55 protein-coding genes (2 of these 55 cut by a window edge) are annotated in these 57671 nt (G+C 61.4%); 37 read left to right on the top strand and 18 right to left on the bottom strand.

The genetic code is table 11. The features are described from left to right. The 10 genes from R3E82_13170 to R3E82_13125 form a co-directional block, all read left to right on the top strand. Positions 1–453: the final stretch of an acyl-CoA dehydrogenase family protein gene (locus tag R3E82_13170; protein ID MEZ5551838.1), read on the top strand. The gene continues 699 nt to the left of window position 1, outside the view; only the last 453 of its 1152 coding nucleotides appear in the window; its start codon lies off the left edge, out of view; it ends in the stop codon at positions 451–453. Next, positions 450–1241 carry an enoyl-CoA hydratase-related protein gene (locus R3E82_13165; GenBank protein MEZ5551837.1) on the top strand — a complete coding sequence of 264 codons (792 nt, stop codon included), beginning with the start codon at positions 450–452 and terminating at the stop codon, positions 1239–1241. The genes R3E82_13170 and R3E82_13165 overlap by 4 nt, the downstream gene beginning before the upstream one ends. A gap of 28 nt (positions 1242–1269) precedes the next feature. Then, positions 1270–2124: an amidohydrolase family protein gene (locus tag R3E82_13160; GenBank protein MEZ5551836.1), complete on the top strand. Its 855-nt coding sequence runs from the start codon at positions 1270–1272 to the stop codon at positions 2122–2124. Positions 2125–2192: 68 nt separating this feature from the next. Continuing rightward, entirely contained in the window at positions 2193–2957 is a 765-nt protein-coding gene (locus R3E82_13155; GenBank protein ID MEZ5551835.1) for an enoyl-CoA hydratase-related protein, read from the top strand. Between the two features lie 21 nt (positions 2958–2978). Further along, the gene (locus tag R3E82_13150) at positions 2979–4106 is read left to right on the top strand and encodes an acyl-CoA dehydrogenase family protein (GenBank protein ID MEZ5551834.1); all 1128 of its coding nucleotides are present in this window, start codon (positions 2979–2981) and stop codon (positions 4104–4106) included. 19 nt (positions 4107–4125) lie between these two features. Further along, entirely contained in the window at positions 4126–4764 is a 639-nt protein-coding gene (locus tag R3E82_13145; protein MEZ5551833.1) for a helix-turn-helix domain-containing protein, read from the top strand. 5 nt (positions 4765–4769) lie between these two features. Further along, positions 4770–5810, top strand: coding sequence for a zinc-binding dehydrogenase (locus tag R3E82_13140; protein MEZ5551832.1), 1041 nt, complete (start codon positions 4770–4772; stop codon positions 5808–5810). A gap of 70 nt (positions 5811–5880) precedes the next feature. Next, the gene (gene ileS, locus R3E82_13135; GenBank protein ID MEZ5551831.1) at positions 5881–9000 is read left to right on the top strand and encodes an isoleucine--tRNA ligase; all 3120 of its coding nucleotides are present in this window, start codon (positions 5881–5883) and stop codon (positions 8998–9000) included. A 12-nt stretch (positions 9001–9012) separates the two neighbouring features. Continuing rightward, positions 9013–9666, top strand: coding sequence for a TetR/AcrR family transcriptional regulator (locus tag R3E82_13130; GenBank protein ID MEZ5551830.1), 654 nt, complete (start codon positions 9013–9015; stop codon positions 9664–9666). Between the two features lie 115 nt (positions 9667–9781). Then, positions 9782–11269 (top strand): DUF3336 domain-containing protein, encoded by a 1488-nt coding sequence (locus R3E82_13125; GenBank protein ID MEZ5551829.1) that lies wholly within the window; start codon positions 9782–9784, stop codon positions 11267–11269. A 53-nt stretch (positions 11270–11322) separates the two neighbouring features. On the opposite strand, the gene R3E82_13120 is transcribed toward R3E82_13125, so the two are convergent. Beyond that, positions 11323–12570 carry a cytochrome P450 gene (locus tag R3E82_13120; protein ID MEZ5551828.1) on the bottom strand — a complete coding sequence of 416 codons (1248 nt, stop codon included), beginning with the start codon at positions 12568–12570 and terminating at the stop codon, positions 11323–11325. A gap of 246 nt (positions 12571–12816) precedes the next feature. Between R3E82_13120 and R3E82_13115 the strand changes: the two genes are divergently transcribed. Continuing rightward, complete coding sequence (locus R3E82_13115) at positions 12817–13629, top strand: Rieske 2Fe-2S domain-containing protein (GenBank protein ID MEZ5551827.1); 813 nt, start codon at positions 12817–12819, stop codon at positions 13627–13629. Here R3E82_13115 and R3E82_13110 read toward each other — a convergent pair. After that, positions 13623–14252, bottom strand: coding sequence for a hypothetical protein (locus R3E82_13110; protein MEZ5551826.1), 630 nt, complete (start codon positions 14250–14252; stop codon positions 13623–13625). The genes R3E82_13115 and R3E82_13110 overlap by 7 nt on opposite strands. A gap of 399 nt (positions 14253–14651) precedes the next feature. On the opposite strand from R3E82_13110, the gene R3E82_13105 reads away from it, so the two are divergent. The 6 genes from R3E82_13105 (at position 14652) to R3E82_13080 (ending at position 20878) form a co-directional block, all read left to right on the top strand. Then, on the top strand, positions 14652–15536 hold the full coding sequence (locus R3E82_13105) for a LysR family transcriptional regulator (protein ID MEZ5551825.1): 885 nt from the start codon (positions 14652–14654) through the stop codon (positions 15534–15536). 37 nt (positions 15537–15573) lie between these two features. Further along, positions 15574–16497 carry an alpha/beta hydrolase gene (locus R3E82_13100; GenBank protein MEZ5551824.1) on the top strand — a complete coding sequence of 308 codons (924 nt, stop codon included), beginning with the start codon at positions 15574–15576 and terminating at the stop codon, positions 16495–16497. An 83-nt stretch (positions 16498–16580) separates the two neighbouring features. After that, positions 16581–19208 (top strand): family 78 glycoside hydrolase catalytic domain, encoded by a 2628-nt coding sequence (locus tag R3E82_13095; protein ID MEZ5551823.1) that lies wholly within the window; start codon positions 16581–16583, stop codon positions 19206–19208. A 6-nt stretch (positions 19209–19214) separates the two neighbouring features. Then, positions 19215–19886, top strand: coding sequence for a nitrile hydratase subunit beta (gene nthB, locus R3E82_13090; protein MEZ5551822.1), 672 nt, complete (start codon positions 19215–19217; stop codon positions 19884–19886). A gap of 81 nt (positions 19887–19967) precedes the next feature. Next, complete coding sequence (gene nthA, locus R3E82_13085) at positions 19968–20540, top strand: nitrile hydratase subunit alpha (GenBank protein ID MEZ5551821.1); 573 nt, start codon at positions 19968–19970, stop codon at positions 20538–20540. Next, positions 20537–20878, top strand: a complete 342-nt coding sequence (locus R3E82_13080; GenBank protein MEZ5551820.1) for a nitrile hydratase accessory protein — start codon at positions 20537–20539, stop codon at positions 20876–20878. Before nthA ends, R3E82_13080 begins: the two co-directional genes overlap by 4 nt. A 61-nt stretch (positions 20879–20939) precedes the next feature. Here R3E82_13080 and mnmH read toward each other — a convergent pair whose 3' ends face one another. Next, positions 20940–21992, bottom strand: coding sequence for a tRNA 2-selenouridine(34) synthase MnmH (mnmH, locus tag R3E82_13075; protein ID MEZ5551819.1), 1053 nt, complete (start codon positions 21990–21992; stop codon positions 20940–20942). Further along, complete coding sequence (locus R3E82_13070) at positions 21989–23527, bottom strand: tetratricopeptide repeat protein (protein ID MEZ5551818.1); 1539 nt, start codon at positions 23525–23527, stop codon at positions 21989–21991. Before R3E82_13070 ends, mnmH begins: the two co-directional genes overlap by 4 nt. A gap of 229 nt (positions 23528–23756) precedes the next feature. Between R3E82_13070 and msrA the strand changes: the two genes are divergently transcribed. From msrA to R3E82_13055, 3 genes are read left to right on the top strand one after another with little or no spacing between them, the layout of a single operon-like run. Then, positions 23757–24410, top strand: coding sequence for a peptide-methionine (S)-S-oxide reductase MsrA (msrA, locus tag R3E82_13065; protein MEZ5551817.1), 654 nt, complete (start codon positions 23757–23759; stop codon positions 24408–24410). After that, on the top strand, positions 24407–25090 hold the full coding sequence (locus R3E82_13060) for a pyridoxamine 5'-phosphate oxidase family protein (protein MEZ5551816.1): 684 nt from the start codon (positions 24407–24409) through the stop codon (positions 25088–25090). The genes msrA and R3E82_13060 overlap by 4 nt, the downstream gene beginning before the upstream one ends. 7 nt (positions 25091–25097) lie before the next feature. Then, on the top strand, positions 25098–26516 hold the full coding sequence (locus R3E82_13055; GenBank protein MEZ5551815.1) for an Hsp70 family protein: 1419 nt from the start codon (positions 25098–25100) through the stop codon (positions 26514–26516). A gap of 76 nt (positions 26517–26592) precedes the next feature. Here the strand turns inward: R3E82_13055 and R3E82_13050 are convergent, their stop codons facing one another. Further along, positions 26593–27198: a CoA pyrophosphatase gene (locus R3E82_13050; protein MEZ5551814.1), complete on the bottom strand. Its 606-nt coding sequence runs from the start codon at positions 27196–27198 to the stop codon at positions 26593–26595. Between the two features lie 70 nt (positions 27199–27268). Between R3E82_13050 and R3E82_13045 the strand changes: the two genes are divergently transcribed. Together R3E82_13045 and R3E82_13040 are read left to right on the top strand one after the other, a co-directional pair. Then, positions 27269–27676, top strand: a complete 408-nt coding sequence (locus tag R3E82_13045; GenBank protein MEZ5551813.1) for a PaaI family thioesterase — start codon at positions 27269–27271, stop codon at positions 27674–27676. 40 nt (positions 27677–27716) lie between these two features. Continuing rightward, positions 27717–28100: an MAPEG family protein gene (locus tag R3E82_13040; protein MEZ5551812.1), complete on the top strand. Its 384-nt coding sequence runs from the start codon at positions 27717–27719 to the stop codon at positions 28098–28100. Between the two features lie 33 nt (positions 28101–28133). Here R3E82_13040 and R3E82_13035 read toward each other — a convergent pair whose 3' ends face one another. Beyond that, the gene (locus R3E82_13035) at positions 28134–29072 is read right to left on the bottom strand and encodes an alpha/beta hydrolase (GenBank protein MEZ5551811.1); all 939 of its coding nucleotides are present in this window, start codon (positions 29070–29072) and stop codon (positions 28134–28136) included. A gap of 83 nt (positions 29073–29155) precedes the next feature. Here R3E82_13035 and R3E82_13030 point away from each other — a divergent pair, with 83 nt between their 5' ends. Further along, positions 29156–30034, top strand: coding sequence for an alpha/beta hydrolase (locus tag R3E82_13030; GenBank protein MEZ5551810.1), 879 nt, complete (start codon positions 29156–29158; stop codon positions 30032–30034). 64 nt (positions 30035–30098) lie between these two features. On the opposite strand, the gene R3E82_13025 is transcribed toward R3E82_13030, so the two are convergent. After that, complete coding sequence (locus R3E82_13025) at positions 30099–30467, bottom strand: SgcJ/EcaC family oxidoreductase (GenBank protein ID MEZ5551809.1); 369 nt, start codon at positions 30465–30467, stop codon at positions 30099–30101. A 129-nt stretch (positions 30468–30596) separates the two neighbouring features. Here R3E82_13025 and R3E82_13020 point away from each other — a divergent pair, with 129 nt between their 5' ends. Together R3E82_13020 and R3E82_13015 are read left to right on the top strand one after the other, a co-directional pair. Continuing rightward, positions 30597–31841: a cyclopropane-fatty-acyl-phospholipid synthase family protein gene (locus tag R3E82_13020; GenBank protein MEZ5551808.1), complete on the top strand. Its 1245-nt coding sequence runs from the start codon at positions 30597–30599 to the stop codon at positions 31839–31841. Continuing rightward, positions 31834–32877 carry an FAD-dependent oxidoreductase gene (locus tag R3E82_13015; GenBank protein MEZ5551807.1) on the top strand — a complete coding sequence of 348 codons (1044 nt, stop codon included), beginning with the start codon at positions 31834–31836 and terminating at the stop codon, positions 32875–32877. The genes R3E82_13020 and R3E82_13015 overlap by 8 nt, the downstream gene beginning before the upstream one ends. A 31-nt stretch (positions 32878–32908) precedes the next feature. Here the strand turns inward: R3E82_13015 and R3E82_13010 are convergent, their stop codons facing one another. Both R3E82_13010 and R3E82_13005 read right to left on the bottom strand, forming a co-directional pair. Further along, on the bottom strand, positions 32909–33115 hold the full coding sequence (locus tag R3E82_13010) for a hypothetical protein (protein ID MEZ5551806.1): 207 nt from the start codon (positions 33113–33115) through the stop codon (positions 32909–32911). A 2-nt stretch (positions 33116–33117) separates the two neighbouring features. Then, complete coding sequence (locus R3E82_13005) at positions 33118–33927, bottom strand: SDR family NAD(P)-dependent oxidoreductase (protein ID MEZ5551805.1); 810 nt, start codon at positions 33925–33927, stop codon at positions 33118–33120. A gap of 77 nt (positions 33928–34004) precedes the next feature. On the opposite strand from R3E82_13005, the gene R3E82_13000 reads away from it, so the two are divergent. Continuing rightward, entirely contained in the window at positions 34005–34691 is a 687-nt protein-coding gene (locus tag R3E82_13000; GenBank protein ID MEZ5551804.1) for an NnrU family protein, read from the top strand. A 10-nt stretch (positions 34692–34701) separates the two neighbouring features. On the opposite strand, the gene R3E82_12995 is transcribed toward R3E82_13000, so the two are convergent. Then, positions 34702–35310, bottom strand: coding sequence for an alpha/beta fold hydrolase (locus R3E82_12995; protein MEZ5551803.1), 609 nt, complete (start codon positions 35308–35310; stop codon positions 34702–34704). A 178-nt stretch (positions 35311–35488) separates the two neighbouring features. On the opposite strand from R3E82_12995, the gene R3E82_12990 reads away from it, so the two are divergent. From R3E82_12990 to R3E82_12980, 3 genes are read left to right on the top strand one after another with little or no spacing between them, the layout of a single operon-like run. After that, positions 35489–36406, top strand: coding sequence for an ABC transporter ATP-binding protein (locus tag R3E82_12990; GenBank protein ID MEZ5551802.1), 918 nt, complete (start codon positions 35489–35491; stop codon positions 36404–36406). Then, positions 36396–39320 (top strand): Gldg family protein, encoded by a 2925-nt coding sequence (locus R3E82_12985; GenBank protein MEZ5551801.1) that lies wholly within the window; start codon positions 36396–36398, stop codon positions 39318–39320. Before R3E82_12990 ends, R3E82_12985 begins: the two co-directional genes overlap by 11 nt. Then, entirely contained in the window at positions 39317–40306 is a 990-nt protein-coding gene (locus R3E82_12980; GenBank protein ID MEZ5551800.1) for a DUF4340 domain-containing protein, read from the top strand. Before R3E82_12985 ends, R3E82_12980 begins: the two co-directional genes overlap by 4 nt. Before the next feature lie 215 nt (positions 40307–40521). On the opposite strand, the gene R3E82_12975 is transcribed toward R3E82_12980, so the two are convergent. Beyond that, complete coding sequence (locus tag R3E82_12975; protein MEZ5551799.1) at positions 40522–42195, bottom strand: diguanylate cyclase; 1674 nt, start codon at positions 42193–42195, stop codon at positions 40522–40524. A 152-nt stretch (positions 42196–42347) separates the two neighbouring features. Here R3E82_12975 and R3E82_12970 point away from each other — a divergent pair, with 152 nt between their 5' ends. The 3 genes from R3E82_12970 to R3E82_12960 all read left to right on the top strand — a co-directional run bounded on the left by R3E82_12970 (position 42348) and on the right by R3E82_12960 (position 45522). Further along, entirely contained in the window at positions 42348–43091 is a 744-nt protein-coding gene (locus R3E82_12970) for an HAD family hydrolase (GenBank protein ID MEZ5551798.1), read from the top strand. A 54-nt stretch (positions 43092–43145) separates the two neighbouring features. Beyond that, positions 43146–43766 carry a glutathione S-transferase N-terminal domain-containing protein gene (locus R3E82_12965; protein MEZ5551797.1) on the top strand — a complete coding sequence of 207 codons (621 nt, stop codon included), beginning with the start codon at positions 43146–43148 and terminating at the stop codon, positions 43764–43766. 523 nt (positions 43767–44289) lie between these two features. Then, positions 44290–45522 carry an acetyl-CoA C-acetyltransferase gene (locus R3E82_12960; protein ID MEZ5551796.1) on the top strand — a complete coding sequence of 411 codons (1233 nt, stop codon included), beginning with the start codon at positions 44290–44292 and terminating at the stop codon, positions 45520–45522. A gap of 34 nt (positions 45523–45556) precedes the next feature. Here R3E82_12960 and R3E82_12955 read toward each other — a convergent pair whose 3' ends face one another. The 5 genes from R3E82_12955 to R3E82_12935 all read right to left on the bottom strand — a co-directional run bounded on the left by R3E82_12955 (position 45557) and on the right by R3E82_12935 (position 50745). Continuing rightward, entirely contained in the window at positions 45557–45961 is a 405-nt protein-coding gene (locus R3E82_12955) for an HIT family protein (protein MEZ5551795.1), read from the bottom strand. A gap of 14 nt (positions 45962–45975) precedes the next feature. Continuing rightward, positions 45976–48552: a DUF3604 domain-containing protein gene (locus tag R3E82_12950; GenBank protein MEZ5551794.1), complete on the bottom strand. Its 2577-nt coding sequence runs from the start codon at positions 48550–48552 to the stop codon at positions 45976–45978. 198 nt (positions 48553–48750) lie between these two features. Beyond that, positions 48751–49629, bottom strand: a complete 879-nt coding sequence (locus R3E82_12945) for a serine hydrolase domain-containing protein (GenBank protein MEZ5551793.1) — start codon at positions 49627–49629, stop codon at positions 48751–48753. A gap of 31 nt (positions 49630–49660) precedes the next feature. Continuing rightward, positions 49661–50506 carry a TauD/TfdA family dioxygenase gene (locus R3E82_12940; protein MEZ5551792.1) on the bottom strand — a complete coding sequence of 282 codons (846 nt, stop codon included), beginning with the start codon at positions 50504–50506 and terminating at the stop codon, positions 49661–49663. Continuing rightward, a complete protein-coding gene (locus tag R3E82_12935; protein MEZ5551791.1) occupies positions 50503–50745 on the bottom strand; it encodes a hypothetical protein in 243 nt (80 codons plus the stop codon). The genes R3E82_12940 and R3E82_12935 overlap by 4 nt, the downstream gene beginning before the upstream one ends. Between R3E82_12935 and R3E82_12930 the strand changes: the two genes are divergently transcribed. Continuing rightward, a complete protein-coding gene (locus tag R3E82_12930; GenBank protein MEZ5551790.1) occupies positions 50725–52233 on the top strand; it encodes a sodium/solute symporter in 1509 nt (502 codons plus the stop codon). The genes R3E82_12935 and R3E82_12930 overlap by 21 nt on opposite strands. Here R3E82_12930 and R3E82_12925 read toward each other — a convergent pair. Next, on the bottom strand, positions 52181–53461 hold the full coding sequence (locus R3E82_12925; protein MEZ5551789.1) for a serine hydrolase domain-containing protein: 1281 nt from the start codon (positions 53459–53461) through the stop codon (positions 52181–52183). The two genes, R3E82_12930 and R3E82_12925, sit on opposite strands and share 53 nt — an antisense overlap. 136 nt (positions 53462–53597) lie before the next feature. Here R3E82_12925 and R3E82_12920 point away from each other — a divergent pair, with 136 nt between their 5' ends. From R3E82_12920 to R3E82_12905, 4 genes are read left to right on the top strand one after another with little or no spacing between them, the layout of a single operon-like run. Next, entirely contained in the window at positions 53598–54782 is a 1185-nt protein-coding gene (locus R3E82_12920; protein ID MEZ5551788.1) for a serine hydrolase domain-containing protein, read from the top strand. After that, the gene (locus R3E82_12915) at positions 54782–55657 is read left to right on the top strand and encodes an NAD-dependent protein deacetylase (GenBank protein ID MEZ5551787.1); all 876 of its coding nucleotides are present in this window, start codon (positions 54782–54784) and stop codon (positions 55655–55657) included. The genes R3E82_12920 and R3E82_12915 overlap by 1 nt, the downstream gene beginning before the upstream one ends. A 27-nt stretch (positions 55658–55684) precedes the next feature. Then, positions 55685–56317 (top strand): hypothetical protein, encoded by a 633-nt coding sequence (locus tag R3E82_12910; GenBank protein MEZ5551786.1) that lies wholly within the window; start codon positions 55685–55687, stop codon positions 56315–56317. Next, positions 56314–56880: a hypothetical protein gene (locus tag R3E82_12905; GenBank protein MEZ5551785.1), complete on the top strand. Its 567-nt coding sequence runs from the start codon at positions 56314–56316 to the stop codon at positions 56878–56880. The genes R3E82_12910 and R3E82_12905 overlap by 4 nt, the downstream gene beginning before the upstream one ends. A gap of 9 nt (positions 56881–56889) precedes the next feature. Here the strand turns inward: R3E82_12905 and R3E82_12900 are convergent, their stop codons facing one another. Beyond that, positions 56890–57671: the final stretch of an ATP-binding protein gene (locus R3E82_12900; GenBank protein MEZ5551784.1), read on the bottom strand. It continues 1405 nt past the right edge of the window; only the last 782 of its 2187 coding nucleotides appear in the window; its start codon lies off the right edge, out of view — the gene reads right to left on this strand; its stop codon occupies positions 56890–56892.

Here is a 57671-nt window from a genome sequence, read left to right as displayed (position 1 = left end):
ATCATGGCGGGCTTCGAGGGCGAGCGCCTGGTGCTGTCCGTCATGGCCTGTTGCCAGGCGCGTCTGTTGTTTGAAGAAGCGCGGAAGTGGGGTCACGACCGCAGGGTTTTTCAACAGGCGCTGCTCGGTTTTCAGGTTTGGCAGCATCGTTTGGCGGATGTGCTGACCAGTCTGGAAGCCGCCCAGGCGCTGACTTACAGCGCCATCGATGCGTACGTCAAAGGTGAACCGGCAAACTCGCTGATTTCGATGGCAAAACTGTTTTCCACCGAGATGGCTCTCGATACGGCACGTGAGTGCGCCCAGATTCAGGGGGGGCTGAGCCACATGGAAGAGTGTCTGATCGGTCGTCTTTACCGTGATTCTCTGGCGCTCACGATCGGTGCGGGAACCAGCGAAACGATGCGCAACATCATCGCCCGGGCGGAGCATCTGGTGGCTGAAAGCCGATGAGCGTGCGCACCGAACTGCGCGATCAGGTGCTGATTGTCACCCTGGACCGGGCCGAGCAACGCAATGCGCTGAATGCCGAAATGCGCACAACGCTTCAGCAGGTCTGGGAGCAGTTCAGGGACAACGAGGCAGCTCGCGTAGCGGTGCTCACGGGTGCCGGCGATGTGTCGTTCTGCGCGGGTGCGGATCTCAAGGAACTGGGCAGCTACTACCAGTCGATGACGGCCAGCGAACGACGGGAGCTGGGCGAACGTTCACCCGGCCTGGGTGCGTTGACTCGAAATTTTGATCCCCGCAAGCCGGTGATTGCTGCGATCAATGGCACCTGTCTTGCCGGTGGTCTGGAACTCGCACTTGCCTGTGACATCCGCATCGCTGCGGCGCATGCCGTCTTTGGGCTGCCGGAAGTCACTCGCGGCATTCTGCCCGGTGCCGGAGGCACGCAACGGCTGCCGCGGCTGCTGCCGACGGGCATCGCTCTGGAGATGATCCTGACTGGAGCGCCCATTGACGCCGGAGCGGCGCATCGCTGGGGACTGGTCAATCACGTCGTCGCGGCTGACCAGCTGCTTGCGACAGCTCTGCGGATTGCGCAGCAGATTGCGGCGAACGGCCCGCTGGCCGTTCGAGCCGCACGGGATGCGGTGTATCAGGGGCTGTCGCTGACGCTTGGTGAGGCGCTGCGCCTCGAACAGTTTCATGCCGAACCCCTGCGGCAGAGCGACGACGCCCGGGAAGGTATCCGGGCCTTCGTCGAGAAACGCACACCCGTTTTCCACGGCCGTTGAACAGCTAACTACAGGACAGGAGTACAACATGACCCGACCCCGAATTGCCATCGATGCCTGGGCTACTCACATCACCCCGGAAGGAGCTCAGCGCTGGCCGGATGAGTTCAAACACATTTTCCGGAAATACCGTTCACCGGCGGTCATGCTGGAAGGTCAGTCCATAGAAGCGCTGATTGATGAGATGGACAGTGCTGGTGTCGATCGTCTGATCCTGTCGTCATTTCACTACATGGGCGAATGGGTGCTCACCAATGAGGAAGTGGCCGACTATGTCAGCCGTTTTCCGGAACGCTTCATTGGCGCAGGTGCTGTGAACGTCATGCAGAAGCCCATGGCAGTCGCCAGGGAGGTGGAGTATCTCGTCAAAGAACTGGGCATGGTCTGTATTCGGCTCGAACCCTACATGAACGGGGACGGCATGACGGGGCTGCCGCCAAACGATAAACACTACTGGCCTGTCTATATGAAATGCGTGGAGCTCGGAGTTGCCGTTGCACTTCAGGTAGGGCATACCGGACCGCTGCTGCCCTCCGAGTGTGGCCGGCCCATCTATCTTGACGAAGTGGCACTGGCATTTCCCGATCTGGTCATCCTGGGCTGCCATGTGGGTCAGCCCTGGCACGAGGAGATGATGATCCTGGCGTGGAAACACCCCAATGTCTATCTGGAGACTTCAGCGCGAGGACCACGCCAGTGGCCTGCGTCGCTGGTCGATTTTGCCAAAGGCTGGGGACAGGACAAGATGATCTGGGCTACCGATTATCCGCTGCTGGGATTCGATCGCACCCTGACCGAGCTGGAGGCACTCGGTGTTTCCGACGAAATCTATCGAAAGCTGGTACGCGATAATGTGGTGCGGGCCCTGCGACTGTCGGTCTGATCGACCACCAGGTCCTGTGCCCCGCGCAGGAATTCTCAAACAACTCACAGAGCGGCTACGGGAGCATCATGTCTGAACATCTGACTCAACAACTCGAAGACGGCGTGCTGACGCTGACGCTCAATCGTCCCGATCAGCTCAATGCGATCGATATCGGCATGCTCGAAGCCCTGATCGGCGCCCTTGAGGCGGCCGTGCAGGATCAGTCCGTTGCCGTTCTGGTGCTTGCCGGTGCGGGTCGGTCCTTCTGTGCGGGTGCGGACATCGGTCAGATGATCGATCGAACCCCTGAGGAATGGGAGCGCATTGTGGATCGATATCTGGATCCCATTCGCCTGATTGCGGCGATACAGAAACCGGTCATCGCGCGGTGCCACGGCAACGTGGTCGGAGGCGGGCTTGGTCTGGCCCTGGCCAGTGACTTCAGAATTGGCACCGACAGCTCCCGTTACTGCGCGCCGTTCGTCAATCTCGGCCTGGCGGGATGCGACATGTCGGCCGGTTATTTCCTGCCTCGACTGATCGGGCTCGGACGCGCCACCGACATGATGATGACAGCTAAGTTCGTCGATGCTGCCGAAGCTCAGGCCATTGGTCTGATTTCGCGCATGGTGCCGGAAGCTGATCTCGATTCCGCTGTTGTGGAACTGGCCCGCAGTCTGGCTGCCGGCCCCGGGCGCGCACTGGCGTTTACGAAGAGTGCCGTCCGTCGTTCTGTCGATCGTGATATGGCGGCTGAGTTCGACTTTGAAATATTCGCGCAGACCCAGTGTCTGCAGAGTGCGGATCATCGCGAGCGGGTAGCGGCCTTTTATTCGAAACAGCGACGATAAGGGGGAGAGATGTCGCACACGATGCTGGAACCTGAACAGCTTCAGTTCGTTGAGTCGGTTCGCGGTTTCGTCGAGGCGGAAATCCTACCGAAGGCGACTGCCTGGGATCTGCAGGAACGTTATCCGCAGGAACTGCTGCGCGAATTCGGCAGGCTCGGCTGGCTCGGGGTCGCCGTGCCGGAGCAATTCGGCGGATCCGGCGGTGGTTGTGTCCTGTATGCGCTGTTGTGTGCCGAACTCGCGCGGGGGTCGGCGGCCATCGCCCTGGGATTTTATGTGCACACGGCACTGGCGAGTGCGGCGCTGCTGCATCTGGGCGATGATGAGCAGCGTCGCAGGTGGCTGCCGGATGCCGTGGCGGGTAACAGAATCGGCTGCTGGGCCTACGCAGAACCGAACGCAGGCGCCGATGTTGCGAGTGTTTCGACCAGAGCCGTCCGGGACGGGGACCATTACGTGCTCAATGGTACCAAGATGTACATCACGAATTCCCCGTTTGCCGATTTCATGGTGGTTGTCGCGGCAACCGGGACCGGTCTCAAGGGGCTGTCGGTTTTCGTGGTGAACGCCGACACACCGGGTGTCAAAATTGGCAAGCACATGCAGAAACTCGGCATGGGCGCCTCTGAGATGGCTGAAATTGTGTTCGAACAGTGCCGGATTCCCGCCGCGAATCGACTCGGTCCCGAACAGGCCGGCTTCATTCGGGCCTTGAAGGTCCTGACTCTGGGGCGAATAGCGAGCGCGGCTTTCGGTGTGGGTCTGGGTCGTGCGGCGACGGAAGAAGCGCAGCGCTACTGTCAGGATCGAATCCAGTTCGGTCAACCACTGATAGCGAATCAGTTCGTACGTTTCACACTTGCCGACATGGCGACGCGTGTTGAGGCGTCCTGGCAGCTGACTCTGCACGCGGCACGTCTTGCCGACAGCGGAGGGGCTCATGACAGGGAGGCATCCATGGCGAAGCTGTTCGCCACCGAATCTGCGACCTGGGCCTGCGAGCGGGCATTGCATCTGTGCGGGGCGCAGGGTTACATGCGAGCCAGTGTCGCTCAGCGCCTGTATCGGGACTGCAAAGTTCTGGAAATCGGTGAAGGCACCAGCGAAATTCAGCGGGAAACCATTGCCAGGCACATGATCAATCAATGAACAGACGGAGAACTCAGGCATGGGAGTAGCGGAGCGCCGGGAGCGCGAGCGGCATGCTCGCAAGGTAGCCGTGCTGGACGCGGCGCGCAGCGTGTTGCTGGAAAAAGGCTATCGAAATACCACAACCAGGGAGATCGCCAGCCGTTGCGAGCTTTCCGAGGCGACGCTGTTTTTCTATTTCACCAATAAAGATGAGATCGTGCTGTCGCTTCTGTATGAGAGCATCGAGTTCTGGGCGAACGGGCTGAAAAAACTTGCAGCGTCCAGGCTGGCCCCTGAAAAACGTCTGGATCAGATCTGGCAGCTGCACGAAAAAGTCCAGGAAGAACATCCGGAGTACTATGTCATTTCGGCCTACCTCGCACAGTCGAATGCACTGCAGGGGGTGTCGTCGGAGATCAGAGAGGAGATTGCCACGCTGTCAGGTCGGAATTTCAGCCGGCTGTCGCATCTGCTCGAAGAGATCACTGGTCTCGAAGACGGCCGGCATCTGGCGGACACCTTGTGGGCCACGTTTCTCGGCCTGATGGTTCTGAAGCAATCGCGCAACAACCTCAACCATGAGGAGGTACGTTCCGGGGTTCAGGACCGCGCGGCGTCTCTGTCGATTCTCAAGCGGGGCCTGCTTTCCGCAATTGAGACCGGGAAGCGATCGTGACCTCGATGCGCGCGGCGCGGCTGTACGCGGCTGGCCAGCCTCTGATCATCGAGGAAATCCCGGTACCCATCCCGCAGCCGGATGAGGTGCTGGTACAGGTGGAGGCCTGCGGCCTGTGTGGCACAGACATCCACCTTGCTGTGGACGGCGATATTCCCGTGCAGCGGACGCCAATCACACTCGGACACGAGGCGGCGGGCATCGTGGTGGGTATTGGCGGTGGAGTCACTCAATTCTCTGTGGGAGATAGAGTGGCGCTGTTTCCCTCTGCGACCTGCGGTCGCTGCCGGTTCTGTCTGCTGGGAAGAGAATCGTTGTGCGAAAAAGCGAGGGTCTATGGCATGGCTCGTGATGGGTCTCTGGCTCAATTCGTGGTTGCACCCGCATGGTCTCTGATTCCGGTCCCTGCCGGGTTTCCGCTGGAACTGGCAGCCATAATTACCGATGGTGTTGCGACACCCTTTCATGCATTGCGCTCCCGGGGTCAATTGCAAGCCGGAGAGACGGTGGCTGTGGTGGGCTGTGGCGGGCTCGGTTCCCATGCGATCCTGCTGGCACGGTTGATGGGCGCTGCCCACATAGTTGCTGTCGACAGTCAGGAACACGCCCGCCAGCGTGCCTTCCGACTGGGTGCGGACACGGTTATCGATCCCGCGACCGAGCCGATGACAGGCAAAGCCGTTCGCCGGGAGCTGGGCCGGGGCGTCGATCTCGCGCTGGAGTTCGTGGGGCGTCCGGAGACGGTTGACACTGCGCTGGCTACTCTGGACACAGGAGGGCGCGCGGTGATTGTCGGTGTGGGACCGGGCAGGCCGCGGTTACCGCCGATGCTCAATTTTGTAGGTCGCGAGCACAGCCTGCTGGGTTCGTTTGGAATGGACAAACGTGATATCGCCGATCTGATCCAGCTGGTAGCTGGTGGACGGCTGAGTCTTGAGTCTTCCATATCGGGCAGATATGCGCTTGCCCAGGTAAATGAAGCACTCGCGAGACTGGCTGGCGGAAGTACGGATGTCGTGCGGCTGGTCGTCTTGCCCGGAGAATGACGGGATCATCGTTGTCGCCCCTATATGGCGTTACAATGCAGGCCCGTTAAATACACCCTTCGTAGCGAGAATGACCGAATCGACATCCAGCGCAGCTTCCTTTCCGTTTGTTGAGATGGAACACGACATTCTCGCGTTCTGGAAGGAGGCGAAGATTTTCCAGAAGTCGCTGGAGAATACCCGGGAAAAGAAGCCCTACGTCTTTTATGACGGCCCGCCGTTCGCGACCGGACTGCCCCACCACGGGCACATCGTGGCAAGCACCATCAAGGACATTGTGCCCCGTTACTGGACAATGAAAGGGCGTTACGTGCAGCGCCGTTTCGGCTGGGACTGTCATGGTCTGCCAATCGAACACGAGATTGACAAGCAGCTCAATATGTCTGCCCAGCAGGCGGTCGAAGAACTCGGTGTTGCAGGCTACAACGCTCAGTGCCGCTCCATCGTGCAGCGCTATGTCAATGAATGGCGCAGCACGGTTACCCGCCTCGGCCGCTGGGTGGATTTCGACAACGACTACAAGACCATGGATCCCTGGTTCATGGAGAGTGTGTGGTGGGTGGTCAAACAGCTCTGGGATAAAGGCCTCGTCTACCAGGGTGTGCGGGTGATGCCCGTGTCCACCGCGCTGGGTACACCGCTGTCAAACTTCGAAGCCACATCCAATTATCAGGAAGTACAGGATCCGGCGATCACCGTGCTCTTCAAGCTGCGCGATGAAGACGCCTATCTGAGTGCCTGGACCACGACCCCCTGGACTCTGCCCTCGAATCTCGCGATCTGTGTGGGTGCGGACATCGACTATGTGAAAGCGCGGGATCCGGAGCACGACACGCTCATCTATTTTGCTGCCGATCGCCTGGCGCACTATGGAAACTTCGAAATCGTCGAAACCCTGAAAGGATCGGCACTGCTCGGCCGTGCCTACGAACCGCTGTTTCCCTATTTTGCGGAAGAAGCCGAACGCGGTGCCTTTGTCGTGGTAGCCGATGACTATGTCACGACGGATGCCGGTACCGGCATGGTGCATCAGGCACCGGCGTTTGGTGAGGACGATTATCGGGTGGTGCAGGCGGCAGGTATCGAAGCCTTTGTCTGTCCGGTCACCCCGAACGGCATATTCACCGAGGAAGTTGTCGATTTCGCCGGACAGTATGTGAAAGACGCGGATCGGTCCATTATCCGGGCACTGAAAGAACAAGGTCTGCTGTATCGTCAGGAGACCATCCAGCACAGCTATCCGTTCTGCTATCGGTCCGACACGCCGCTTATTTATCGGGCGATCCCGTCCTGGTACGTCAGCGTCAGCACGATGCGCGACCGGCTGCTCGCGGCCAACGCGAAAATCCGCTGGGTGCCCGAACACATCAAGGAGGGCCGCTTCGGCAACTGGCTGGAAGGGGCCATCGACTGGTCTATCTCACGCAATCGGGTCTGGGGTACACCCATACCGATCTGGATCAATGACGTGACCGGCAGAGAACACTGTGTGGGTTCCATCGATGAGCTGGAAGCACTGACCGGTGTGCGGGTGAATGATCTGCACCGCGAGCATGTGGATCCGCTGACATTCCGTATCGACGGAGAAGAGGGAACCTATCGGCGCGTCGAAGAAGTACTCGATTGCTGGTTTGAATCCGGCTCCATGCCTTACGCTCAGCTGCATTACCCCTTCGAAAACGAGGCGATGTTCCGCTCGGGTTTTCCGGCGGAATTCATCGCCGAAGGACTGGACCAGACCAGGGGCTGGTTCTACACCCTCACCGTGCTGGCAGCCGCGCTTTATGAGAAACCGGCTTTCCGCAATGTGATCGTCAATGGCATGGTAATGGCCGAAGACGGCAAGAAGATGTCGAAGCGGCTGCGCAACTACACGCCCCCGGATGCGCTGATGGAGACCTATGGCGCTGATGCGCTGCGTCTCTATCTGATCAACTCAGGGCTCGTGCGGGGTGAAGAGCAGCGATTTGCGGATTCCGGCGTGCGCGACATGGTCCGGCGGGCGCTGCTGCCCTGGTACAACGCGTTTTCGTTTCTGAAAACCTATGCGGAGATCGACCAGTGGTCGCCAGACAAGGGGCTGCACAGGGGTGATAACATCCTCGACCAGTGGATCCTGTCCCGGCTCCAGACGCTGAAGGCCAATGTCTCGGAGCAGATGGAAGCCTACCGGCTCTACAACGTGGTACCGAAACTCTTCGAATTCATTGAAGAGCTCACCAACTGGTACATCCGGCTCAACCGCACCCGGTACTGGGGAGCTGAAATCACCGCGGACAAGATCGCTGCATTCAGCACGCTCTACCAGGCGCTCGAGGAGCTGAGTCTGGTGATGGCACCCTTCGCGCCTTTTCTGGCAGAGCACCTGTACCTGCAGCTTGCGCAGCTCGGTGGTCGGGTTGCGAAGCCTGGCTCTGTGCATCTGTGCGACTATCCGGAGAAAGACCGGGGGCTGATGCGCGTCGAACTCGAGCTTGCGGTGGATCGGATGCAGCAGGTGATTCTGCTCGGTCGGCAGCGGCGTGAAGAGGCGCGTATCGGACTGCGGACACCGCTGCGCAGCCTTGTGATCATCCATAGCGATGCTGCTCTGCTGGACGGCCTGCGCGGGCTGGAGGATTACATCAAGGGAGAGCTCAACGTTCTCGAGATTACCTACGACACAGACGAGAGCGCCTATATTCAACTCACCGCGAAACCGAACTTTCCGCTGCTCGGCAAGCGGCTGGGCAAGCAGATGAAGTCCTTCCAGCAGCAGATCCAGGCGTTGACGCCCGATCAGATAGCCGCGCTGCAGGAGACCGGCTCAATTGAAATCGGCGGTGAGTGTTTTGATCTCGAGGAAATTCAGGTGCAGCAGCTGGCCCGGGAAGGCACGAATACGGTTTCGAACCGATTCATTGCGGTGGATCTCGACTGTCGGCTCGACGACGGACTCATCCGTGGCGGGTACAGCCGGGAGATCGTCAACCGGATCCAACAGCGCCGCAAGGAACTCGGTTTCAATGTCGCGGATCGCATCCGGGTGACCTTTGAGGGAGACCCGGAACTGCTGCTGGCCGCTGAGGAACACCGGGAGTACATCGCGACTTCGACGCTGGCGGTGGCATTTCAGGCAGGCACTGTTCAGGGTGGCGCGGAGGTTGATATTGATTCGCGACCTTTCCGCTTCTCGATCAACAGAGCCTGAGCCGTTCCACAGTTGAAACCCGGCAACCGGTATCACCATGGCCAGCTGCGCGAAGCGCTGCTCGATGCTGCCGAGGTGCTGCTTGACGAAGGGGGTGTACGGGCGCTGTCGCTGAGAGCCTGCGCACGACGGGCAGGCGTGTCCCACGCAGCCCCTAAACATCACTTCCGGGACATTGCCGAGCTGCTGGCGGAGGTGTCTGCGCGCAGCTTCGACCGGCTCACCCTGCTGCTGCAGCAGGCTGGTGCAGCAGCGGGTGACGATCCCACCCGGCATTACGTTGCGGTGGCGAGAACCTATGTGCAATTCGCGCTGAAGTATCCGTCGCACTTCCGACTCATGTTCCGATCCGACGCCATGGCCGGGCAGCACCCGGTGCTGGAGGCTGCTGCAAATCGAACCTTTGCGGAGATGGCCAGCAGCGTGACCCGGCTGCTCAATCAGCCGGATGTCACACCGGAGTCGCTGCGGGAGCGGACGGCGGACCGGGAGCTGCAGAACGCCATTCTGCTGGCCTGGAGCCAGATCCACGGCTACACCCAGCTGCTGCTCGAAGGCCAGTTCGCTGCCTTCGCAGAGGCAGAGGGCCTGCAGCGCTTTCTTGAGCGCACCGTCCTTGAGACCACCACGCGTATGAGCGCCCTGCTGCAGATCGACAGGCACTGAACGGGAGGCTGTGCGCCTCGCCGGTACCCGTCTGCCGGGAAAAGCCTGCCGCAGCCGACTTCCCGAAGACGGATCCTGCTGTTAGAGTGTTTTTGTTGCAGTGCGGAAAAATACGATGACGGATCCCTCCCCCAGTGCCCCCTTCTCTAATGGTGTGGCGGCCTCCCTGCGTCTGGTCAACGCCCACAGCTACGACGAATGGAAGCGGGCGGCACAGCAGTACGATGAACAGACGGGTGCGGCTAAGTGGCGCACGATCGAACGTTCCAGGCTTTATGATTTCGAAGTGATCCGCCGGCGTCTGGGCGAGGTCAGGGCAGCGCGAACTTCCGGTGACCCGCATAGACTCCTTTTCTATCTCAACGAGGGCATCCACGGAAACATGGGCGGGATGGGGAATCCCGCACTCTACGGTCGGGCACGTTTCGGTACCAAAGATCTTATCCGGGATTACATCGGCGAACTGACCGGGGCACTGCAGGACGTGGCAGTCGTACCGGATTCCGTGATCCCGTTTCGGGATCGACTCGAATTTTTCCGCAGAGCGAGCCGTTGTTTTGGCCGTTCCGCCCTGATGCTGAGCGGTGCCGGCGCACTTGGCCCCTTTCATATCGGTGTGGTGAAAGCGCTGCTCGAACAGGACCTGCTGCCCGATGTGATTTCCGGAGCGAGTGCGGGTTCGTTTATCGCGGCGATCGTCGGCTGCCATGATGCGCCGGCACTGAAAGCCCTGTTTTCGCCCGATGGTCTGATCGAGGCCTTCGCTGCCTTCGCGGACGATTCCCGCAAGGTGGCGACCGGTTCGCGCATCGGCATCGAAGATCTGCGCAAAGATATTGCCGCACGTGTGCCCGATCTCACCTTCGAAGAAGCGTTCCGGCGTACCGGCCGCAAAATAAACATCTCCGTTTCACCGCTGCAGTATCACCAGCGATCGCGGATGCTCAACGCAGTAACCTCGCCGAACGTCTTTATCCGGGAGGCGGTACTGGCTTCCTGTGCGATCCCGGGCGTATTTCCCGCGGTGACGCTGGCGGCAAAGAACGTGAAGGGGGAACGTCAGCCATACATCCCCGCCCGGAAATGGGTGGACGGATCCATCACCGGCGATCTGCCCATCGATCGATTGACGCGCCTGTATGGGGTCAATCACTTCATCGCCAGTCAGACCAACCCCCTCGTGCTGTGGGCGCTTTCAGACCGTCGGCAGGACGACAGTATTTTCGGCCGCTCCGTGGAGATTTATCAGCGCGCAGTGAAGGAATGGTTTCGTGCCACCTACCCGCTGGCTATGCGCCTGACGCGGGATGTTTACCCGCTGAACATCGTGACGAGAATGGGGTACGGTCTTGCGACCCAGGACTACACGGCCGACATCAACATCATTCCTCAGCGGCGCCTGTGGGATCCCCGCAAACTGCTGAGTGTGTTGTCGGATACGGAGACACAGGAGCTGATTTCAGAAGGTGAGGCTTCCACCTGGCCGAAGATCGAGATGATCCGGAACTGCACCCTGATCAGCAGAACGATCGACGACCTGCTGCTGCCTCTGGAGCGGCAGGCCGCGGATGGAACACCACACCCCCAGGCGGCAATCGTCTGATCCACCGCCTCTCTGCAGAGGCGGATGCCGGGGCTGGGATGGTCGTCAGGGGATCAGTGCGCGTGCAGGCGCACGGGCAGTTCGGAGTACCCTTTCACGAAGCTCGAGCGCACCCGAACCGGCTCCCCCACCACCTCGACACGCCTGAAGCGTTTCACGATCTCCTCCCACACGATGCGCAGCTGCATCTCCGCGAGCCGATTACCCATGCAGCGATGGATACCGAATCCGAAGGAGACATGGTGGCGGGCATTGGCACGATCGATGATGAATTCGTCCGGTCGTTCGATCGCGTCCGGATCCCTGTTGCCCGAGACGTACCACATGGCGACCTTGTCTCCCTTGCGGATCTTCTTGCCTGCGAGTTCGGTGTCCCGGGTTGCGGTGCGGCGCATGTAAGCCAGGGGTGTCTGCCAGCGGATGATCTCCGAGACCATGTTCGGTATGAGGCTGACGTCTTTCATCAGCTTGTCGTACTCGGCCGGGTTCTCGTTGAGAGCCAGCACACCACCGCTGATCGAATTACGGGTGGTGTCGTTACCACCGACGATGAGAAGGATGAGATTACCCAGGAATTCCATCGGCGGCATGGCGCGTGTCGCCGGGTCATGAGCCAGCATGGTGAGCAGATCGAATCCGTCTTTGCGGCCGATGCGCTCGTCGCGCAGACGCGTGAATACTTCCAGGCACTCGAGCAGGGCTGCGCGACGGACCGGCTCGGGTGTGGTGCCGCCGGCGAGTTCTGATGATGTGGCCATGTCTGACCAGTAGGTGAGCTTGCGACGATCCTCGAAGGGGAAGTCGAACAGTGTGGCGAGCATCTGGGTTGTCAGTTCGATCGACACCAGATCCACCCAGTTGAAGGTCTCGTTCAGCGGCAGGCTGTCGAGAATGCTGCACACGCGCTGGCGGATCAGACCTTCCATCTCTGCGAGATTTCTCGGTGCGACAACGCCCTGTACCGCCTTACGCTGGTTGTCGTGTTTCGGTGGATCCATGCTGATGAAGTTGTCTGTTCTGAAGTCCGCCATGCGGTCGGCAAGGGTGATGCCGCCTTCTGAGGAAAACACCTCGTGGTTCCGTTCGACTTCCACGATGTCCTTGAACTTTGTAACTGACCAGTAGGGCCCGAACATGCTGTCCGCACAGTAGTGCACGGGGTCTTCACGGCGCAGGCGCTCGAAATAGGGCCAGAACAGATTCCGCTCGAAGAGTTCGGACTGACTCACATCGATCTGGTCGAGGGGTACTTTGTACGGGTCGGCGGTCAGTAGATCTGACCTGGAAACTGCTTCTGCCATGAGGATTCTCCGCGGAAAGTCGAGGGCCAAGCATAGCACCGTCGACAAATTTTCAATGAGGCCGGGATTGCGGGTTCGCGGTCTGAACGGGACTTGTGCAGAATCCGCAAATGAAAACGGCCGAGTGGTGACACCCGGCCGTCCCTCGGAAGGAAGCGCGATGTGTGCCTCCCTTTCCTCCCCGAGCAGGGATATGACTACAATCGCCGCGGGGAGTCAATCGTGCACTGCGCAACGGAACACAACATGCCCGATCACGAAACACTGGCACCGCATCCGGGAAGTGCGCTCCCCCATGTCGGAACCTATCGCCGGGTTCTGCCCGTAAGTCTTGAAAGGCTTTATGAAAATGCTCTGGACTGGGAGCATCTGCCCTTCGTGCACGCGGACAGTTTCCGCAGTATCGAGGTGCTCGACAGCGGGACATGGGGCTGGCGTGCGCTGTCTGAAAGCGCGACCGGGGAGTCGATGACCCTGGAACTGCGGCTCGATCGTCGCTGCCGCCGCTGGATTACCCGAACGCTCAGCGGGCCGAACGAGGGCTCTGAAATCTGGACCCACGCTTTTCCGTTCGGGCCGGAGCGGGTGGACATCGTGGTGGACTTTTTTGTTCCGGACGTTGCGCCGGACGCGGTGGAAAAGGTCGGCCGGGCATACGCGGGGCTCTATGCCCGCCTGTATGACCAGGATGTGGCGATGATGGTGGAGCGGCAGCGGCAGCTCGACATTCGCCCCCCCGCTGCGACACCTGGCCCGGCGCGGCTGGTTCTGGGGTCCAGGGACAGCCTGCAATTCCCTGTGACGATTGAGCTTCAGGGCCGGGGCTATGTGATTACCGCCAGCGGCGACCGGCTTGCGGCCGTTCCGTCACTCTGCCCGCATCAGCTTGGTCCGCTGGGGCTGTCAGAGGTGGAAAATGGCACGGTCACCTGCCCATGGCACGGCTATCGCTTCGATGTGTTCAGCGGTGACTGTGTGTCCGGCCAGAGTTGTCGTCTGAGTCGACTGCCTCGAATCCAGGAAGAGGAAGGCCTGGTTGTGGTCTGTATCGATCACTGATCTGCAGCGGCAGGCGACCACTCCAGAGAAATGTTGTCCGATTTCACCGAGACAATTCGGCCACCCAGTTCCTGAGCGGTTGGCAGTCGTTCCCGACTGGCTGTATTCGTATCCGGGCGGTCGGCATTGGCGACATCCGCCTCAGCCACGGTATCTGCCGCGGCAGGTACTGCAGCGGCCGATTCGTCGAGCTGTGGGGGAGTATCGGTTGCGGAAGCGGGTTTTTCCCCGGCCCCTTCTGATGCCGCTACGGTTTTTGCTGCTGCAGCACCTGGTGATGTCGCAACGGGTGAGATGTCTGCGGTCCCGTGATCTGCGGCCGCGCTGGCCATCGCAGCGCGCTCAATCTGTGCAAGTCTGGCTGCTGCATCCGTGGCGCCGGCGTCATCACTATGCGAGCGGCTGCTGGCCAGCTGGATGCTTTCACCCACTGTGCGCAAATGGCTGCCGCCGGTCAGCAGCGCACCGAAGAGCACCACACAGGCGATACCGAGGAAGGCCAGACCGGCCCCTTTACCCGCAACGTAGAGTCGATAGCCCCAGTAGCCCACGAGCAGGGCACCGGCAATGATGGCAACCCGCTCCAGGCCACCAAATGCAGCGAATCCCAGCACATCTTCCATAGTCTGATCTCCCCAGGATCTGAAATGCTCCGCGCGTATCCGCATGGAACAGACGGTCTGCGCCGGCACAGTGTAACCAATTGCCCGGAATTACGCGGCCGGACTGAAGCGGGGAAAGCGCGAGCTGCAGGGGGCTGGATAAATAAGTGGCGGGGTTAGAGAGAGGGTCTCTAACCCCGCCCACCGATTCTTGGAAATTTGGAGAGGGACACCCGAGGGAGGGGAGGGGAGGGGAGGTTCGGGTGCCCCTCAACAAATCTGGGAGTCATGTTACTTTCGGTAACATGAAATGCAACCTTGGGTAACGCAACATAGTGTTGCGTAAATGCAACACACTCGCTTAAATGACCCTGGGGCTGGTACGACGGGCACGGTAAAGCGGCCCCACGGAGCAACAGCATGGATTGGGACGACTATCGCTACTTCGGCTTCATCGCCCACTCCGGGTCCGTACGTGGGGCTGCAGAAGACATGGGTGTGAACGCCTCCACGGTGGCGCGCCGTCTCGATGCGCTGGAGGGTCGGCTCGGTGTGCGGCTTTTCCACAGAAGCCGCAGCGGCCTGGAGTTGACCTCTGAAGGTGCAGCGATACTGGGTGAAGTGGAAAACGTCAGCGGCGAGCTGGAGGAGGTTGAAAATCGCCTGCGGGCCAGGGCGACGGAAGCTGCGCGGCTGATCCGGCTGACTCTGCCGGACTTTGTCGCCCAGGTTCTGATCGGGCACTTTGCGGAATTCATTCGGACGCACCCCGCCCTGCGCCTGGAGTTCCTGCCCGAACAGCGACCGCTGGATATCGCGAGACGCGAAGCAGATGTGGCGATCCGGATCACCGATCACCCACCGGAATCGCTGGTGGGTCGGCGCCTGGGTCGTTATCGCCTGGCCGTATACGCCAGTCGGGACTATCTGGCCACTCATGATCCGCTCACCCGGCCTGACAGCTGCCTGTGGGTCGAATCCGGAATGGAGATCATTCGCGGGTTGGGGTTCAAAGGTCGCTTCTATCCGGGCATGCCGCTGGGGCCACGCTGCAATAACATTCTCCTGCAGCTGGCGGCGGTGCGCTCGGGCATCGGCGTGTCGCTGCTCCCCTGCGTGCTCGGTGACCGGGATCCGGATCTGCAGCGGGTGGGGAGTGGAGCGCCTGTCGATGCCCAGGATTTCTGGTTACTGTTCCACCCGGATCTGCGTGGCGTGGAAGCCGTGCAGGCGCTGAGCGGTTTCCTCCAGACAGGATTTGAGCTGCTGCGCCCCGAGCTTCTTGGTGAACGGCCCCAGAGCTGAGGCACAGCGACAGATAAGAACACGATGGATAAAAGCGATGGAACAGCAATTGAATCCGGATACGAGTCCGGTAACCGGTGTGGAAACAGTCAGACGACCGACTTCGCATATCTACTATTCCCAGCGCCTGCGCCTGCATTATCTGAACTGGGCAGGAGGCGGCACAGAAAACGGCGGGCCGAATCTGCTGCTGATACACGGTGTGCAGGATCACTGCCACACCTGGGATGGCTATGCAGGTGCGTTCGCCGGTGAGTTCCAGATCGTGGTTCCCGATCTTCGTGGCCACGGAGATTCGGAATGGCTGCGCGGTGCCGCTTACCAGACGTTCGACTATGTCTACGACATCGCGCAGCTGGTGCGTCAGCGCGATCTCGGCCCCTGTGTCGTGGTCGGGCACTCCATGGGGGGAACCATCGCCGCGCTCTATGCCGGTCTCTACCCGGAACTCGTGTCCAGGCTGGTGCTGATCGAAGGCGTGGGTCTGTGGCCGGATCCTGCCGAAAACCTCAGCCCTCAGCAGCGGCTGCGGGGCTGGATCGACGGCACCCGTCAGCTGGCCGGGCGCGAACGAAAACGCTACCCCACCCTGGAAGCGGCACTTGCACGCATGCAGGCCGCCAATGCCCATCTCAGTGACGATCAGGCGCGGCACCTGACGGTTCATGGCACCAATCAGAACGAAGACGGTACCTTCAGCTGGAAGTTCGACAACTACACACATGGGCCTTCGGCGATCCGGCCCTCACGGGAGCTGACGAAATCTCTGTGGCAGGCGATCGACTGTCCGGTGTTGTGTATCAACTCACGCCAGGGGTTCGGGCATCGGATCGGCCAGAACGGCACCCTCGCGCACTTCCGGAATGGCGAGGTAATCGACATCGACAGTGCCGGACACTGGACACACCATGACCAGCTGGATCAGGTGGTCGCAGAATCCAGACGGTTCTTTGCAGAGTGAGCCGCGCCTTTCGTGCTTGCACCTCGTGCAGGGGTCGGCGCAAACTTGCAGCTACCCTCCATCCATAAGGACCTGGACGAGCGATGCATGGCGCGCCGCTGCGATTGCGCAGCGAATATCTGGCCAACCCTCTCGGCATCGATGTCCCCAATCCCCGCCTCTCCTGGTGGATCAACGACCAGCGGGCCGCCGAATTACAGACCGCCTTCCAGATCATCGCAGCACCGGATCGTGACAGCCTGGCTGCCGATCGGGGTGAGCTCTGGGACAGTGGCCGTGTGGAAGGCCGACAAACCAGCGCTGTCGAGTACGGCGGCAGGCTGCCGGAAGCCGGCACGCCGGTGTGGTGGAAGGTCCGCAGCTTCGACAGCGACGGGCTGCCGAGCCCCTGGAGTGAGCCTGCCAGTTTTGAACAGGGCCTGAGCGCCCGCAGTGCGTGGCGTGGTGAGTGGATCGCGGCGCCGCTGAAGGGTTCAAAGTCCACCGGCGTGCCGGTGCCGCTTCTGCGCCGGGATTTTGAACTCAGCGGCGCAGTCCGGTCTGCGCGGCTCCATATCGCGGTCCTGGGTGCAGCAGCCCTGCAGGTCAACGGTGCGCGTGTCGCCGCCGGGGAACAGATCGGCGGCTGGGTCGACTTCCGCCGTCGGATTGAATACCGCAGTTTCGAACTCACGGAACATCTCGTGACCGGAACCAACAGCCTGGCTGTGCTGCTTGCGGACGGCTGCTATGCCGGGGCGATCTGTGCCGATGAACGCCAGCAGTACGGCGCCAGACCGGCTCTGCTGGTGCAGCTCGATGTGTGGCTGACGGACGGTTCCCGGATCTGGATATCCAGCGACCGGCGCTGGCAGTGGCGCCCGTCCTGGATCATCTGCGCGGATCCCGTGCGTGGTGAGAGTGTGGACGGCCGCGCGTATCGCGATGACTGGACGTCAGTGCCGGAAGATACAGAGGCGGAAGTCGCGGCTGTTGAAGAAGCGGATCCGTGGTTGCCTGTGGTGGTCGAGCGCAGGCTCGCGGCTGAGATTGATCGGCTTATCCCGGCACCGGCCGGTGCACCGAAACGCCTGCGTGAAACCCCGGGGACTCTGCTGAGCCGGTCGACAGAGCGGCGTGCTGCGACATTCGAGTTTTCCCAGCCCCAGTTCGGACGCGTGCAGGTTCGACTGCAGGCGCCGCGAGGCAGAGTTCTGCACATCCGTTATGGCCTGGCTGTTAACCAGCAGGGAGAGCTGTGCGGGCCGACCAGCGAAGACCTCTACACTACCCGGGGGCTGGAAACCGGAGAGTTTTTCGAAGCGACTTTTGCAACTCACGGTTTCCGCTTCGTCGAACTGAGCGGCGATCTGCGTGTGCATGCCATGACGGTGAGTGCCTGTGCGATTCGCCGGGATCTTGCGGTCAGTGGCGAGTTTCTCTGCGATCATCCCCTGCTCAACCAGGCTTTCGCCGACATCGCGGGCGAGCAGCGCAGGCTGGCCCAGGCGGTTCCGCTGCAGGGCATCGCCGCGGTTCAGCGGATTGGCGCGACCGCCGGTTTCGCCGCAGGAGCCGGCGTGCTTCTGCACAATCTCGACGCTGCCGTGATGTGCCTGAAGTGGTTGCAGGACATGGCGGATGCGCAACGCGAAGACGGCGATTTTCCCGCTGCGGTACCGCTTCCACCTGCCTCAGCAGGTATTGCCGGTGAGGGTGGTGCGCCGGGTTCGGATGCGTTTGTCGAAGTGTTATGGCAGCTGTACCGCCACGCTGGGGATCTGCGGGCGCTGCAGAAATTTTATCCGGTGGTGCAGCGATTCATAGGCGGGCTGGTGGAGCGCTCGCCCGGGCTGATCCGTGCCGACGCGGAGCACTTCTCGGCCGGAAGTCCGGTACAGGGTGTGCGCCGAAACCCGGCGCCGGTGCCGGTAGATGTGCGGAGCACCGCCTGGTTTTTCCGCAGTGTGAAACTGGCTGCCCGGATGGCGGGTGTGCTGGGCAGGCTCACCGACCTCGAAGACTTCGAAGAACTGGCATCCGGGATCCGTGCAGCCTTCCGGCGCCGCTTCGTTACCGCCGAAGGGCGCGTGGTCGGTGATTCGCTGGCGACCTACGCACTCACGCTGGGATTCGGTCTGCTGGAATCCGGCGAGCGGGATCTCGCCGCCCGCCAGTTGTTCGCATTGTGCGATGCGGAGCTCTCAGGTGAGCAGCCTGTCGAGATCCCCCGGGCGAGCGGGCTGTTTCCTGTTCTCACGAATCTCGGCAGGGTGGATCTGGCGTACAAACTGCTGCTGCAGGGCCTGGCCGGCGAGTCCGGCGTCAGAGAGGGATCAGCAGTCCAGCGACTCATCGAAGCGGGGGTGGGCGACTGGCTCTACAGATCCCTCGCCGGATTCGATTTCAGTCGGGATCTGTCCGAGCAGCACAATGCATTTCGAGTGATGCGCATCCAGCCTCTGCCACCGCTGGGCGTGGCGTTCAGTGGCGATGGTCCACCGGTGCGCGTTGTCGAAGCGGCACTGGATACGCTCAATGGCCGATACGAAGTGCGCTGGCAGATCACGGAGGAAGCCTTTGAGTTGACGGTGCTCGTGCCAGGCAACTGCGAAGCGGAGATCACATTGCCGGACGAGACCTGCCATGAGGTCGATGCGGGTCAGCACAGTTTCCGCATGGCCTTCGGTGAAGCGGGTGACGGCATACCCATATTGCGGGAGGTGGGCTGATCAGCTATGGACGGCATTCACGATCTCGGTGGTAAACGGGGCTACGGACCGGTCATTCGCGAACGCGATGAACCGGTATTCCATGACCGCTGGGAAGCGGTGGTCTTTACCCTGACACGCACGGCCAGATCCGCCGGTGCCCTGCAGAACACCGATCAGTTCCGCTACGCAATCGAACGCATCGATCCTGTTGCCTATCTTACCCATGGCTACTACGGGCGCTGGCTCGGCGGACTGGAAAACCTCTTCGTGGAGGCGGGGACGCTGACACCGGGAGAGATCGAGGCCCGGCTGGTGGCCCTTGGCGGAGATCCGGACGCCCCGGTGGCGGCACGACCGGACCCCGGCGCCAGACCTTTCGACCCGCCGTCGCACAACGGCGCGCAGCGCTCCATCGAAACGGCACCCCTGTTCAAACCCGGCGACCGCGTGATGACCGCAAACCTGCCGTCAGCCGGGCATACCCGGCTGCCTGCCTATGCCCGGGGCAGGTCGGGCATCGTCCAGACCTGGCATCAGGGTTGGGTTTATCCGGACAGCAATGCCGTCGGCCGGGGCGAAGGTCCCGAGCATCTCTATACGGTGGCATTCTCCGGGAGTGAATTGTGGGGTGGCGATGCGGAACCCGGTATGGTTCTGCACCTTGATCTGTTTGAACCCTATCTGGCAGCCTGTTGAAACAGTCTCGAAAGCTCAGAGGTTCTGGCGCGCGGGGCAAACGAGACTGTTTCAACAGGCTGTTATCCCGGGAGGTCGTCGATGAGTGAATACAGTGCGCAGGCGTTGCGAGCCGAGGCCCTGGAATCCCTGCTGATCGAAAAGGGACTGCTCAGTGAAGCAGACATCGATCAGACCATCGCACTCTACAACGACCGTGTGGGACCGATGAACGGCGCGCGGGTAGTGGCCAGGGCCTGGGTTGATGCGGACTTCCGCAGGCAGCTGCTCGCCGATGCCACCCGTGCGGTGGAGGAGTTTGACTTCGAAGGCGGTGAGGTACAGAAACTGGTGGTGGTGGAAAACACACCCCAGGTGCACAACCTGGTGGTCTGCACACTGTGCTCCTGTTATCCCTGGGCCCTGCTGGGGCTGCCGCCGCGCTGGTACAAGGATCCGGCCTATCGCTCGAGAGTGGTGCGTAAGCCACGGCAGGTGCTGGCTGAGTTCGGGGTAACTCCGGCGGATTCCGTGCAGATTCGAGTGTGGGATTCGAGTGCGGAAATTCGCTATCTGGTGCTGCCCATGCGCCCTGCTTCCGCTGCAGGTCTCTCCGAGGAAGCACTGGCTCAGATCGTGACCCGGGATGCGATGATCGGTGTCGCAGTACTGTGAGCGATACTCAGGAACTCACCGGCACACTGGCACCCCCCATGATCAACGGTGAGGTGGTGTTCGAAGCTCCCTGGCAGGGGAGAGTTTTCGGCATGGCCCGGGCGCTGGCGAATGCCGGATTTTACAGCTGGGATGACTTCCGTGCCTGTCTGATCCGGCGGATCCGCGACTGGGATGCAGCGGGACATGAGGGTTCCGGCATCGACCCGTATCACTACTACGACCATTTCCTCCAGGCATTCGAAGACGTACTGCACGATACAGGTGTCGTAGATCCGGATCTGTTGGGACAGCGCTTCGACGCACTGGCGGCACGTCCGCACGCTCACGATCATTGATTCGACGCGGAGATTCGATGCGGACAATCGTTTCTGGCTGTGGGTTGAGCAGCCACACCGCTCAGGAGCAGGCTGAGTTTGTCCCCAGCTCTTCCAGCAGTACCGCCAGGTCCTGGCGATCACCCTCGGCGATAACCCGGGTGCGTTTCTTGCCGAGCTGATAGTCGTACATGGGATCGTAGTACCACTCGAGCAGTCTCATGACCCAGGCTTCATGCGCACCTGTCTCGAAGCCTCTGCGCAGTTCTTGGTGGATGGCCGACGTGCGCTGCCCGCCGAGGCGCCTGCGGATTTTGTCGATCGCCCTGTGATAGTGGTCGAACAGCGCCGACGCCGCTGTTCCTGCAGCCAGCGGTTCGTCGATGTACTCCCGGCAGATGTTGGCGCAGCGGATTGCCTTATCGACCTCGAGGATGAGCAGTGGTGAACGCTGCATCCTGGCATGCCAGGCAGGTGGTATCGCCATGCGCCCGATGAGGCGGCTTTCGTCTTCGAGGAGCAGCCGCGGGTGCTGATGTTTGATGTACGCCACAGCCAGTGCGTTCTCGAAGCCGATCGGCGCGGGTTGCTCCGTGGTTCGGGCGCCGAACGCCGAGCCACGATGATTGGCGAGTCCTTCGAGATCGATGCTCCAGGAAATCGTCTGTAACAGCTGTGTTTTGCCGCTGCCGGTCTTACCCCCCAGCACCAGCCACTCCCGCTGCGCTTCGGGTGCCCGGGCGAGTGTCTCCAGGCAGTGGTGGCGCAGTGCTTTGAAGCCGCCGGCCACGCGCGGAATGTGTATGCCTGACTCGGCAAGCCAGGTCTGGACGGTCTCACTGCGCAGTCCGCCACGCCAGCAGTACAGCCAGGCCTGAGGATGGCCGGTGATGAAGTCCTGCCACCGGGAAAGCCGCTCCGCCTTCGTCTTTCCTTCAACCAGTGAGTGACCCAGCCGGATGGCCGCACCCTGTCCGGCGTCTTTGTAGGTTTTTCCAACCCGGGCACGCTCCACGTCGGTCAGCAGCGGCAGGTTGACGGCGCAAGGTACAGCACCGGCGGCGAATTCACCGGGTGAGCGGAGGTCGATGAATGGCGTATCTGCCCGCAGCAGAGCGCCGAGGTCGGGGCTCATGGTGCAGTTTCGGTGATCGTCTGGCCGTTGCGGAAGGCGTCGAGATGCTCCTGCAGGATGTCGATGACCTCTTCGAATTCGAGTGCGGCGGCGACTTCCAGTGCCTGCTCCTGGAGAATGATGGCTCTTGCGAAGTCGCCGTTTGCGGCGTTGGCTGCAGCCCAGGTATCCAGGTACTCGGGGCGCATCCGGGCTTCCTCGTTCGCATCCATCAGTGTGTCCATGATCGACAGGGCATAGCGCTGGCGGGGGAGACCGGTAAGGTTGCTCACGGTCAGAGTCCAGGCGACTTCGTTGACTATGCCGGCATCCTGCGGGGCGGTTTTTACAGCTTTCTTGTACCAGCCGATGGCGCGGCGCGGGCTGGCTGTCAGACCCACTCCCCGGGCGTGCAGATTACCCAGCAGGAGCATGGCTTCTGCGTCGTCCTGCTGCTCGGCAAGCTCTTCGAGCCAGACGATGGCCCGGGGATCCGGTGCCTGTCCGGTGTCCCGGTCCAGCAGGAAGCGCGCATAGCTGCGTTTTGCGAAAGCGTTGCCGAGCAAAGCCGCACGCACATAGTACTCACGGGCGATGGCAGGGTTGCGCGGCACGAGTTCACCCACATAGTTGATATGGGCGAGGAACATGGCCGCTTCACTGTGTTCACCCGAAGCTGCCTGCTGCAGCAGCGCGATACCTGAAGTCTTGTTTTCTTCGCCGAAGTGGCCGTTCAGATACAGTACGCCGAGCGCATACATCGCGTCGGTGGAGCCGAGCGCCACGGCGTGCAGGTAGTTCTCCAGCACTTCATCGAGAGCGTCACTGCGCTGCTGGGGGTCGCTGGTGGCGCTGGCTTTGTCCCAGTAGATGCGGGCCAGCACACTGTTCGCGATGAGATTGCCGCGCTGGGAAGCGCTGCGCAGCCAGTCGATGGCATCGTCGGTGCGATCCTGGGTGGCGAGGAAGGCACCGATCGCGGCCTGGGCTGCGGAATCGCCCCGCTTGGCCAGATAACCGATGAGTGAGAAGGGAGAAAACTCCGGTGCATCCGTCGAACCCGCGAAGTCCATCCGGGTCGCGTCGTAAACGGATGAGAGATCGAAATTCATACCGCGAATGGGAAGATCCGCAGGTTTAACCTGCAACAGAAGTGAAAACGGATAGATCTCACCGGTCTGATAGATGGAGCCCACAGGCATCATCTGTCCGCTGATGGCATAGATCTGGGCTTCGATTGCGGTTACGGCGGGATAGGGCCTGTCGCGGCTGCCGTCTCCATGCGCTTCAATGTCCGTGCGGATGTTGCGCACCCAGAGAAGATGCGGTTCGGCGGCTTCCGGTGAATTCACATGTGCATAGAATCGACTCATCACATAGTGGCCGGTGAGGCTGGCCTGATAGGTGTCAAGAATGGCGCTGCCGATCGAGCCGAGCTTCAGTGGTTCGTCGTCGATGAGCTGCAGGGCCTGGGTTTCCAGTTCCTCGAGTCGCTCCATGTGCGCAGGAAGATCGTCCTGGGCGAGAAAAGCGCTGCGCAGATCAGCGATCTGCACCGATTCTCCGTCTGAGATCTTGTCAGTCAGCTGCTGATATGCGGGCCCCTGATAGGAAGCAGCCTCCTCAGAAGAGGTGCCGTGCGTCAATGGCGAAGATGTCTGACATCCAGCGAAGACGCCAATCAGCAGAAAGGTGGAAACACAGCGTGTAAAAAAGCCCATGGTACTTGTGCGAAGGTCGATGAAGGGTATGATTTCCTGTCTCCTATCTTACAGGCAGTTCGACATGGCTTGGGAGCAAAAAGTCCGTATCCCCGCAGAAAGAGATGCGCTTCCCGGTCGATCCGAGAAGATGAAGGTGCCCGCCGCCCATTTTGTGAACGGACACCGGCTGGAAGCGCCGTTTCCGTCTCACCTGAACCAGGCAATTTTCGGGCTCGGCTGCTTCTGGGGCGCGGAACGGCTGTTCTGGCAGACACCGGGTGTCTACAGCACGGCGGTCGGCTATGCGGGCGGTATCACCGCCAACCCGCTTTATGAGGAAGTCTGCTCCGGCGGTACCGGCCACTCCGAAGTGGTGCTGGTCGTCTTCGACCCTTCGCTGTGCAGTTTCGGTGAACTGCTCAGGCGCTTCTGGGAATCCCACGATCCAACCCAGGGCATGCGTCAGGGTAATGACATTGGCACTCAGTACCGAAGTGTCGTGTATACCACCACCGCTGAACAGCTCGAAATGGCTCAGCGGTCCAGGGACAGCTATCAGAAGGCGCTGTCCGCAGCCGGGTTTGCTGCGATCACCACTGAGATCCGGCCCGCTCCGACTTTCTACTATGCCGAGCACTACCACCAGCAGTATCTGGCGAAGGTGCCCAATGGCTACTGTGGTCTCGCCGGTACCGGCATCGGCTGCGACATGCGGGGGCTGATTCCGGTCTCATGAGTGACACAGATGGGGCTGGCGACGGGGCAGCCGGACAGGCGGGCTCGGATCGTACCCGTATCCGCCGCAATGCGAAGCGCGCCCGGTACGAGCTCAATGAGGTCCGTGCAGTACTGGATGCCAATCAGGTCTGCACCGTCGCCTATGTGGAGGCGGGAGAGCCGCGCATGATTTCCACCCTCTACATGCGCAGAGGCGACTACATCTATCTGCATGGCAACCGTCAGTCTGCAATGCTCCGGCATCTGCTCGATGGCGGACAGGCCTGTGTGTCGGTGATCTGCGTCGACGGTATCGTGGTTGCGCGCTCAGGCTTCAACTGTTCGATGAACTACAGATCCGTGGTGCTGTTCGGCCGGGGGGAAGCGCTTCCGGAGGAGGACCATGAACCTGTCCTTGAAGCCTTCGTGGAAGCACTGGTACCCGGCCATCTCGCCAGGGTACGGCGCTCCACCGCGGCCGAACTCAATGCCACAGCGGTGGTGCGCCTCCCGATTTCCGACGCATCCGCGAAAATCCGTACCGGGCCGGCGCTGGATGATGACCGGGATCTCGACGCCGACGTCTGGGCGGGGGTGATTCCGTTGCAGATTCATGCCGGAACACCCGTACCGAATCCCGATCTGAAACCCGGCATGGATCTCCCGGACTACATCAGGGATTATCGTCCCCCGTCATGATGTTCGGTTGCCAGTCTGTCTGCGTTTCCTGCACCGCCGCGTGATGCGCTACGGGGTCGGAATTGACTTCGGCACGACGAATTCCGCTGCGGCGGTGTTCGATGGTGAGCGGGTGCGCCTGATTCCGCTGGAGGCAGACAGCGACATCATGCCCTCGGCGACCTATATCGACCGGGATCTGCAGACACTCACCGGTCAGCGCGCCATCGAGCGTTACATCGAAGACAACATCGGCCGTACCGTCGAGCTCATTCCGGAAGTCATCGCCGAGACCAGCCAGTTTGTGGAACATGGTGATTCGGAGAGTCTGGCCCCGGTAGAAACCACAACCGAAAAAATATACGGCGCCGCCATCATCGACAGCGGGCTGATGGGTCGTCTGTTCCGGGGAACCAAGCGACTGCTCGGCGACAGCAGTGTGCGCAGGCTGATGGTATTTGATCAGCCGTTCCGGCTGGTGGCGCTGATTACGCCGATCCTGCTGCACATCCGTCGCCGCCTGAATGACGCAATAGGCCCGGTAGAGGAGGCCCACCTGGGGCACCCTGTGACCTTCGAAGGCCGGGAGGATTTCCGCAACAGGACCGCCCTGACCCGTCTCGGTGAAGCCTACAAGTACGCCGGGATTACCGTGCAGCACTTCTACCCGGAACCGATTGCCGCTGCTGTCAGCTATCTGCACAGCAATCCGGACGTGGTCGGCGACACCCTTTTCACACTGGATTTCGGAGGTGGCACGCTGGATTTCTGCGTGCTGCGCCGGGTGCACGGTCACTTTGAAGTAATCACCACCCATGGTGTCGCTCTCGGTGGTGATCACATTGATCAGAAGCTGTTCCGGGAACTGCTCTTTCCCCTGCTGGGGAAAGGCGAACGCTGGCGCAGACGGGGCATGGACCGGGAAATCGAAACCCGCTTTCCCTTCGAAGACTACGAGGATCTGCTGCTGAACTGGGCGGTTTCCTACACCCTCAATCAGAATCGTTACACCACTCCGGTGATGGATTGTATCGGACAGGGCGGGCCCGCAGTGGTCAAGTTTCAGCGCCTGCGTGATCTGATCACACACAATCTGAGCTACCTGATCTTTCAGTACATCAAGGATTTCAAAGCCCGACTGTCGACCAGTCTGGAGGCAGCCCTGGATATTCCCGAACTCGATATCTCGGTGCACATGACGCGCGCCGAGTTCGAGACGCTGATCGGTGACCAGCTGGATCAGGTTCGCAGGGCGCTCGACGATACGCTGGCCGCTGCGCGGCTGCAGGCTTCTGACATAGAAATCGTCATCGGTACAGGAGGGTCGAGCCTGATTCCTGCGGTTCGCAACATTCTCGAAGCGCGCTTTCCAGGTCGGGTAGTCGAACACGACCCTTTCACCAGCGTCGCCGCGGGCCTTGCGATCGCGAGTTTCAATCGCTGGTAGAAGGCGATTTTCCCGAGTCAGGGACTGCCAGGGAACGGGCCGGGACTTCGCGCCCGGGACAGATCCCGGACGGGTCTCAGCGTTCCCGGGGCGGCTGCCAGCCGGGTTCAATGGCGCTGAAAAAGGATTTCAGCATTCGATAAGTGAGCCCCCATACGAAGTGACCCCGTTCGAGACGGTAGCCGTTGAAGATGGTGGGTTGTCCGGCGAGCGGTCGTGTTTCCCAGTCGTGCCGTTCGCCGCGCAGCAGAGGCGACAGACCGGTCCACACCACTTCCGAAACTTCGTGGTTCATTTCGAAGCCGGGATCACCATCCAGCGAGAACACGTGAGGCGCGATGAGCATATTGAGAGGCCGGCCTCTGGGCATTGCCCGCTGCTGATCCAGAGGACCGAGATACTCGGCGCCTGTCAGATCCAGACCGATTTCTTCGATCGTCTCCCGCATCGCGGCTGCTTTCAGATCTGAATCCTGATCTTCCAGATGTCCGCCGGGAAACGCCATGTGACCGGACCAGGGATCTCCCGCCTTCTCTGCACGCTTGATGAAGAGGATCTGAGTGCCTTCGTCGGCTTCCCTCAGGACCACGGCAACAGCCGCCTGCCGGGTGTCCTCGTATGGCTCGTAAACCTGAGGTCGGTGGGTGGCAAGCCGACGGCGGATGGTGTTCACGGCAGTCACGGGAGGCGCGGAATACTCATGCGAAACAGTCGGCTATGATACCCGCAGATTCGTAACAGGCGGAGCGATTGTGAATCGAACCCTGGAGAGTGAGGCCAATGGCTGCTTCGTGTGCGGTCCCGGCAATCCCATCGGCCTGAAAGTACGCTTCCGGATGGAGGCTGATGTATGCCGTGCGGAATTCACGGCGGACAGGCGGCATGCGGGTTATCGGGATGTGACCCATGGTGGCATTGTCTTCAGTCTGCTCGATGATGTGATGGCGAACTGGCTGTGGCTGCAGGGAATTCAGTGTTTCACCGCGAAAGCCGACATACGCTATCGTGCGCAGCTGCCGATCGGGGTTGCGGTACGTCTGGAAGGCCGGTGCCTGAAACGCAAAGGCCGGCTGGCACTGATGGAAGGGAAGGTCATCCGCAGTGATACGGATGAAACAGTCGCTGAAGCGACAGGCAGCTTCATGACATCACCGTCGTGAAGTTCGAAAGACTCGTTACAGTCCAAAAGGGGAGACAGCTATGGCCTATGTGACCATCATCGCGATGCTGGCGTTGATCGAGTATCAGGTTTTCGGCATTCAGGTGGGCGCGGCCCGGGGCAGGGGCAATGTCAAAGCACCGGCAGTGACCGGTGATCCGGCTTTTGAGCGGACCTTCCGTGCGCACCAGAACACCCTGGAACAGCTCATCATCTTCATCCCCGCGCTCTACGCCTGTGCTTATTTCGTCAACGAGATGCTCGCGGTCGGTGCAGGCGTGGTTTTCCTGATCGGGCGGGCCATGTACTTCCGTGCTTATGCGGCGGATGCCGAGAAGCGTGGCACCGGCATGATGGTGACCATGGTCGGCAACCTGGTACTGGTGCTTGGCGCCCTCACTGGTGCGGTTCTCGATGTAATCTGAACAGGCGCCGATGACCGGACCGTGGCGCGGAACCTAAGCCGGGTAGTGGCGGCTCATCCAGTCGAGCAGCAGACTGTTGGTCTGCTCAGGCCTTTCCTGCTGAATCCAGTGCCCGCAGTCCAGGCTGTGGATTTCCAGTTGCGGTACGAAGTGCGCCAGGTTCGCCGATTTCGGGACCATGTCATGATCGCCGTAGATCATCAGAGTCGGCATCCGGATGCGCTGTTCGACCGCGCCGACGATCTGCCAGTTGCGATCAAAGTTGCGGTACCAGTTGATGCCCCCGGAAAAGCCTGAGTGCTCGAAACTTTCGACGAATACAGCAAGTTCCGCGTCCGACATCAGTGTGCGGCCCGGCAGGCCGGTCTCTGTTGCCATGTTGAGGAAAGCCATACCGGGGCCCGGATCGGCGGGTGCCTCCAGCCACTGATCGGTCCGATACATATTGCGCAGAAAGTTTTCCGTGTTGGCGGCGAATACGGCATCGGCCACACCGGGCTGGCGATTGAAGTGCACGATGTAGAAATCGCCACCCAGATGTTTCTCCCAGAACTCGACCCAGGGTGTGGCACCCCGCTCCATGAAGGGCACGCTCAGATTGACGACACCCGCGACCCGGTGCGGATGCAGCATGGCCAGGTTCCACACCACGATCGCTCCCCAGTCATGGCCGACGAAGAGCGCGTCTGCGAGTTCGTAGTGATCGAGCAGACCCGCCAGATCCCCGCACAGATGTTCGATGTCATAGTCTGTGACCACCTCTGGCCGGGATGAGCGGCCATAGCCGCGCTGATTCGGGGCGATAACCCGGTAACCGGCCTCTGCCAGGGCCGGCAACTGATGCCGCCAGGAGTAGGCCAGCTCCGGCCAGCCGTGACACAGCACTACCGGCCGCCCGCTGCCTGCCGTAAAGACCTCGAGCTCCACCCCGTTGGTCTGAATCCTCTGTGCATCCGGAAATTGCTGTTTCATGAAAGCACACTACCCGGGCCCTTGCGGCCACTCAAGGCATCCGCAACAATCCCGCCCCCATTGAACGCCACACAGGTACTCCCATGTCTCAGATCACCGCCAACGGCATCTCGCTCACCTACGACACCTTCGGCGATCGTCAGGCGGAGCCCCTGCTGCTGGTGATGGGTCTTGGTGCTCAGATGATTCACTGGCGCAGTGAATTCTGTGAGGGCCTGGCGCAGCGTGGGCACTTCGTGGTGCGGTTCGATAACCGGGATTCAGGCCTGTCCGAAAAATTTGATCATCTCGGAGTGCCGGACATGGCCGCGCTCGCCGCGGCGCTCATGGCCGGAGAGCCGGCACCGGCACCCTATACGCTCGATGACATGGCAGCGGACGCGTTCGGTCTGATGAGCGCGCTGGACCTCGAGTCTGCCCACATCTGCGGCGCATCCATGGGCGGTATGATCGTACAGGCGATGGCATTGAACTCGCCCGAGCGTGTCCGCTCCCTGACATCGATCATGTCCAGCACCGGCAATCCGGATCTGCCACCGAGCACCGAGGCAGCCATGGCGGCCATGCTCAGTCCGCCGGCCACAAATCGTGAGGAATCCATCGAGCGCACGCTGAGTGTGTCCAGAGTGATCGGTTCTCCCGGATATCCGCTCGCAGAGGAACTCGCGAGAGCCCGTGCGGCTGAAGCCTTCGATCGCAGTTTCCATCCCCAGGGCGTTGCCCGGCAGATGGCGGCCATTGTCGCCCACGGTAATCGCAAGCCGCGACTTGCGGCCCTGCGTGTGCCTGCACTGGTGATTCACGGTGCGGCGGACCCGCTGGTGCCGAAGGAGGGTGGTATCGACACCCATGAAGCACTTTCGGGCTCCCGGCTGCTGCTGCTGGATGGCATGGGTCACGATCTGCCCGAGCCGCTGTGGCAGGATATTCAATCCGGGATCAGTGAACTGACCGGTCGCTAGCCGGGAAAGCAGGCGCGCCTGCTGTGTTGCTTTCATGCAGGTGCCGGTTTCGAAGCAGGCGCGCCTACTGCATTGCTTTCATGTAGGTACCGATATCGAAGTAGTCGCGCCAGACGTGGATTTTACCGTCCTGCATTTCGAACACGCCCACACAGGGCAGATCGACGTCGCCTTTCGTGGTTCTGGTACGATCGAGGCGCTCGGCAAAGACCAGATCCCTGCTGCCGCAGATATTCAGTATGTCCCAGGTGGTTTCTGTCCAGGTGCTGAGGAATCCGGCAATAAATTTCTGCACGTTGGCGCGCCCGCTGACGGGCTGGGCGGGCATGTTGTAGTAGGTACCGTCTTCGGTGAAAAACCCGGCGAGTTTTTCCGGATCCAGCGTAGACCAGGTCTCGATGAAGTTTCTGATGATGTCAACGTTGTCTGTCATGTCAATTCCTCTGTGCCGGATTTGTTTACCTGATCCGCTGGTTCCGCGGCCCGCCGGTTCTCAGCTGCGAAAAATTGGATTTTCTCCTGCGGTTAGGGTCTATTAAGCCTGCAGATGGGGGAATCATCCATGTCCAGTCCGCTGGAACAATGGTTCGTCCAGAGACTGCTCGGGGCCGTGGGAAATCCCCGTATCGGCTTTGAGCTGTGGGACGGACGCGATGTGAGTATGGTGGCGGGTGCCGCTGGGGAATCGCCCGTTGCGGTACTGCGTCTCCACGACCGCGAGGCGCTTTTTAAACTCCTCTACAAGCCAACCCGCAGTTTCGGTGAGCTGTACACCAGTGGTCGAATCACTGTGACCGGCGATCTCGAAGCGGCGCTGTATGAGATCTATGGCGGCATCCGCCGACACCGGAGCAGTCGCGGCAGAGGTCTGCGACTGCTCGACGAAGTGCGCAGCCGGCGCTGGCCGGGCAACAGCCCGGGACGTGCGAGGAAGAACATCCACGCACACTACGATCTTGGCAATCCGTTCTACGAACTCTGGCTCGATACGCAGTACAACCAGTACACCTGCGCGTACTATCCCTCTGCAGACGCCACGCTCGAAGACGCCCAGGCGGCCAAGCTCGATCTGATCTGCCGCAAGCTGGCGCTGAATTCCAGTGACACGGTGGTCGAAGCGGGCAGTGGCTGGGGTGGTCTGGCCCGTTACCTGGCGCGCCACCATGGTGTGAAAGTGCTTTCCTGCAACATCTCCAGGGAGCAGGTGGTCTATGCCCGGGAGCGCGCGGCCCGGGAGGGCTTCGGTAATCGTATCGAGTATGTGGAGGACGACTATCGGAATCTCAGCGGCAGCTACGATGTTTTCGTTTCGGTTGGCATGCTCGAGCATGTTGGACTGGCCGGCTATGGCGAACTGGGACGGGTCATTGACCGCTGTCTGAAGAAGGATGGCAGAGGCCTGATTCATTCCATTGGCCGCAGTCAGCCCAAGCCGCTCAACGAATGGATAGCAACCTACATCTTTCCCGGCGCCTATCCGCCTGTGCTGCGGGAAATGATGCGTATTTTCGAAGCCGCCGATCTGACGGTGGTGGATGTTGAGAATCTGCGCGCCCACTACGTACGCACCCTGCAGCACTGGCGGGAGCGCTTTGAGAGCAGTTCCGAGGAGGTCGCCCGGATGTTTGATGCATCCTTCGTGCGGGCCTGGCGTCTGTACCTCGCAGGATCCCAGACGGCGTTCCGCACAGGCGATCTGCAGCTCTTCCAGGTGCTGTTCGAGCGCACGGGAGGCGGCCGGCTGCCGGAGACCCGGGCGCGCCTGTTCGAGACTGCCGCTGCAGATCCCGGAGTCTTTGATGGTTGAAACGGCTGAGTATGAAACCGTCATCGTCGGTGGCGGTCCCGCCGGGGCGGCGGCCGCCTGGGAACTGACCCGCCATGGCCATGATTGCGTAGTGCTCGATCGGGAGTCTTTTCCCAGAGAAAAACTCTGCGCGGGCTGGATCACACCCCAGGTTCTCGAAGATCTGGAGTTCCAGCCCGAGGACTACCCCCACCGTTTCCTGACTTTTGATGCGCTGCAGATCAACCTCGGCAGGCTGCACGTACCCTTTCACTCACCCCAGCACTCGATCCGACGCTTCGAATTCGATCGATGGCTGGTGGAGCGATCCGGGGCGCCGCTGATTCAGCACCGGGTCCGGGAGGTGACTGTGGATGCCCGCAGTCTGGTGATCGATGGTCGCTTCCGGTGCCGTAATCTGATCGGTGCGGGCGGCACCCGATGTCCGGTGGAGCGCCGCTTCTTCCGTTCAGTCAGAGCGCGCTGCAAATCCCTGCAGGTGGTGACCCAGGAACTGGAATTTCCCTGCACAGCAGTCGGGCGGGACTGCCACCTGTGGTTTTTCCACGATGGGCTGCCGGGCTACGCCTGGTACGTACCCAAGGCGGAAGGCTATGTGAATGTCGGTGTGGGTGGCATGGCGGCGAAACTCACGGCGCGTAGAGACAGTATCCGCAATCAGTGGCAGCTTCTGGTGGCGCGTCTGCGTGATCTGGAGCTCCTCCCGGCCGATCCGGGCGAACCCGGAGGCTACAGTTACTACCTCCGGGAACGAACCTTTACTGCCGATCGACTGCAGCGCGACTGTGCAACATTGCGCGAAGGCGACACGGCGCTGTCAGCCCGCCCGGGCCGCGTATTCCTGACCGGGGATGCCGCGGGTCTGGCGACCCGGGACATGTGCGAAGGCATAGGCCCCGCGGTGCGCAGCGGTCTCCTTGCAGCCCGTGCGATCCTCCAGGACGGTGCGGTCGACCCGGCAGGCATAGATCCGCACACCCTGGGGCGACCGCTGGTGGCGCGCGGTCTTGACCTCGCCTTCACCCGTAACCATTAGAACGTCCCGACGTGATGCCAGGCGAGCGGGGTCAGTCTGCCGAAGTCCGGGTCACGCCACAGCGGCTGCATCTGCGCAGCGTCATGAGCCTGCCCTGTTTCACGTCAAAAGGGCTGGCCCCTTCCACCTGCCACTTGTGAAAACCGCGCCCGCACAATGTCTTCCCCCGCGCCTTCTCCCTGCGTCGGGCCTGCGGAGAAGGTCGTTGCGGAAAGGGCAGCACCTTGTCGTCGGCCATGGCTACTGACTCATGTACCAGCCACCGTTGGGCGACAGAGTCTGCCCGGTGACGAATTTCGCTTCTTCGCTCGCAAGATAGACGGCGGCCCAGGCAATGTCGTCCGGTTCCCCCATGCGCGCCAGGGGTGTCTGGGCTTCCAGAAAGGGATGCAGGGGTGCGAGGGGATCCGTCATGTCCGTGTGTATCCAGCCCGGCGCGATGGCATTGACCCGGATCCGGTGGGGGGCCAGTTCGTGGGCCAGAGCCCGCGTGAAGCCGAGAATGCCCGCCTTGGCGGCGCAATAGGCGAGTCCGCCCCCCCGGCCGAAGGTGCCCATGATGCTGCCCATGTTGATGATGGTGCCTGCCTGCTTCGGCTTCATGAGACGCGCCGCTTCCCGGCTGCAGTAGAAAGTGCCGTCCATGTGCACCGCGAGCATCCGGCGCCACTGATCGTCGCTCAGTTCGGTGATGCCCGCATCGAGATCGCCGCTCTCGCCTCTGGACATGGCGTCGGCCAGTCGCGCGATACGTGCACGCGCGTCGTTGTCGCCTTCGATGCCGCTGATACCGGCGTTGTTGACCAGGATATCGAGTCGTTCGCTCTGTTCTCCCAGCTCCCGGAACATCTCTGCTACAGATGCGGAGCTGCTGACATCGCCGGCAAGCGCCTCGGCACCCAGTGCGGCGGCGGCATCCTTCGCCGGTTTGATGTTCAGATCGTTGATGAACACCCGGGCGCCTGCTTCGATGAAGCGCCGGGCGATCTGTGCACCCAGTCCGCGGGCTGCGCCGGTGACCAGCGCGGTTTTTCCTTCCAGTCTCTTCAAGCCGACTCTCCTTCATCTGGTATTCGAATGGGGCTAAAACTACCATACTCGATCGTTCACCCAGGCAGGGGACTGGAATGCTGCAGATGATGATCGCTGGCGTGCTGCTGCTGGGTACCCACCTCGGTGTCAGCAGCAGCGGGTTGCGTGGCAGGCTGGTCGCTGCGCTGGGTGAGAAAGGTTACCTTGGTCTGTATTCCCTGGTGTCTCTGGCCACCCTCGGCTATCTCATCTGGCTGTACGGTGAACAGCCCCGCTACGACTACGTCTGGTCACCCCGACCGGCGCTGTATATCGCGGCTCAGGTGATCATGCCCTTTGCTTTCCTGCTCGCCCTGGGCGGGTTTCTCGTGAAGAATCCGACCAATGTCGGCATGGAGGGACTGCTGCGGGATGCTCAGGATCCTGACTTTGCCCGGGGGGTCACCCGCATTACCCGTCACCCTTTCCAGTGGGGTGTGGTGCTGTGGGCCATTGCCCATCTGGTGGCGAATGGCGATACCGTGTCGGTGATCTTTTTCGGCACCTTCCTGCTGCTCAGCGGGCTCGGCACGGTACTGATCGACCGCAAGAAGGCAGCCAGGCTGGGAGGCGGCTGGCAGGCCTACGCTGCGCGCACGTCGAATCTGCCGTTTCTCGCCATTGCACAGGGCCGCAATCGACTCGTCTTATCAGAGCTCTGGCAGCCGCTGCTGCTCGCGCTTGTTGTGTACGCGCTGGTGGTCTGGGGCCATCAGTGGGTGAGTGGTGTGCGCATCATCTGAGGAGACCAGGTTACAGAACCTCTGCAATCGCCTTTGCCAGATCCTCGTGCTGGCCGCTGAAGAAGTGATCGGCACCCGCCAGGCTCACTACGGTGAGACCGTGCAGGCGCTGCAGCGCCGGAGCGTCCACGAATTCGTCGTCCGAGCCGGCGAACACATGCACGGGCATGGCCGGGGTTCTCGGTGCGAAATGCATGCGACCGACGGGGGGCGCGATCAGCAGGACCCTGCAGGGATCGAGGGAGTCCAGGGCCTGCCAGACCACGGCCGCCCCGAATGAGTAGCCGCCGAGCCAGAGCCTGGCAGGTGAGAGTTCCTGCCCGACCCAGGTCGTGACCGCCAGGAGGTCGTCGACTTCCGCGCCGTCTCCCTGGATACTGCCGCCGCTCGCACCGACCCCCCGGAAGTTGAAGCGCAGCACATCGACACCCCGCTGGCCCAGGGCCCGGGCCAGACAGTCGAGTACGGCGTCGTGCCGGGAGCCGCCATAGCCGGGATGTGGATGGCAGAGCACGGCGAGCTCGTTCGAGGCATTCGCTGCACCCGCGGATTGCGTCGCGCGGACGATCTCCGCTTCGAGGCGGCCGGCGGGCCCGGGAATGAACACTGTGTCTGACATGGGTGGACAATAAGGAGAGTCGCCTCGGCTGGCAACGTCTGCAGGCATGGCGATGGAGCAGCGCGTCGGACGAGGTTCCTGCGGTTCGCGGCCGACGGGTCCGTCGCAAGGCCTTGAATTTTTCTGTGAATTGAATATTTTTGCGCACTTTCAAAAGGAGCTGCGCTTCGGAGTTGCGATGATCGAGGCACGAGGATTGACCCGTCGCTACGGCGACTTTCTGGCCGTTGACGATGTCAGCTTTGCCATAGACAAAGGAGAGATCGTAGGGCTGCTGGGCCACAACGGGGCGGGCAAGACCACGATCATGAAGATGCTCACCGGCTACCTGGAGCCGAGTGCCGGCTCTGTGCAGGTGGACGGCGTAGACATGGAGGCCGATGCGAAGGCGGTGCAGAGCCGCATCGGTTATCTGCCGGAAAACCTGCCCCTGTACCCCGAGCTCTCGGTAATTGATTATCTTGAGTACACGGCGCGATTGCGCGGCATCGATCCTGCCGCAGCGGTACGACGGTCGATCGAAGCGACAGAACTGGAAGCGAAAGCGCTGGATCCCATCGCGACCCTGTCCCGGGGCTTCAAGCAGCGGGTGGGCGTCGCCCAGGCCATCCTTCATGAGCCGCGATTCCTGATTCTCGACGAGCCCACCAACGGCCTCGATCCCAGTCAGACCCAGCACATGCGGGAGCTGATCAAGCGGCTCTCGGAATCGGCAACCGTGATCCTCTCCACCCACATCATGCAGGAGGTCGACGCGATCTGTGATCGGGCGCTGATCCTGCGCGGTGGGGCGCTGGTGCTCGATGAGCGACTGTCAGATCTCAAGGAGAGTCAGCGTTTCCGGCTGCGCAGTGATCCGGCCCGGGATCTTGCCGCCATCCTCGGTGCTGTGGGTGTCGTCGGGGAAGTTATCCGTGAGTCCGAAGGGAACTGGCTGCTTGTGGTCAGCGGCGCGCTCGACAGTGCTGCCGCTGGGATTGCCGCTGCGGTGGTCGGCGCAGGTGCACCGCTGTACGAACTTGCCCTGGTGCGCAGAGACCTTGAAGCCGTATTCCGTGAGGTCAACAGTGCCGGGGAGGTGCAGCATGCGGCTTGAAGTGATCCGACGCATTGCCCGCAAGGAGCTCACGCTGTTCTTTGCATCCCCGATCGGCTATCTGTTTCTGCTGACTTTCCTGGCGGTGACCCTCTTCGTGTTCTTCTGGGGTGAAGCCTTCTTCGCACGCAACGTGGCCGACGTCCGTCCCATGTTTGAATGGATGCCCGTGCTGCTGATATTCCTCTGTGCGGCGCTGACCATGCGCATGTGGAGTGAAGAGCGCCGCACCGGCACCCTCGAATTCGTGTCGACCCTGCCGGCAAGTGCGTGGGAATTCGTGGCCGGGAAGTTTCTCGCCTGCTGGAGTCTGCTCGCGGTTGCGCTGCTGCTGACGCTGCCTCTGCCCCTGTCCGTCGCGATGATTGCGGATCTTGACTGGGGTCCCGTCGTGACCGGCTACGTGGCTGCGATGCTGCTCGGTGGCGCCTATCTTGCGATCGGTCTGTTTGTCAGCGCCCGTACGGACAGCCAGATCGTGAGTCTGATCGTGGCGTCATTTGTCAGCGGAGTTTTTTTTCTGATTGGATCTCCAGTGCTTACCGATCTGGTCGGTGGTGCCGGGGGAGATCTGATGCGTGGAGTCGGCAGCGGCTCCCGTTTCGATGCGATCACCCGGGGTGTGCTGGATCTCCGCGACCTCTACTACTACGCGTCTCTGCTCGGTGTGTTTCTGGCACTGAACGTGTACTCACTCGAAGTGCAGCGCTGGGCGAGAGATGGCAATGCCGTGAAGCACCGTAACTGGCGCCTCGGTACCAGCCTGCTGGTGGCCAATCTGCTGCTCGCCAATGTCTGGATGGCGTCGCTGACCGGTCTGCGTATCGATATGACCGAAGGGCGCCAGTACTCGATTTCCGAGGCCACCCGGGGATATCTCGGTCAGCTCCGGGAACCGCTGCTGATCCGGGGTTACTTCAGCAACAAGACGCATCCTCTGCTCGCTCCCCTGGTGCCCCAGATGCGCGATCTGCTCCGGGAGTTCGAAGTGGCCGGTGACGGGCGCGTGCGGGTGGAGATCGTGGACCCGGTGCAGGATCCGGCGCTCGAAGACGAGGCCAACACCAAATACGGCATTCGCTCCCAGCCGTTCCAGGTGGCCGACCGCTATCAGTCCAGCCTGGTGAACGCCTACTTCGATGTCCTGGTTTCCTATGGCGATCAGTACGAAGTGCTCAGCTTCAGGGATCTGATTGAAGTAAAGGTGGTAGGCGAGTCGGATCTCGATGTGCTGCTGCGTAACCCGGAATTCGATCTCACCCGGGCGGTGAAGAAAGTACTCTATGGATTCCAGGGTGGTGACAGTCTGTTTTCCAGCATCGCCAGACCGGTTCAGTTTGTGGGCTATGTTTCTTCCGATGCGCTGCTGCCGGAACCGCTCGCGGATTATCGTCCGGTCCTGCAGAGCGCGCTGGAAGATCTGGCAGGTCGATCAGATGGCAAGTTTTCGGCCGAAGTACTGGAGCCGGAAGCCGGTGATGGTGCACTCGCCCGGGAAATCGAAGAGGCCTATGGGTTTGCGCCGATGGCGACCAGCCTCTTCGATACCAACACGTTTTTCTTCTATCTCACGCTGACAGATGGAGAGACCCTGGTGCAGGTGCCGCTTCCGGACGGTCTGTCCGAAGAAGCCACGATCCGCGGCATCGAAGAAGGGCTGAAGCGATTTGCCAGTGGCCTGTTGAAGACCGTCGCGCTGGTGGCGCCCGAAGTACCGCCCTACATGGGCATGGGACCACCGCCGACGGGTAATCGATTCGACCAGCTCAGTGAACATCTGCGGGCCGATTTCAATGTCACTCCAACACGGCTGGAAGACGGCCGCGTGCCCGAAACGGCCGACATGCTGCTGGTGGTGGATCCGGAGGGACTGGATGAGAAGCAGGTGTTCGCCATTGATCAGTTCCTGATGCAGGGCGGTACCGTGGTGCTGGCAACATCCCCTTTCGCGGCAACCCTGTCTCAACAGATGCTTTCCGCCACTCCGCGGGACAGCGGACTCACGGACTGGCTGTCTCATCAGGGTGTGAGTATCCCGTCGACTTTCGTCATGGACCCGCAGAATGCGGCCTTCCCCGCACCGGTGACACGGCGCGTCGGCGGTTTCAACTTCCAGGAGATGGTCATGCTCGACTATCCCTATTTTGTGGATGTGCGGAACGAAGGACTCAACGAGGAGGTCGGGTTTCTCGCCGGCCTTCCCCAGCTGACTGTCAGCTGGGCGTCTCCGGTTGAGGTGGATGCGGAAAAGAACGCTTCGCGTACGGTCACTGAACTGTTGTCCAGTTCGCCTGACAGCTGGCTCTCCGACGCAACCGACATCATGCCGCGTATCGACGAACAGGGTGCCGGTGCATTCCAGGTGAGCGGGGAGACGGGCCGTCATCCGCTGGGGGTGATGATTGAGGGTCGCTTCGATTCCGCCTTTGCAGGCACTCGCTCGCCCCTGCTTGGCGAACCGGAAAGCGATACCGAGTTGGATGCGGATGACGCGGGTGAATCAGAGGCTGCTGCTGAGACCACAACTGAAAACGAGCTGGGTGTGGTGAGCACGGTGATTCAACGTTCTCCCGAAAGTGCCCGGCTTATCGTGTTCGGTTCAAACAGCTTCCTGTCCGACCAGTTCCTGCGGCTCGTCGGTTCCGCGGAGGGTGTGATATACGGCAATACCACCCAGATGCTCGTCAACATAGTCGACTGGACTTTGGAGGACCGAAGTCTGCTGAGTATCCGTACCCGGGGGCATTTCAACCGCACACTGCCGCCACTGCAGGACACGGAGCAGCTGGTGATTGAAGTATTCAACTATGTGTTCGCGGTCCTGGGGATCGGACTGGTGTTCCTGGTGCACCGTCGGCGCCTGGTTCGAACCCGGCTGCGTTACGCAGGCTGGCTGAAGGGAGGTGCAGCATGAACACACGCTTGCCGGTGCTGGCTGCGATTCTGGGGATACAGCTGCTGCTGATTGCCGCCTTCGTACTGTTCCAGGACGAAGCCGGAGAGGCCAGCGCCTTCTTCAGTGTGGATCCGTCCAGCATCGAAAAACTCAGGATCGAAGGTGAAGGTGCCGAGATCGAACTGGTCCGCAGTACCGATGGCTGGACCTTTCCCGATGGCACCCCGGCTGATGGTGGAAAGATCGAAGCACTGTTCGAAAAGCTCAGCAAGACGTCCGGAGTCTGGCCGGTGGCGACCAGCGCCGCTTCCCAGGAACGCTTTGAAGTCACCGAAGCGAATCATCAGAGACGACTGACTGTTTCTACTGCCCAGCTTGGAGAAATCGAACTGTACTTCGGCACCTCGCCCGGATATCGCCGGGTGCATGCCAGAAGGGCTGACGTCGAAGCGGTGTACAGCATCGACTTTGCCAACCATGAACTGCCCACGAGCCGGGATGAGTGGCTGGATAAAACCCTGCTGCAGTCAGAGGACGTTTCGAAGGTTGCGCTGCGGGACGGCTGGGTGCTCGAGCGCACGGCGGAAGGCTGGCAGGTGAACGGTGAGGCCGCAGACCCGGTGGCAGTACAACGGGTGATTGATCGGCTTGAGGGGATACGGGTAGTGGGCTTCGCGGATCCGCAGCTCGCATTCGAGCCCACCCGATTCCTGAGCATCACGGATGCCCTTGGGACATTCACCCTCGAACTCGCCCTGGATCCGAGCACGGATGAATATGTGGTGCAAAGTGATCGGGTGACGGGCCGCTTCACCCTGGCAAGCTACGTCGCCGAGCAGCTCCTCGGCGAAGCAGACGCGCTGCAGGCGGCGGAGCCGATAGAAACCTCCGTCATCGCCCCCGCAGACTCGACCGCAGACGCCGAGGGTTCTTCAGAATCCGCTGAGGGCTCTTCAGATTCCGCTGAGGGCTCTTCAGATTCCGCTGAGGGCTCCGAGAACTAACCCGCATCCGCGAAGCTCGGAAAGACTCACCTGGCGTGGTCGAGGATCTACAACACCGTGCCGTGTAGCGAGGCCGAGTACCGCGTTTTGACTCGTGTTCCTACGCGAGGCAAAACGCCACACGAGGGCACAGCGGAGCTGCCGAGCGAGGCACGGGGTTGTAGATCCTCGACCACGCTCAGATCAACCTCTTTCCGAAGTTCGCGAATATAAGGCTAGTCTTCAACCGCCCCCGCCGAGAGATCAGCGCAGCAGACCGCATTGCGGCCCGAGTTTTTGGCTTTGTAGAGCGCTTCGTCTGCGTGGTTCAACACGTTGTCGAGGTCACGGCTGCGGATGCCCACCGTGGCCACACCGATACTCGCTGTCACCTTGATGTCCTGTTCGTCCGTGGTCGGAGTGCTGATACCGGATATGGCTTCCCGCAGGCGCTGAGCGAGGTGCACGGCGCCCGGCTGGTCGGTCTCGGGCAGCAGCAGGGCGAACTCTTCACCACCGACCCTGGCTGCCACGTCGGTCACCCGTTTGATATCCATTGATACATCGGCCACCCGCTTGAGAATCAGATCCCCCGTGTGGTGACCGCAGAAGTCGTTGACCCGCTTGAAGTGGTCCAGGTCGAAGAGCAGTACAGACAGATTGCCGCCGTGTCTGCGCACGCGCTCCACTTCTTCCTGAAGACGCTGCATGAAGAAGCGCCGGTTGTGCAGTCCGGTCAGATAGTCCGTGTGCGCCAGTCGCACCATCTCTGCCTGAACACTGCGCAGATCCTGTTCAGTTTTGCGCCGGTCGGTAACATCCCGTAGCACCAGTACCAGATCCGCGTCGGGATCTGTGGTGTCGAGCAGCGATGCGCCCACGTCATAGGCACGCCCGTTGAGGGTGATCTCGAGACTGTTGCGCTCGGTATGACCGTGGCGCATCAGGTCCGCCAGGGGGTAGGTGGTGACAAAATCCATGATCGGCTGATTGGAGGCGGCGCTGCGGGTGGTGCCGAATATTTCGAGTGCGGAAGCGTTCACATCGACAATCATGCCGGCGGTGTTGAGCACCACCACACCATCACTGAGTTGCTCCACCACCCGATCTCTTACGACCGGAATCCGGTCGAGTATCCCCCGGCGGAGCAGGCCGCCATCGAGGATCATCGCTGCAGCAGCGAATCCGAGGGTTGTCATGTCGAACCAGGGCGACGGGTTGAGTGGCGAAAGATAAAACAGATTCGCCAGGCTGGCGATCAGCGGCGCGCTGATGACCGCCACTACCGGGCGCCATTCTCCCGTGGTCTGGCCGATGGACCAGGCGAGTATGGTGGTCGCCACGATCAGCAGGCCGTAGGAATAGAAAGCGTGCACATAGAACCATGAACCGGGGCTGGTGATGAGGCCGAAGACACCGTCCCTGCTGACAAGGTACACACTGTCCCAGATCAGACGGTGCCAGTCGTTGGTTACAACCAGTACCACAGTGATCAGTGGAATCACACAGACCAGATTGATCGCCGCCTGGGAGATGCGCATCTGACGACGCGTATAACTCACGGCGAAAACCAGCCAGGCGACCGGGGTGATGACGATGCCGAAGTAGGCGAGCTTGGCAGCGATCAGCTTAGGTTCGAGATCGACGAACAGGGAGCCGAGGAACTGTGCTCCGGACCAGAAAACCACGGCAGCGAGCAGGGCCAGGATGGCCTGAATGCCCGGCACGCGCTTCTTGCCACGGATACGCAGATAGGTACCCACGCTGACCAGTGCGGCAAGCAGCGGTGGCACCGACCACAGGGTTACCTGGAACATGGCATGACGTCCGCTGTCTGCATGAAAACACTGGGCCTTGAGAGAAATGAATGTGCCTGAGCCCAGCGTCTCCCATCCCGCTGCGGTGCTCAACCCGGCATGGCGGAAACGTGACGGGGTTCACGGGTTACTGGTTTTCCGGGGGGTGGCGCGGTTAAATACGGGCTCGCAAAGTCATGCTGTCAGCCGCGATGTCCCTCAGAATGCCACCTCGTTCGAAAATGCGCACAGCCCGGGCTGTGCGTATGCGCTCAGACTTCCACAACTACCTTGGCAGCCTGCAGGACCTGGAGCCATCGAATCGGGACCCGACTGCACCGGTCGTCGCCTACTTTGATCTCGATCGCACGCTCATTTCCGGCTACTCGATCACTGCCCTGGCCCTGGAGAAAATGTGGAGCGGTCTTTCTCCCCGGCGCATGCTCATCCATATCGGCATCTTTCTCGAATATGGACTCGGTCGATCCGACTACCATGGTCTGCTGCAGGCGACGGTCGGCGCGCTGGCCGGCAGACCGGAACGGGAGATGATCGATCTCGGAGCGCGTGCGTTTGAACGGCGCCTGAGCGGTCTCATCTACGATGAAGCGCGTCAGCTCATCGCGGCTCACCAGTCCCGGCAGCATGAAGTGGTCATCATCACCTCGGCCACCCGTTATCAGGCGGCACCCGTTGCAGAAGCGCTGGGGGTGGAGCAGTTGCTGTGTACAGAACTTGAGATCGACGCCGGGGTGATCACCGGTAATGTCACACCCTGCTATGGCGACGAAAAACTCAGTGCGGCCGTGCGCTTCGGTCAGCAGCAGGGAGCGGGTCTGGAATCCGCCTTTTTTTATTCAGACAGTGAGGAGGACCTGCCGCTGCTGGATGCGGTGGGGCGTCCAGTGGCAGTAAATGCAAAACCCTCTCTGTCGCGGATCGCCACTGAGCGAGGCTGGCCTCAGCTCGTGTTCGCCCAGCAGAGTGACGGGGCTGCGATCGCGGCGTAAGTGCAGCGATCGCAGCCTGATCTCTCTGATCGCAGCTTGAGCAAGGTGTCTTCGATGATCGAACTCTACACATGGCCGACGCCCAATGGCCGCAAGGTGTCCATTGCCCTGGAAGAGTTCGGCCTCGACTACCGTGTCCATGCAGTTGATCTCGGTGCCGGAGCGCAACTCGCCCCTGAGTTTGTGAAGATCAGTCCGAACAGCAAGATCCCCGCCATTCACGACAGGCGTACCGGCCGCTATCTGATGGAGTCCGGCGCTATCCTGCTCTACCTCGCGGAAACCCATGGGCGGTTTCAGGGAGACGATCGCTGGGAAACCCTGCAGTGGCTCATGCTGCAGATGGCGAGTGTGGGACCCGTGCTCGGCCAGACCCACCACTTTCACAGATTCAATCCGGGCAAGGCGCCTTACGCGGAGGAACGCTTCCTCGAAGAAACACGGCGACTCTATGGTGTGCTGGATCGGCGTCTGACGGATCTCGAGTATCTGTCCGGCAGCTATTCCATTGCAGACATGGCCACCTGGCCCTGGATATCCCGTTACGAATGGCAGGGCATCGACTGGGCACCTTATCCCCACCTGCGCGACTGGTATCTGCGTATCGCCGCGCGTCCCGCGGTGCAGGCGGGTTATGACGTGCCGCATGTGGTGAATCCGATTCCATTGCCCTAGCCCGGACACGCCACCGATGGACGGGTCCGGAGCCAGGGTTTGCGCAACCGGTCGGATATTCTCAAGCAGGCGGGTGGCAGACGTGCACTGAGACCTCGCGCAGCCCTTCCAGGGTGCCACTGCTCTGCGGACTTGCCTCGTGAGGAACACGAGTCAATCCGCTGCCGCAGTGCTGCGCTACACGGTCCCAGTGCACGTCTGCCACCCACCCGCGAAACAGCCAGCCGGTGTCGCTGCTGATTCCCCTCCCGTGATCTCGTTCGGTGTTGGTATATGACTGTCTGTACTACCGGCGCCTCAAATTGCGGGAGTACGCACGCTACGTCTTTCCAGCCCAATGACGCCTGGCTGTCTTCGAACCGCCCCACCTCCCGCATGTGCACAACTGCTCCTCCATTTCCGCGTCCTGGAACCTCTGTATTCCAGCCTGATTCGGACGCTGATTTACCCCTGCAGGTGCGAATTGTCGGCGGATCCGGGCTAGAATCCGCATTCATAATTTGAATCGATAGGGGTAACTGACATGCGTGAAGCCTGGATCATAGACGCGGTGCGTTCGCCGCGCGGACGCGGCAAGCCGGGGGTCGGCAGTCTGAGCGAAATCCATCCCCAGCGCTGCATGGCGCAGGTGCTCAACGGTCTGCGGGAGAAGGTCGGCTTCGATCCCGCAGATATCGAGGACGTGGTGGCGGGCTGTGGCAGCGGCAGTGGCGATCATGCCCACGACATCGCGCGCATGTCCGTACTCGATGCGGGCTGGCCGCTCACCACGACCGGGGTGACCCTGCACAGGTTCTGCGGCAGCGGACAGCAGGCGGTCACTTTCGCTGCGATGGGGGTCATGTCCGGCCATCAGGAAGCGGTGATCGGCGGCGGTGTCGAGTTCATGTCGCGCTACTCGCCCCTCCACGCGGATGGTTTCCATGCCAACAACGCCCATCTGGCCGGATTGCACCCCCAGGTTCCCCAGGGAATCTCTGCTGATCTGATCGCCACCATCGAAGGCTTCAGTCGGGAAGATGTGGATGCCTATGCGGTGATGAGTCAGAACCGCGCCGCCCGTTCTGTCGAAGAAGGGCGCTTCAGTAACGCGCTGATTCCCATTTACAGAGACTCTGGTGAACTGGCGCTGGATCGGGATGAACATCTGCGGCCAGGTACGACCATCGAGAGTCTCGCGGGTCTCAAGGCGTCCTTTGCCGCCATGGGCGCGGCCCAGGTGCCGGGCTATCCCAAACCTTTTGATGATATGGCCCGGGACAAGTACCCGGAGGTCAAAGCCATCAATCATGTGCACCACGCCGGTAACTCTTCGGGGGTGGTGGACGGTGCCAGCGCCGTGCTGGTGGTGAGCCCGGATTTCGCCAGGGCGCACGGTCTCAAACCCAGAGCGCGTATCCGCATGACGGCCACCGCAGGCACCGAACCGCTCATCATGCTCACTGCACCGGCCCCGGCCGCGATGCGCTGTCTGCAAAAAGCGGGCATGAGCAAAAAAGACATCGACCTGTGGGAAATCAATGAAGCCTTCGCCGCGGTGGTGCTCAAGTTCATGAAGGACATGGGTGTCGGGCCGGATGTGGTGAATATCGACGGTGGGGCCATCGCACTGGGTCATCCCATCGGCGCCACCGGCGGCATGCTGATCGGCACGGCAGTCGATCAGCTCCAGCGCGAAGACAAGCAAACCGCACTCATCGCCATGTGCACCGGTGGTGGCATGGGCACGGCGACCATCATCGAGCGGATGAACTGACTCAGCGGCTCCCTGGTCCGGGCGAGCCGGTCGGCTAGCCGAATGCGGTTCCAAGGCGCTGGCAGATCGCCAGCGCCTGAGCCGGCTGCCAGGGTACTGCTTTTCCCTGGCCCCAGACCGGGCCGGGCCAGGCGGGATCTCCCGACCAGCGACCGACGACATGAATGTGCAGCTGCTGCACGATATTACCCAGTGCGCCTACGTTGACCCGCTCCACACCGTGCTCTGCAAGCAGCGCGGTGGAGACACGGGCGATTTCGTCGAATACGCCCATGCGCATTTCGACGGGGAGCTCATGGAGGCTGCTCAGGCCTGGCTGGCGCGGAACCAGAATGCACCAGGGATAGCGGGCATCGTTCATCAGTCGCAGGTCGCTGTGGGTGAGCGTGGCAATCGGCAGGGTGTCTTCGGCAAGTTGAGGGTGGAGCTGAAAAGACATAACGCGCGTGCGCCTCAGCGCTTCGGGTGGCCGCCGACCCAGACAGGGCTGGACCAGGCAACGGCGTCGTTGGCCTGATTGATACGTACGAAATAATAGTCCCCCTGGGAGTCGTCCGTGTCATCGAACGCGAACTGCACGTCCCGGGGACCCTCGCTGATCACCCGTCGCAGGATAATCTGGTCCTCGTAGTCATCCTGCGCGAGGCTCTGGCGCAGGCGTCCGTTGTCCATGTCCCGCAGGTACAGCGTCAGTGCGGCGGCAGGAATGAGTTGTGGCTTCCGGTAGATGGGTGGCGCACCGCCGGTTTCCCGGGCAGGTTCGAGATTCAGGTGCAGCGCGGTGGACCGCTTCACATCGGCGAGTTCCAGCGCGATCGAACTCGAGTCACCCCGGGTCAGGGTGGTGAAGTGAATCAGATCGGGTGATTCGGGATCAACGGTCAGAGTCTGAAAAGCGAGGTTGTGGAAGTCGCGCCCTTCGGCCGCAAGAATTCGGGCGTTTTCCACCCGCAGGGTGCCTCGCCAGTGACGCCAGCCGCGCGGATTGTCACCGGTCTGCACGGGCTCGGAGTCCGATACGAAACTCAGCAGCAGCGATTCCCCTGCACCCGTCCGATCACCGTCTTCGGTGAGGTAGTCGTAACGCCAGACCTCCGCGTCGTTCTTAATCAGAGTGATGCTGTCGATGGGTGCGGTACCGATTACCCGACCGCGGATACTGCGCGCGTTTGCGAAGGGTGCGCGCTGACCCATAGCGGTGCCATTCACCGAGAAGTCGAGAATGATCCGATCGCCGGTGGTGGCGTAAGCGTTGAGCGACTTCATTCCATCGAAAATCGCGTCCGTCGATTTTTCTGCGGCGAGCACTGCGCCGAGACCACCGCGCTGGGCGAGCGAGCTGTTGATCGGTGCGCTGAAACCCGGCTGGCTCAGGTGATTGTCCGAGGCGGCGGTGAAGCCCACCTGATGTCCGTGATTGAGATACATGCGGCCGAACCACTCGAAGTTGCCGTGCTGGGACATGATTTCGATCAGGGGTTCGAGTTGCGGGTCGTTCTGTCGATAGTCTCCCGCCTGGTGCGCATGGGGAATCACCACCACGTCCCGGGTTTCCGAGGTCGCCCGCAGTCCGGCGTAAAGAGCGGAAAGGGTGGGATAGAACTGACCCGAGATCCGCTCCCGGCCTTCGGGTGTCCGATACAGAACGTTGTGGTGTCCACCCTGAATGTTGCGCACCGTCCACTCGTAGCCGAGGTAGGCGATGAAGCTGCCTTCCTTGGTGTAGCTGCGTACATTGTTGCGCAACACTTCCCATTCATAGTCGTCCATCCACAGGTCGTGCTCGGAATGGGTCACGAAATCCAGCCGGGCATCGTCGCGGGCCCAGGTCATGAAGCGATCGGCGCTGCCGATGCCTTCCGCGAATCCCGAGTGACCGTGGGTGTCGCCCCAGTAGATTCGCCGCACGGGATCCACTTCGACCAGCACCGGATTGGACTCGCCGCGAATCCTGCCATCAGGACTCTCGATTGCGAAGCGGTACACGCCGGGTTCATTGAGCCGCACGCCGTCCACGAGACTGATCGGGTCCGGTCCGGCCGGGAGATCCTTGAATGGCGTGCCGTTGAGACTGATCCGCCACCCTCTGTGGCCGTCTCCTGACCGGTTGTAGAAGCGATCCTGGGCTCGAACCGCCAGGGTGAAAGGTTCTCCCGTTGCGACCACGGACGGCGCAAAAGCGTGCACACCCGCCAGTGCACCGCCGATGACCTCAATGGCCTGAATCGGCAGAGTCAGGAAGGGTTCATCCTCGTTGAACGCCAGATAGAGCGGTAGCGGCATGCGGTCACTGGAAAAATCTGCCATGAGGAAGCCGCGGCTGCCCTGACTGGTGTCGCCGTAGGTGATGGTCACCTGGTCGCCGGGTTCGAGGGTGCCGGATGCGAGCCGGAACACCAGCCCCTCGCCGATGCCCCGGAAATCGCCGTGCATTCCCGCGATCGGTGCCGAAGCAGTAACGAAACTGACCCGGGGGTTTGTGCTGCTGATGCTCAGGAAATTATCCGCCCTGGGATCTGACGTCTGCCAGAGGCCGTAATTGGGCATGAAGTGGCGGGCGACCAGGAATCCGCCACCGGTCTGAATCTGCCGCGCACCGACCCTGTAGGTCTGGGTAACGGTGACCCAGGCGCCGGCCTCGAAGGGTCCGACATCTGCCTGCAGCGTGCCGATGGCGTCCGGCTGCTCATCGAGCAGACTCATTTCGAAGATGAACTCATCGATACCGGCGCGACGCGGGCCGAGCGCATCGGCGTAAGCAAAGATGATTGTGATGGCCTGGGTCAGATTGACGGGCAGCACCCCGCCCTTGAGCGCATAGGCGTTGGCCCAGTCCCAGAGCACCCGGGCGCGGACTTCCCTGTTGCTGGCGTCGCTGGGTGCTGCGGCAACCTCTGCCTTGAGCTGTTCGACTCGCGCCCGCAGTTCGGGCGACAGGTAGTCGCCGTCCGCTGCAACCGCAGCTCCTGGGAATGCCAGGGTGCCCAGCAGAGCGCAGAGCTGATAAATACTGTTTAGACCTTTCCCCACCTGGAATCCCCCGCAGATTGTGCGGCCAGTTTAGACAGACTGGTTTCCCATGGGCAATTCGGCTCTTCAGTTCGGACCTCGAATTGCAGATCCACAGCTGCGGCGAGCCTTCAGAGTGCCGTGACGCCATGACCGGCCAAGCCGCGGTGGCAGTCCACCAGGAAACCTCTGAGGCTCTGATACCTGATCAGCGGTTTCCTAGTTCGAAGCCAGTTCCCTTTCCAGTGTGAGCAGACGGTACATTGCCGCCTCGGGATCACCCGCAGAGGTGAGTACACAGAGTGTCCGATCCGAGCGGATGAAATGGTTGCAGGAGGCACTGTAGCCGGGGCCGCCGCCGTTGTGACCATAGCGCACGCCCGGCTCGATCATGAGGCCATAGCCGTAGTGGGGGGCCGTCCAGCCCGGCTGCCTGCCGGGCACCGCAACCGGTTCGGCGAGCAGGGGTGAGATCAGCGGTGAGTCCAGAAATTTCACAGTATCTGCCGGGGTGCCCAGGAGCAGACCGTGCCAGACCCATCCGGCGGGGTAGTCGGGCAGGTCGTCCGCAAAGATGCCGCTGACGGCGCGGGTGTGCTGCAGGCCCAGCGGTCGGCAGACCTGACGATCGATCAGGGTGGCGAAGTCGAGACCGCTGTGCCGCTGACAGATCTGCCTGAGCAGCCAGTAGCCGGGATTGGAGTACGACCAGCCCCTGCCCGGCTGGAACAGCAGATCACGCTGCAGCGTGTGTGTGGCGAAGGTTTCATCGGACCAGACCGGCTCGCCACTCTGGATGGCTCTGGTGTACTCCACCAGGCCGCCGTAGTCGCCCAGTCCGCTCGTGTGATTGAGCAACTGACGCACGCTGATCCGATCACCCCTGTCCAGCAGTGCGCGATCGATCCAGTCCGATACCGGTGCCTCGATGTCGATATCGAGTGTGAAAAGCGTCGCGGCAATGTAGGTCTTGGTGATGCTGTAGAGCGGCAGTACCTGGTTGTCTGCACGAAGAAAAGTGCCGTCTCCCTTCGCGATCGCCACCGCTTCTCCGGGCTGAGAAAGCCTGTTCGCAGCATCGTCGATGGTGCTGTTCAAATCAGCGGATGCGGGTCAGTTCGGGCATGCATCAGCGGGGTGCGTCCCCGGCAACGGTGGTGCGATGCATTACCCGCAATTCGCCGTCGTAACCACCCTGCGCACAGTGCTGCACACAGCGGTTGTCCCACATGGTGAGCATGTCCTGCTGCCAGCGATGCCGGTACACGAAGCGGTCTTCAGTGGCGTGGGCACACAGACGCCTGATCAACGCCTGGGCGTCGACGTCTGAAAGTTCCCGGATACCGATGGTGTAGACGGCGTTGATCCACAGGGCCCTGCGACCGGTTTCGGGGTGGGTGCGCACCAGTGGATGCTCCTGGACGGCAAGCGCGCTGTCGCTGGGCAGTATGGTCATGCTGCGCTGTGCACCGCCGCCGGCAAGGAATCCTTCGCGGCTGTAGGGGCGGCGCGCGCTGTGGATTGCGGTGAGTGTTTCCAGTTCCGCCTGTTCGAGTGCGGTGAGCGCATCCCAGGCCGCGTAGGCATCGGCGAACAGGGTGTCGCCGCCCTGGGCGGGCACGACCTTGGCATGCAGAATGGTTGCCGAAGGTGGTGTCTGCTGGAACGACCAGTCGCTGTGCCAGCTGGCGCCGAAGGGGGTGGTCTTTTCCCGGGGCTCGCGGCGGACTTCGAGAATGTGTGGATGCCCATCCACCGGCTTCACATATGGATCGTGGCCGAAAGGTCCGAAGCTCAGACTGAAGGTGGCGAGCTGGTCGTGGTTCAGGGGCTGATCGGTGAACCACAGAACCTGGTGTTGCAACCACAGGGCACGCAGTTCTGCCACCGCGCGCGGCGCGAGCGGGCGGGATAAATCAATCCCGCTCACCGCAGCACCGAACCCGGTGGGGTTCGGCCTTACAGACAGGCTCATGCCCAGAATTCCTGCACCGCAAACATGGACAGCACGGCGACCGTGGCGCCGATGATCAGAATGAGCAGAAAGGTACCCGTGTCGCTGGTGTTCTCCGTAGCAGCCGAGTCCGGATTGCGGCTGGCGTTTCGATTCCGTATCAGCAGGTAGACTACCACCACGATGATGGATGCCGGGATGGCGATCTGCAGGAGATAACGCATGGCCTCGAGAATAGCATGGGCTGGATAGTCGATCATTGGCTGGCTGCGGTATTGCTGGTTCTGTACACGGGTGTGCTCTTCTACCACGCTCAGATCGGGCGCCGCGCCAGCCATAACATGACCGACTATTACGTTGGCGGACGTCAGCTCGGCGGTGTGGCGGTGGGCATGTCCTTCTTCGCGACCTTTGCCAGCACCAACAGCTACATCGGTCATGCCGGAAAGGGTTATGAGTACGGCGCGCCCTGGATGCTGATGGCGGTCTTCATCGTATTGTTCACCTATCTGTCCTGGGTGATGGTCGCACCCCGTCTGCGCCGCTTCACCGCACACTGGGATGCATTGACCCTGCCCGACTATCTGGCATCCCGTTTCAGTGCATCGAACCCCTGGCTGCGCAGCATCTCGGCGCTGGTCATTCTGTTTTCGAGCCTGCTGTATCTGGTCGCGATCTTCAAAGGAGCCGGTACGCTGTTTGAGCAGTTTCTGAACATTCAGTATGGCGCCGCCGTGTGGCTGACCCTGCTGATCGTGATGCTCTACACCTCGATCGGTGGATTTGTCTCAGTGGTTCGCACCGATGTGCTGCAGGGCGTGCTGATGGTATTCGGCTCGGTCACCATCTTCGGTTTCGTGTTCACCGCGTCAGGTGGCATGGACGCACTACCGACTCTGATGCGTGCGCCGGATACCCGACATCTGTTCACGTTTGATGCCGGTATTCCGTTCATCGTGCTGGTTGGCATTGCGCTGTCGGGCTCGCTCAAGCTGCTGGTCGATCCCCGGCAGGTTTCACGGTTCTATGCGCTGAAAGATGAAGGCAGCGTGCGTGTGGGGATCTGGGTGGCGGTGGTGGGAATCGCGCTGATACAGCTGTGCCTGTTTCCGGTCGGTATGTTTGCCCGCCTGTTACTGGACGGAGTCACCGACACCGACATGATCATTCCGACACTGGTGAACGACAGTGCTATCTTTCCGATCTGGGTCGCCGACTGTATGATCATTGCGATGCTGGCGGCAGCCATGTCGTCCATGGACAGTGTACTGCTGGTGGCAGCCACGGTTTTTTACAAGGATGTGGTGGAGACCGTACGGCCGGCGCGCGCGCGCCCGGCCGCTCGGGTGCGCGTAGACGAACACTCCGCGGCCCGACCACTGGCCTGGACCCGGGGTGGTGTCTTAGGGATCTCGGTCCTGGCTGCCATTATCGCGCTGAACCCGCCGGGTGGCATCGTGGAGATGACCATCTTCTCAGGCAGCCTCTATGCCGTGTGTTTTCTGCCGGCGATTCTGTTCGGCCTGCACTGGCGGCGAGGCACCCCGGGAGGTGTGCTGGCCTCGATGCTCATGGGCATGACGGTCCTCGTCGGCTGGATGCTGTTCGGTCCGAGCGGGGCGCTCCACGAAGTGTTTCCCGCGCTGGCCGTGTCCTGCCTGGTCTACATTGCCTTCGGCCTGCTGGGAAATCCGGTCATTCAACAATGGCCTGGTAGACGAGAGACTGAAAATCCTGACGGATGTTGATGTGGGTATAGGGGCGTACCTGGGTCATGATCACCGCAACCAGATCCTGTTCCGGGTCGAACCAGCTCAGGGTGCAGTAGGCGCCACCCCAGTAGGCGGCACCTTTGGATAAAGGCGTGGCAGCGGCGCCCCGATCCAGCACCACGGCGTAGCCCAGACCGAATCCCATGCCGGGTCCTGCCAGCCACAGGGGCAGATCGCCGGTGTGGTTCTCGAGCATCAGGGAAACGGTGGCGGGGGAGAGCAGGCGCGCGCCGTTGCCCGTGCCACCGCTGAGCATCATCTGCTGGAAGCGCAGATAGTCGTCTACCGTTGAGACCAGTCCGCCTGCACCCCGGAACAGGGTTTTCGGCCCTGAGATCCAGCGGCTTTCCGCCGTGCCGGGATCCTGCAGTTCGATTTTTCCGTCGCTACCGGGCGTGTACTGGGCTGTCAGTCGCGGTGCGTCATCCGCATCGAGAAAGAAACTCGTGTCGGTCATTCCCAGGGGATCGAAGATGCGTGTCTGCAGAAACTCATCCAGTGGTACTCCGGAAAGGACCTCCACCAGCCGGCCGAGCACGTCGGTGGCCGCCGAGTACTGCCACTGGGTACCGGGCTGATAGTTGAGTGGCAGCGCGGCCAGATGGCGGATATAGGCGGCGAGGTCCTGGGACTGATCGAATTCTCCCATGTAGTCCTGATAGAAAGACGTATTGCCCATATAGCTGTTGGCGAGCCCGGCGGTGTGGGTAAACAGATCGCGGATCTGTATGGGTCGGTCGACGGCCACGAGCGTGCCCGTGTTGCCGCTCGCATCAGAGGTCGAAGAAACTTTCACTTCCGCGAACTCGGGCAGGAACCTGCTCACCGGATCGCGCAACTGAAAACGCCCTTCCTCCCACAGCATCATCAGCGCCACTGACGTGATGGGCTTGGTCATCGAAGCGATACGGAAGATGGCGTCGCGGCGCATGGGTTCGTCGACATCCATGTCGCCCAGCATCTGCAGGTGCACGAGTTTGCCCTTGCGCATGACCGCGGTGATGGTGCCCGGCACACGTTCCGATTCCACGTAGCGCTGCATGGCCGGTCCGATCCGGGCCAGCCGTTCCGAAGACATGCCGACGCTTTCCGGACGCGCCGTGGGCAGCTCCCGGGCAGTCGAAAGTCCGGGCAGCGCGCAGATGATCAGGGCCAGGAAGGACAGTATCTTCCGCGGGCCGGTCATCCTGGTGAGTCTGATCATCCTCTGCCTCCGGGTGGTTCCTGCCCCATTCTAAGAGCCCTGGCGCCGCAGCCACAACGCCGGCGTTGTCGGCGGCTGCGCTGATGGCGCCTCTGTTCCAGTCGTCTTCGCATCTGTCGACCCGTACAATGCCGCGATGCTCGATGGCGTCATTCACCCGGACTACGCAGACGTTGCAGCGTCTCTGACCCGGCAATTGCCGCGTGACGGTCGCGGCGGCGCAGCCGTGTGCGTCTACCACAATGGCCGCAGCGTGGTGGACATCTGGGGCGGTTACCGGGACAACGAAGGGACGCCCTGGAGCCGGGAAACCACAGCGCCGAGTTTTTCCACCGGCAAGGGTGTGCTGTCGACGCTGATCCACATCCTCGTCGATCAGGGCAAAGCCGGCTACGACGATACCCTGGCCAGCCACTGGCCGGCTTTCGCCGTGAATGGGAAGAGCACTGTCACGGTACGTCAGGCGCTGTGCCACGAAGCCGGCCTCTACCGGATTACAGATCTCATTTCCCATCCGCGCGAGATGCTCGACTGGGAACATATGAAACAGCTTGTCGCCGCCGCCCGGCCCGCACATGAGCCGGGTGCAGCGCACGGCTATCACGCCCTCACCTATGGCTGGCTGATCGGCGGTCTCATCGAAGAAGTTACCGGACAGCCACTGCGGACGGTGCTGCAGGAAGCACTTGTCGAGCCATTGCAGCTCGATGGTGCGTACATCGGTATACCGCACAACGAGCTCCACCGTCGCGCTCTCCTGGTGCAGGGTGTTTCCGAACCCGCGAAACCCCGGGAGGACTGGCAGGTCCGCATGATGGGTTGGGTCGAACAGGCGCTGGGTACGCTGGGCGTTGAACTCGCCGAGTTCTCAGCGGCGTTGAATCCCTTCACCGCCCGCTTCGACTGGAACGATCCGGCAACCGTGCAGGCGATGATTCCCGCCGCCAATGGACAGTTCACCGCCCGTTCGCTGGCGCGCATGTATGCGATGCTTGCGGGCGGCGGCGAACTCGACGGGGTTCGTCTTCTGACTGAGTCCAGAGTGCGCGAAATAGCGAATGTGCAGAGCACCACCCGGGACCGGGTGCTGATGATTCCCATGCACTGGCGGATGGGTTACCACAAAGCCTTCGTCCTCGGGGTCAGTGCGCCCAGGGCATTCGGTCACTATGGTTACGGCGGATCAGGCGCCTTCTGCGATCCCAGTCGCAACCTGGCGGTTGCTCTGACCCTCAATTTCGGAGCGGGCACCCCGATGGGTAACAGCAACATGCCGCGGATCGCCCGGTCGGCGCTGCGGGCCGTCGACCGGCTGCGCTGATGTCCACCCTGACCGATGGCGGCAGCATCGGTTCCGACGGCCGGGCTGAAGCGGAACTGGCCGCCTTTCTCGGGCAGCACGAACGCCTCTTCGTAATCACGGGCGCTGGTCTGAGCGCGCCTTCCGGCATCGACACCTATCGGGACCATAAAGGACAGTGGCAGAGTCCGGCCCCGGTACAGCACCAGGACTTTCTCCGCCATCACAGCAGCAGACAGCGCTACTGGGCGCGCAGTCTGCGCGGCTGGCCCAGGTTCCGGAATGCCCGACCGAATACGGCTCATGTCGCACTGGCTGAACTCAGCGCACGTGACCGGGTCGGGTGTCTGCTGACCCAGAATGTCGACGGACTGCATCAGCGTGCGGGTCAGACGGGACTGATTGAACTGCATGGTTCTCTGGCGAATGTGGTCTGTCTGGAATGCCACCACCGCGTGACACGTGAAAGTGTGCAGTCCTGGCTCGAAGTCCACAATCCGGAGATCCTCGCGATGGCGGCGAGCCCCAGGCCGGACGGGGACGCAGAGTTGCGCACCCGGGACGGTCGCCTGACGCTCTACGACAGTGTGCAAGTGCCGGTCTGTGAGCGGTGCGGCGGCGTGCTGAAACCCGACGTGGTCTTCTACGGAGACAGTGTTCCGGTTGCCAGGGTCGGAGCAGCCACGGCGGCGCTTGCACAGGCGGATGCGGTGCTGGTCGTGGGCACATCTCTGATGGTCTATTCGAGTTTCCGGTTCTGCCGTGCGGCGCGGGAGCGCCGCCTGCCCATGGCGGCAGTGAATCTGGGGGTCACCCGGGCGGACGCCTGGTATTCCAGCAAACTCGACGCGGATTGTTCGATTGTCCTGCCGAGGCTAGTAGGTACCCTTGTCTGAGAGCGGGTCTGAGCAGAAGATAAGGGCATGGGCAGAGGCGCACACAGACAGATGCCCGGAGGCGTGTTCCGCCTGCCGGTGTTGCCGCTGGCGGTGCTGGTGGTCCTGCTGCTGACCGCGTGCAGCGGTCAGCAGAACCCTCAGGCCTCCGCAGCACCCGATGTCGGCTCGCCGGCAGGGGAGGCCTCCGGAGCAGCTGACGGCAAAGAGACCCGCTCAGAAGCACTCAAAAGACAGCTCGATGCGCTGCTGGCCGAAAACCTTGCCGAATCTGACTACCGGCAATCCTCCAACTGTCTTTATCGGAACAGCTTTCGACACGTATCCGCGCTCGGCGACTCCTATCTGCTGTTTTCCAAGGGCGACACCTACTGGATCAATCGCCTGAAAAGTCGCTGCATGCTGCTCAATCACCGGATGCTGTTCACATTCGTCAGCCACTCTCAGAGTGTCTGCGCCGGAGATTCGGTCTACCTCAGCGACCGGGCGGATCTGGACCGGGGTTTTGATGCTTCCGGCCGACCTGCTGTGATGCTGGGCAGTTGTGTGCTGGGTGAATTCGAATCTATCAACGAAGCACAGGCGGTGGCCCTCAGGGAGGCGGTGAAGGCGCCCGGTACGAAGGGGAAGAACGGGGGGAGTCAAGGAGGAGGGAAATGACGCGCAAGGGGATTCTGATCGGTCTGCTCGCGATGCTGCCCGCTCTGGCGGTCCAGAGTCAGGAACCTGGAGAAGCCAGTGAGGAAGTGGCGGAGCCAGCCCTGGATGTCGAAACCATTCTCACTACACCCTCGGAAACGGAGTACACCGAATCCGAGCGTTGCCTGTCGACCAGCCGTATCCGCCGGACTGAAGTGCTCGATGACCGTCATATCGTGTTCCACATGTCGAGAGACCGGTATTACCTCGTACAGTTTCCCCATCGCTGTCCAACTCTGGATAAGAATTCGGCGCTGATGTATGACGTGCAGGGCTCCCGGCTCTGTCAGTTGAACCGGATTCGGGCTGTGAATGGCAGTGGCATGAGCAGATCCATCGGACCAGTCTGCGTGCTGCCTGGCTTCGAGGAAGTCAGCATCGAGCAGGTGGCGCTGATCCGGGAGAGTCTGGAGGAACTGCGCAGAAAGAAACGCACCGGTCCGACATCTCCCTCCGGAGAGGGCGCTGCAGAGGAGGAACCTCCCGAGGCTGAGTCGGCGCAGCAGGAGTCTGCCACCTCCTGAAGCTTCTGATCAGCCGGGGTGATGTCGCAGCGCGAGGCTCTGCTGGATGACCATGGACAGCTCCCGTCCCGAGACGGGCTTCATGATCTTGTGATCGATACCGCCGAGCTCGTCCTCTGAGGAACTGGCGAATCCGGTGATCAGAATGATGGGCAGATCGGGACGCACGGCGCGGATCTGGCGCGCAAGTTCGGAGCCTGTCATTTCCGGCATATTGTGATCGGTCAGCAGTACGTCGAACTCCGCTGGTGCCCGGCTGAAGGCTTCGAGTGCCATCCGGGGATTCGTGAAGGATTCCACCTCGAAGCCCTGGGTAGTGAGCAGTTCTCCGGTGACGCGCAGAACGGCCTGTTCATCGTCTACCAGCAGTACACGGACGCCCCGGACAGCCGCATCGACGGGCTGCAGGGCAAGGGGGAGGAGAACTCTGAACGTTGTGCCGCGCCGCTCTTCACTTTCCACTGTGATCTCCCCGCCGTAGGTGGTGACGATGCCGTGCACCACCGACAGACCCAGCCCGCTACCCTCGCCGACTTTCTTGGTCGTGAAAAACGGTTCGAAAATATGCCCGATCACTTCCCGGGACATGCCGCGACCGCTGTCAGTCACCTCGATGCAGGCGAAAGCAGCAGGTGCAATATGGGCGGGAATCAGCGGACTCCCGGGCTCGATCTGATACAGGCGGACGGTAATCAGGCCGGATGCCGCATCGATGGCCTGAGCTGCATTGGTACAGAGATTGACAACCACCTGATGCAGTTGATTCGGATCCACCACGACAGCACCGGTCT

It is taken from the genome of Pseudomonadales bacterium (assembly GCA_041395945.1).
Classification (GTDB): domain Bacteria; phylum Pseudomonadota; class Gammaproteobacteria; order Pseudomonadales; family Azotimanducaceae; genus SZUA-309.
The sequence above is the reverse complement of the archived record's forward strand: the minus strand, read 5'-3'. Positions and strand labels throughout refer to the sequence as shown.

Coding starts and splice junctions, on each gene's coding strand:
- R3E82_12970 (MEZ5551798.1), top strand. CDS start 42,348: ATGCGCTCAGACTTCCACAACTACCTTGGCAGCCTGCAGGACCTGGAG.
- R3E82_12920 (MEZ5551788.1), top strand. CDS start 53,598: ATGCTCGATGGCGTCATTCACCCGGACTACGCAGACGTTGCAGCGTCT.
- R3E82_13060 (MEZ5551816.1), top strand. CDS start 24,407: ATGAGTGACACAGATGGGGCTGGCGACGGGGCAGCCGGACAGGCGGGC.
- R3E82_12980 (MEZ5551800.1), top strand. CDS start 39,317: ATGAACACACGCTTGCCGGTGCTGGCTGCGATTCTGGGGATACAGCTG.
- R3E82_13145 (MEZ5551833.1), top strand. CDS start 4,126: ATGGGAGTAGCGGAGCGCCGGGAGCGCGAGCGGCATGCTCGCAAGGTA.
- R3E82_13095 (MEZ5551823.1), top strand. CDS start 16,581: ATGCATGGCGCGCCGCTGCGATTGCGCAGCGAATATCTGGCCAACCCT.
- ileS (MEZ5551831.1), top strand. CDS start 5,881: ATGACCGAATCGACATCCAGCGCAGCTTCCTTTCCGTTTGTTGAGATG.
- R3E82_13100 (MEZ5551824.1), top strand. CDS start 15,574: ATGGAACAGCAATTGAATCCGGATACGAGTCCGGTAACCGGTGTGGAA.
- R3E82_12985 (MEZ5551801.1), top strand. CDS start 36,396: ATGCGGCTTGAAGTGATCCGACGCATTGCCCGCAAGGAGCTCACGCTG.
- R3E82_13040 (MEZ5551812.1), top strand. CDS start 27,717: ATGGCCTATGTGACCATCATCGCGATGCTGGCGTTGATCGAGTATCAG.
- R3E82_13015 (MEZ5551807.1), top strand. CDS start 31,834: ATGGTTGAAACGGCTGAGTATGAAACCGTCATCGTCGGTGGCGGTCCC.
- mnmH (MEZ5551819.1), bottom strand. CDS start 21,992: ATGAGCCCCGACCTCGGCGCTCTGCTGCGGGCAGATACGCCATTCATC.
- R3E82_12925 (MEZ5551789.1), bottom strand. CDS start 53,461: ATGATCAGACTCACCAGGATGACCGGCCCGCGGAAGATACTGTCCTTC.
- R3E82_12930 (MEZ5551790.1), top strand. CDS start 50,725: ATGGGCTGGATAGTCGATCATTGGCTGGCTGCGGTATTGCTGGTTCTG.
- R3E82_12995 (MEZ5551803.1), bottom strand. CDS start 35,310: ATGTCAGACACAGTGTTCATTCCCGGGCCCGCCGGCCGCCTCGAAGCG.
- R3E82_13110 (MEZ5551826.1), bottom strand. CDS start 14,252: ATGGAAGATGTGCTGGGATTCGCTGCATTTGGTGGCCTGGAGCGGGTT.
- R3E82_12910 (MEZ5551786.1), top strand. CDS start 55,685: ATGGGCAGAGGCGCACACAGACAGATGCCCGGAGGCGTGTTCCGCCTG.
- R3E82_13030 (MEZ5551810.1), top strand. CDS start 29,156: ATGTCTCAGATCACCGCCAACGGCATCTCGCTCACCTACGACACCTTC.
- R3E82_13000 (MEZ5551804.1), top strand. CDS start 34,005: ATGCTGCAGATGATGATCGCTGGCGTGCTGCTGCTGGGTACCCACCTC.
- R3E82_12955 (MEZ5551795.1), bottom strand. CDS start 45,961: ATGTCTTTTCAGCTCCACCCTCAACTTGCCGAAGACACCCTGCCGATT.
- R3E82_13140 (MEZ5551832.1), top strand. CDS start 4,770: ATGCGCGCGGCGCGGCTGTACGCGGCTGGCCAGCCTCTGATCATCGAG.
- R3E82_13165 (MEZ5551837.1), top strand. CDS start 450: ATGAGCGTGCGCACCGAACTGCGCGATCAGGTGCTGATTGTCACCCTG.
- R3E82_13020 (MEZ5551808.1), top strand. CDS start 30,597: ATGTCCAGTCCGCTGGAACAATGGTTCGTCCAGAGACTGCTCGGGGCC.
- R3E82_13120 (MEZ5551828.1), bottom strand. CDS start 12,570: ATGGCAGAAGCAGTTTCCAGGTCAGATCTACTGACCGCCGACCCGTAC.
- R3E82_13105 (MEZ5551825.1), top strand. CDS start 14,652: ATGGATTGGGACGACTATCGCTACTTCGGCTTCATCGCCCACTCCGGG.
- R3E82_13115 (MEZ5551827.1), top strand. CDS start 12,817: ATGCCCGATCACGAAACACTGGCACCGCATCCGGGAAGTGCGCTCCCC.
- msrA (MEZ5551817.1), top strand. CDS start 23,757: ATGGCTTGGGAGCAAAAAGTCCGTATCCCCGCAGAAAGAGATGCGCTT.
- R3E82_13035 (MEZ5551811.1), bottom strand. CDS start 29,072: ATGAAACAGCAATTTCCGGATGCACAGAGGATTCAGACCAACGGGGTG.
- R3E82_13160 (MEZ5551836.1), top strand. CDS start 1,270: ATGACCCGACCCCGAATTGCCATCGATGCCTGGGCTACTCACATCACC.
- R3E82_13010 (MEZ5551806.1), bottom strand. CDS start 33,115: ATGGCCGACGACAAGGTGCTGCCCTTTCCGCAACGACCTTCTCCGCAG.
- R3E82_12935 (MEZ5551791.1), bottom strand. CDS start 50,745: ATGATCGACTATCCAGCCCATGCTATTCTCGAGGCCATGCGTTATCTC.
- R3E82_12960 (MEZ5551796.1), top strand. CDS start 44,290: ATGCGTGAAGCCTGGATCATAGACGCGGTGCGTTCGCCGCGCGGACGC.
- nthB (MEZ5551822.1), top strand. CDS start 19,215: ATGGACGGCATTCACGATCTCGGTGGTAAACGGGGCTACGGACCGGTC.
- R3E82_13025 (MEZ5551809.1), bottom strand. CDS start 30,467: ATGACAGACAACGTTGACATCATCAGAAACTTCATCGAGACCTGGTCT.
- R3E82_12915 (MEZ5551787.1), top strand. CDS start 54,782: ATGTCCACCCTGACCGATGGCGGCAGCATCGGTTCCGACGGCCGGGCT.
- R3E82_12940 (MEZ5551792.1), bottom strand. CDS start 50,506: ATGAGCCTGTCTGTAAGGCCGAACCCCACCGGGTTCGGTGCTGCGGTG.
- R3E82_12990 (MEZ5551802.1), top strand. CDS start 35,489: ATGATCGAGGCACGAGGATTGACCCGTCGCTACGGCGACTTTCTGGCC.
- R3E82_12965 (MEZ5551797.1), top strand. CDS start 43,146: ATGATCGAACTCTACACATGGCCGACGCCCAATGGCCGCAAGGTGTCC.
- R3E82_13155 (MEZ5551835.1), top strand. CDS start 2,193: ATGTCTGAACATCTGACTCAACAACTCGAAGACGGCGTGCTGACGCTG.
- R3E82_12905 (MEZ5551785.1), top strand. CDS start 56,314: ATGACGCGCAAGGGGATTCTGATCGGTCTGCTCGCGATGCTGCCCGCT.
- R3E82_13125 (MEZ5551829.1), top strand. CDS start 9,782: ATGACGGATCCCTCCCCCAGTGCCCCCTTCTCTAATGGTGTGGCGGCC.
- R3E82_13150 (MEZ5551834.1), top strand. CDS start 2,979: ATGCTGGAACCTGAACAGCTTCAGTTCGTTGAGTCGGTTCGCGGTTTC.
- nthA (MEZ5551821.1), top strand. CDS start 19,968: ATGAGTGAATACAGTGCGCAGGCGTTGCGAGCCGAGGCCCTGGAATCC.